Source organism: Serratia sp. EC4 (genome assembly GCF_059652115.1).
In genome coordinates, this window is sequence record NZ_JBNIDE010000004.1 from 455147 (window position 1) to 510760 (window position 55614).

The 55614-nt window shown below is 59.7% G+C and carries 58 protein-coding genes and 4 tRNA genes (2 of these 62 only partly in view); 22 read left to right on the top strand and 40 right to left on the bottom strand.

The features are described from left to right. On the top strand, positions 1-861 hold the final stretch of the coding sequence (locus ACP39K_RS15610) for a bifunctional 2',3'-cyclic-nucleotide 2'-phosphodiesterase/3'-nucleotidase (RefSeq protein WP_497008646.1). 1092 nt of this gene lie to the left of the window's left edge; the window shows 861 of its 1953 coding nt (coding positions 1093-1953); its start codon lies off the left edge, out of view; the stop codon is at positions 859-861. 98 nt (positions 862-959) lie between these two features. On the opposite strand, the gene bamJ is transcribed toward ACP39K_RS15610, so the two are convergent. Then, positions 960-1580, bottom strand: coding sequence for a BamJ family beta-barrel-assembly machinery protein (bamJ, locus tag ACP39K_RS15615; RefSeq protein WP_497008647.1), 621 nt, complete (start codon positions 1578-1580; stop codon positions 960-962). A gap of 267 nt (positions 1581-1847) precedes the next feature. On the opposite strand from bamJ, the gene ACP39K_RS15620 reads away from it, so the two are divergent. Next, a complete protein-coding gene (locus ACP39K_RS15620) occupies positions 1848-2522 on the top strand; it encodes an OapA family protein (protein WP_497008648.1) in 675 nt (224 codons plus the stop codon). Between the two features lie 3 nt (positions 2523-2525). Here the strand turns inward: ACP39K_RS15620 and ACP39K_RS15625 are convergent, their stop codons facing one another. The 5 genes from ACP39K_RS15625 to rpsF form a co-directional block, all read right to left on the bottom strand. Continuing rightward, complete coding sequence (locus ACP39K_RS15625) at positions 2526-2879, bottom strand: DUF488 domain-containing protein (RefSeq protein ID WP_033638912.1); 354 nt, start codon at positions 2877-2879, stop codon at positions 2526-2528. Between the two features lie 111 nt (positions 2880-2990). Continuing rightward, positions 2991-3443, bottom strand: coding sequence for a 50S ribosomal protein L9 (rplI, locus tag ACP39K_RS15630; RefSeq protein WP_004933629.1), 453 nt, complete (start codon positions 3441-3443; stop codon positions 2991-2993). A gap of 39 nt (positions 3444-3482) precedes the next feature. Further along, on the bottom strand, positions 3483-3710 hold the full coding sequence (gene rpsR / locus ACP39K_RS15635; protein ID WP_000135199.1) for a 30S ribosomal protein S18: 228 nt from the start codon (positions 3708-3710) through the stop codon (positions 3483-3485). Positions 3711-3714: 4 nt separating this feature from the next. Continuing rightward, a complete protein-coding gene (priB, locus tag ACP39K_RS15640) occupies positions 3715-4032 on the bottom strand; it encodes a primosomal replication protein N (protein ID WP_049233092.1) in 318 nt (105 codons plus the stop codon). Between the two features lie 8 nt (positions 4033-4040). Continuing rightward, positions 4041-4439, bottom strand: a complete 399-nt coding sequence (gene rpsF / locus ACP39K_RS15645; RefSeq protein ID WP_004933634.1) for a 30S ribosomal protein S6 — start codon at positions 4437-4439, stop codon at positions 4041-4043. 236 nt (positions 4440-4675) lie between these two features. Here rpsF and ACP39K_RS15650 point away from each other — a divergent pair, with 236 nt between their 5' ends. Then, on the top strand, positions 4676-4882 hold the full coding sequence (locus ACP39K_RS15650) for a hypothetical protein (RefSeq protein WP_147881899.1): 207 nt from the start codon (positions 4676-4678) through the stop codon (positions 4880-4882). 10 nt (positions 4883-4892) lie between these two features. Beyond that, positions 4893-5159, top strand: coding sequence for a YdgH/BhsA/McbA family protein (locus tag ACP39K_RS15655; protein WP_004933636.1), 267 nt, complete (start codon positions 4893-4895; stop codon positions 5157-5159). Positions 5160-5258: 99 nt separating this feature from the next. On the opposite strand, the gene ACP39K_RS15660 is transcribed toward ACP39K_RS15655, so the two are convergent. After that, entirely contained in the window at positions 5259-5633 is a 375-nt protein-coding gene (locus ACP39K_RS15660) for a hypothetical protein (RefSeq protein WP_497008649.1), read from the bottom strand. 124 nt (positions 5634-5757) lie between these two features. Beyond that, complete coding sequence (gene yjfP, locus ACP39K_RS15665; RefSeq protein ID WP_033638915.1) at positions 5758-6510, bottom strand: esterase; 753 nt, start codon at positions 6508-6510, stop codon at positions 5758-5760. A 127-nt stretch (positions 6511-6637) separates the two neighbouring features. On the opposite strand from yjfP, the gene bsmA reads away from it, so the two are divergent. Then, on the top strand, positions 6638-6946 hold the full coding sequence (bsmA, locus tag ACP39K_RS15670) for a biofilm peroxide resistance protein BsmA (RefSeq protein WP_016929352.1): 309 nt from the start codon (positions 6638-6640) through the stop codon (positions 6944-6946). A gap of 123 nt (positions 6947-7069) precedes the next feature. After that, positions 7070-7345, top strand: a complete 276-nt coding sequence (locus ACP39K_RS15675; protein ID WP_033633541.1) for a YdgH/BhsA/McbA family protein — start codon at positions 7070-7072, stop codon at positions 7343-7345. Here the strand turns inward: ACP39K_RS15675 and ACP39K_RS15680 are convergent. The 16 genes from ACP39K_RS15680 to nnr form a co-directional block, all read right to left on the bottom strand. Then, positions 7342-7740 carry a DUF350 domain-containing protein gene (locus ACP39K_RS15680; protein WP_016929354.1) on the bottom strand — a complete coding sequence of 133 codons (399 nt, stop codon included), beginning with the start codon at positions 7738-7740 and terminating at the stop codon, positions 7342-7344. The two genes, ACP39K_RS15675 and ACP39K_RS15680, sit on opposite strands and share 4 nt — an antisense overlap. 66 nt (positions 7741-7806) lie before the next feature. Further along, positions 7807-9435 (bottom strand): isovaleryl-CoA dehydrogenase, encoded by a 1629-nt coding sequence (locus ACP39K_RS15685; RefSeq protein ID WP_033638917.1) that lies wholly within the window; start codon positions 9433-9435, stop codon positions 7807-7809. A 116-nt stretch (positions 9436-9551) separates the two neighbouring features. Next, positions 9552-10283 (bottom strand): 23S rRNA (guanosine(2251)-2'-O)-methyltransferase RlmB, encoded by a 732-nt coding sequence (gene rlmB, locus ACP39K_RS15690; protein WP_004933653.1) that lies wholly within the window; start codon positions 10281-10283, stop codon positions 9552-9554. Positions 10284-10344: 61 nt separating this feature from the next. After that, positions 10345-12819 carry a ribonuclease R gene (rnr, locus tag ACP39K_RS15695; RefSeq protein WP_033638918.1) on the bottom strand — a complete coding sequence of 825 codons (2475 nt, stop codon included), beginning with the start codon at positions 12817-12819 and terminating at the stop codon, positions 10345-10347. 59 nt (positions 12820-12878) lie between these two features. Then, positions 12879-13304, bottom strand: a complete 426-nt coding sequence (gene nsrR, locus ACP39K_RS15700; RefSeq protein ID WP_004933660.1) for a nitric oxide-sensing transcriptional repressor NsrR — start codon at positions 13302-13304, stop codon at positions 12879-12881. Positions 13305-13537: 233 nt separating this feature from the next. After that, positions 13538-14836, bottom strand: a complete 1299-nt coding sequence (locus ACP39K_RS15705) for an adenylosuccinate synthase (RefSeq protein ID WP_004933663.1) — start codon at positions 14834-14836, stop codon at positions 13538-13540. Positions 14837-14934: 98 nt separating this feature from the next. After that, positions 14935-15135 carry a DUF2065 domain-containing protein gene (locus ACP39K_RS15710; protein WP_004933666.1) on the bottom strand — a complete coding sequence of 67 codons (201 nt, stop codon included), beginning with the start codon at positions 15133-15135 and terminating at the stop codon, positions 14935-14937. Between the two features lie 63 nt (positions 15136-15198). Next, a complete protein-coding gene (gene hflC, locus ACP39K_RS15715; protein WP_004933669.1) occupies positions 15199-16203 on the bottom strand; it encodes a protease modulator HflC in 1005 nt (334 codons plus the stop codon). A gap of 3 nt (positions 16204-16206) precedes the next feature. Beyond that, positions 16207-17457, bottom strand: a complete 1251-nt coding sequence (gene hflK, locus ACP39K_RS15720) for an FtsH protease activity modulator HflK (RefSeq protein ID WP_004933672.1) — start codon at positions 17455-17457, stop codon at positions 16207-16209. A 68-nt stretch (positions 17458-17525) separates the two neighbouring features. Continuing rightward, positions 17526-18806, bottom strand: coding sequence for a ribosome rescue GTPase HflX (gene hflX / locus ACP39K_RS15725; RefSeq protein ID WP_004933675.1), 1281 nt, complete (start codon positions 18804-18806; stop codon positions 17526-17528). A 98-nt stretch (positions 18807-18904) separates the two neighbouring features. After that, positions 18905-19213, bottom strand: a complete 309-nt coding sequence (gene hfq, locus ACP39K_RS15730) for an RNA chaperone Hfq (protein WP_004933678.1) — start codon at positions 19211-19213, stop codon at positions 18905-18907. Positions 19214-19327: 114 nt separating this feature from the next. Next, positions 19328-20269, bottom strand: a complete 942-nt coding sequence (gene miaA / locus ACP39K_RS15735; protein ID WP_004933679.1) for a tRNA (adenosine(37)-N6)-dimethylallyltransferase MiaA — start codon at positions 20267-20269, stop codon at positions 19328-19330. Further along, on the bottom strand, positions 20262-22145 hold the full coding sequence (gene mutL / locus ACP39K_RS15740; RefSeq protein WP_497008650.1) for a DNA mismatch repair endonuclease MutL: 1884 nt from the start codon (positions 22143-22145) through the stop codon (positions 20262-20264). The genes miaA and mutL overlap by 8 nt, the downstream gene beginning before the upstream one ends. 22 nt (positions 22146-22167) lie before the next feature. Then, positions 22168-23955 (bottom strand): N-acetylmuramoyl-L-alanine amidase AmiB, encoded by a 1788-nt coding sequence (gene amiB / locus ACP39K_RS15745; protein WP_147881902.1) that lies wholly within the window; start codon positions 23953-23955, stop codon positions 22168-22170. A gap of 7 nt (positions 23956-23962) precedes the next feature. Next, positions 23963-24433 carry a tRNA (adenosine(37)-N6)-threonylcarbamoyltransferase complex ATPase subunit type 1 TsaE gene (tsaE, locus tag ACP39K_RS15750; RefSeq protein ID WP_025305017.1) on the bottom strand — a complete coding sequence of 157 codons (471 nt, stop codon included), beginning with the start codon at positions 24431-24433 and terminating at the stop codon, positions 23963-23965. 10 nt (positions 24434-24443) lie between these two features. Next, entirely contained in the window at positions 24444-25958 is a 1515-nt protein-coding gene (nnr, locus tag ACP39K_RS15755) for a bifunctional ADP-dependent NAD(P)H-hydrate dehydratase/NAD(P)H-hydrate epimerase (RefSeq protein ID WP_342149143.1), read from the bottom strand. Between nnr and queG the strand changes: the two genes are divergently transcribed. Then, complete coding sequence (gene queG / locus ACP39K_RS15760; protein ID WP_016929367.1) at positions 25957-27096, top strand: tRNA epoxyqueuosine(34) reductase QueG; 1140 nt, start codon at positions 25957-25959, stop codon at positions 27094-27096. The two genes, nnr and queG, sit on opposite strands and share 2 nt — an antisense overlap. 311 nt (positions 27097-27407) lie before the next feature. Here the strand turns inward: queG and ACP39K_RS15765 are convergent. The 4 genes from ACP39K_RS15765 to orn form a co-directional block, all read right to left on the bottom strand. Continuing rightward, positions 27408-27483: transfer RNA gene (locus ACP39K_RS15765), tRNA-Gly, on the bottom strand. A 54-nt stretch (positions 27484-27537) separates the two neighbouring features. Continuing rightward, positions 27538-27613, bottom strand: a tRNA-Gly gene (locus ACP39K_RS15770). Positions 27614-27679: 66 nt separating this feature from the next. Beyond that, positions 27680-27755 (bottom strand) — tRNA-Gly (locus tag ACP39K_RS15775). A gap of 192 nt (positions 27756-27947) precedes the next feature. Next, positions 27948-28493 carry an oligoribonuclease gene (gene orn / locus ACP39K_RS15780; RefSeq protein ID WP_004929689.1) on the bottom strand — a complete coding sequence of 182 codons (546 nt, stop codon included), beginning with the start codon at positions 28491-28493 and terminating at the stop codon, positions 27948-27950. A 245-nt stretch (positions 28494-28738) separates the two neighbouring features. On the opposite strand from orn, the gene rsgA reads away from it, so the two are divergent. From rsgA to mscM, 3 genes are all read left to right on the top strand, one after another. Beyond that, entirely contained in the window at positions 28739-29788 is a 1050-nt protein-coding gene (gene rsgA, locus ACP39K_RS15785) for a small ribosomal subunit biogenesis GTPase RsgA (RefSeq protein ID WP_033638924.1), read from the top strand. Positions 29789-29864: 76 nt separating this feature from the next. Further along, positions 29865-30758: an archaetidylserine decarboxylase gene (gene asd / locus ACP39K_RS15790; protein ID WP_028127565.1), complete on the top strand. Its 894-nt coding sequence runs from the start codon at positions 29865-29867 to the stop codon at positions 30756-30758. A gap of 13 nt (positions 30759-30771) precedes the next feature. Continuing rightward, on the top strand, positions 30772-34119 hold the full coding sequence (gene mscM, locus ACP39K_RS15795) for a miniconductance mechanosensitive channel MscM (RefSeq protein WP_033638925.1): 3348 nt from the start codon (positions 30772-30774) through the stop codon (positions 34117-34119). 68 nt (positions 34120-34187) lie between these two features. Here the strand turns inward: mscM and epmA are convergent, their stop codons facing one another. Beyond that, a complete protein-coding gene (gene epmA, locus ACP39K_RS15800; RefSeq protein WP_028127564.1) occupies positions 34188-35165 on the bottom strand; it encodes an elongation factor P--(R)-beta-lysine ligase in 978 nt (325 codons plus the stop codon). A 385-nt stretch (positions 35166-35550) separates the two neighbouring features. Here epmA and frdA point away from each other — a divergent pair, with 385 nt between their 5' ends. From frdA to blc, 5 genes are all read left to right on the top strand, one after another. Beyond that, positions 35551-37347, top strand: a complete 1797-nt coding sequence (frdA, locus tag ACP39K_RS15805) for a fumarate reductase (quinol) flavoprotein subunit (RefSeq protein WP_028127563.1) — start codon at positions 35551-35553, stop codon at positions 37345-37347. Then, positions 37340-38074 (top strand): succinate dehydrogenase/fumarate reductase iron-sulfur subunit, encoded by a 735-nt coding sequence (locus ACP39K_RS15810; RefSeq protein ID WP_004929676.1) that lies wholly within the window; start codon positions 37340-37342, stop codon positions 38072-38074. The genes frdA and ACP39K_RS15810 overlap by 8 nt, the downstream gene beginning before the upstream one ends. 14 nt (positions 38075-38088) lie before the next feature. Then, complete coding sequence (gene frdC / locus ACP39K_RS15815) at positions 38089-38481, top strand: fumarate reductase subunit FrdC (RefSeq protein ID WP_025305010.1); 393 nt, start codon at positions 38089-38091, stop codon at positions 38479-38481. Between the two features lie 12 nt (positions 38482-38493). Further along, entirely contained in the window at positions 38494-38853 is a 360-nt protein-coding gene (frdD, locus tag ACP39K_RS15820) for a fumarate reductase subunit FrdD (RefSeq protein ID WP_004929672.1), read from the top strand. Positions 38854-38937: 84 nt separating this feature from the next. Beyond that, positions 38938-39471 (top strand): outer membrane lipoprotein Blc, encoded by a 534-nt coding sequence (gene blc, locus ACP39K_RS15825; protein ID WP_060444769.1) that lies wholly within the window; start codon positions 38938-38940, stop codon positions 39469-39471. Here blc and sugE read toward each other — a convergent pair. The 4 genes from sugE to efp form a co-directional block, all read right to left on the bottom strand. Continuing rightward, complete coding sequence (gene sugE / locus ACP39K_RS15830) at positions 39465-39782, bottom strand: quaternary ammonium compound efflux SMR transporter SugE (protein WP_004929669.1); 318 nt, start codon at positions 39780-39782, stop codon at positions 39465-39467. The genes blc and sugE overlap by 7 nt on opposite strands. A 192-nt stretch (positions 39783-39974) precedes the next feature. After that, positions 39975-40106: an entericidin A/B family lipoprotein gene (locus ACP39K_RS15835; RefSeq protein ID WP_004929668.1), complete on the bottom strand. Its 132-nt coding sequence runs from the start codon at positions 40104-40106 to the stop codon at positions 39975-39977. 120 nt (positions 40107-40226) lie between these two features. Further along, positions 40227-40358 carry an entericidin A/B family lipoprotein gene (locus ACP39K_RS15840; protein ID WP_004929667.1) on the bottom strand — a complete coding sequence of 44 codons (132 nt, stop codon included), beginning with the start codon at positions 40356-40358 and terminating at the stop codon, positions 40227-40229. A 70-nt stretch (positions 40359-40428) separates the two neighbouring features. Beyond that, positions 40429-40995 carry an elongation factor P gene (efp, locus tag ACP39K_RS15845; RefSeq protein WP_004929666.1) on the bottom strand — a complete coding sequence of 189 codons (567 nt, stop codon included), beginning with the start codon at positions 40993-40995 and terminating at the stop codon, positions 40429-40431. A gap of 42 nt (positions 40996-41037) precedes the next feature. Here efp and epmB point away from each other — a divergent pair, with 42 nt between their 5' ends. Next, positions 41038-42066 (top strand): EF-P beta-lysylation protein EpmB, encoded by a 1029-nt coding sequence (gene epmB, locus ACP39K_RS15850; protein WP_028127561.1) that lies wholly within the window; start codon positions 41038-41040, stop codon positions 42064-42066. Between the two features lie 88 nt (positions 42067-42154). Here epmB and ACP39K_RS15855 read toward each other — a convergent pair whose 3' ends face one another. The 4 genes from ACP39K_RS15855 to ACP39K_RS15870 form a co-directional block, all read right to left on the bottom strand. Then, a complete protein-coding gene (locus ACP39K_RS15855; RefSeq protein ID WP_025305007.1) occupies positions 42155-42499 on the bottom strand; it encodes a DUF4156 domain-containing protein in 345 nt (114 codons plus the stop codon). 244 nt (positions 42500-42743) lie between these two features. Beyond that, positions 42744-44390, bottom strand: coding sequence for a chaperonin GroEL (gene groL, locus ACP39K_RS15860; RefSeq protein WP_004929662.1), 1647 nt, complete (start codon positions 44388-44390; stop codon positions 42744-42746). A 44-nt stretch (positions 44391-44434) separates the two neighbouring features. Then, positions 44435-44728, bottom strand: coding sequence for a co-chaperone GroES (locus ACP39K_RS15865; protein ID WP_004929661.1), 294 nt, complete (start codon positions 44726-44728; stop codon positions 44435-44437). A 189-nt stretch (positions 44729-44917) separates the two neighbouring features. After that, entirely contained in the window at positions 44918-45406 is a 489-nt protein-coding gene (locus tag ACP39K_RS15870) for an FxsA family protein (RefSeq protein WP_004929660.1), read from the bottom strand. 368 nt (positions 45407-45774) lie between these two features. On the opposite strand from ACP39K_RS15870, the gene aspA reads away from it, so the two are divergent. The 6 genes from aspA (at position 45775) to ACP39K_RS15900 (ending at position 51622) form a co-directional block, all read left to right on the top strand. Next, the gene (aspA, locus tag ACP39K_RS15875) at positions 45775-47211 is read left to right on the top strand and encodes an aspartate ammonia-lyase (RefSeq protein ID WP_004929659.1); all 1437 of its coding nucleotides are present in this window, start codon (positions 45775-45777) and stop codon (positions 47209-47211) included. 125 nt (positions 47212-47336) lie between these two features. Then, positions 47337-48638: an anaerobic C4-dicarboxylate transporter gene (locus ACP39K_RS15880; protein ID WP_016929379.1), complete on the top strand. Its 1302-nt coding sequence runs from the start codon at positions 47337-47339 to the stop codon at positions 48636-48638. 109 nt (positions 48639-48747) lie between these two features. Beyond that, positions 48748-49071 carry a divalent cation tolerance protein CutA gene (gene cutA / locus ACP39K_RS15885; RefSeq protein WP_004929657.1) on the top strand — a complete coding sequence of 108 codons (324 nt, stop codon included), beginning with the start codon at positions 48748-48750 and terminating at the stop codon, positions 49069-49071. After that, positions 49047-50771, top strand: a complete 1725-nt coding sequence (locus ACP39K_RS15890; protein WP_089185213.1) for a protein-disulfide reductase DsbD — start codon at positions 49047-49049, stop codon at positions 50769-50771. Before cutA ends, ACP39K_RS15890 begins: the two co-directional genes overlap by 25 nt. 39 nt (positions 50772-50810) lie before the next feature. Next, positions 50811-51386, top strand: coding sequence for a division control transcriptional repressor DicD (gene dicD, locus ACP39K_RS15895; RefSeq protein ID WP_015376374.1), 576 nt, complete (start codon positions 50811-50813; stop codon positions 51384-51386). A 160-nt stretch (positions 51387-51546) separates the two neighbouring features. After that, positions 51547-51622, top strand: a tRNA-Phe gene (locus tag ACP39K_RS15900). A gap of 197 nt (positions 51623-51819) precedes the next feature. Here ACP39K_RS15900 and ACP39K_RS15905 read toward each other — a convergent pair. From ACP39K_RS15905 to ACP39K_RS15915, 3 genes are all read right to left on the bottom strand, one after another. Further along, entirely contained in the window at positions 51820-52833 is a 1014-nt protein-coding gene (locus ACP39K_RS15905; RefSeq protein WP_497008651.1) for a tyrosine-type recombinase/integrase, read from the bottom strand. A gap of 67 nt (positions 52834-52900) precedes the next feature. Beyond that, a complete protein-coding gene (locus ACP39K_RS15910; RefSeq protein ID WP_497008652.1) occupies positions 52901-54610 on the bottom strand; it encodes a TraI domain-containing protein in 1710 nt (569 codons plus the stop codon). Further along, positions 54604-55614: the 3' portion of a UvrD-helicase domain-containing protein gene (locus ACP39K_RS15915; protein ID WP_497008653.1), read on the bottom strand. 438 nt of this gene lie beyond the right edge of the window; 1011 of the gene's 1449 nt are visible here — the last part of the coding sequence; its start codon lies off the right edge, out of view; it ends in the stop codon at positions 54604-54606. The genes ACP39K_RS15910 and ACP39K_RS15915 overlap by 7 nt, the downstream gene beginning before the upstream one ends.

The window sequence follows — 55614 nt, forward strand, 5'->3', positions numbered from 1 at the left end:
ATGTACAGCTACCTGGCGCTGGTGCAGGACGACCCGACGGTGCAAATCGTCAACAATGCGCAGAAAGCCTACGTCGAACATTACATCCAGGGCGATCCGGATCTGGCCGGTCTGCCGGTGCTGTCGGCGGCGGCGCCGTTCAAGGTCGGCGGCCGCAAGAACGATCCCGCCAGCTTCGTCGAAGTGGAAAAAGGCCAGCTCACCTTCCGCAACGCCGCCGATCTCTATCTCTACCCCAATACGTTGGTGGTGGTGAAGGCGAGCGGCAAAGAGGTGAAAGAGTGGCTGGAGTGCTCCGCCGGCCAGTTCAACCAGATCGACGTCAACAGCGCCAAGCCGCAGGGCTTGATCAACTGGGACGGCTTCCGCACCTATAACTTCGACGTGATCGACGGCGTCAATTACCAGATCGACGTCAGTCAGCCGGCGCGCTACGACGGCGAATGCCAACTGATCAACGACAAGGCGGAGCGTATCAAGCAGCTGACCTTCAACGGCAAGCCGATCGATCCGAACGCCACCTTCCTGGTCGCCACCAACAACTACCGCGCCTACGGCGGCAAGTTTGCCGGCACCGGCGACAAACATATCGCCTTCGCTTCGCCGGATGAAAACCGCTCGGTGCTGGCGGCCTACATCAGCGCCGAAACTCAGCGGCATGGCGCGGTGCGCCCGCAGGCGGACAACAACTGGCGTTTGGCGAACTTCAGCAGCCAGCAACCGCTGGATATCCGCTTCGAGACCTCGCCTTCGGACAAAGCGGCAAGGTTTGTCAAAGCGCACGCCCAATATCCGATGAGCGCCGCAGGCAGCGACAGCATCGGCTTCGCGGTTTATCGCATCGATTTAAGCGGTAAGTGACGCGGTTTATGGCCGGCGCGCCCGGCCATTCATCGCTCGCCTGCGCGGCGCATAAAATAAGGGCGCCACGAAGGCGCCCAGAACAATCCTCGGTGGGATTACAGGATTTCCAGCAGCTCGACGTCGAACACCAGCGCGCTGAACGGCGGAATGGACGCGCCTGCGCCACGCTCGCCGTAGGCCAGGTTGTGCGGGATATACAGCTGCCATTTGGAACCGACCGGCATCAGGGTCAGCGCTTCGATCCAGCCTGGGATCACGCCGCTGACCGGGAATTCCGCCGGCTGGCCGCGCTCAACCGAGCTGTCGAACACGTCGCCGTTGATCAAGCGACCGGTGTAGTGCACACGCACGCGATCCTGACGGGACGGGATTGGGCCGTTGCCCTGCTCCAGCACGGAGAACTGCAGGCCAGACTCGGTCAGCGTCACGTTGTCGCGCTTGGCGTTGTCGTCCAGGAATTTCTGGCCTTCAACCGCCATCGCCTGCTGGCGCTCGCGGCGCACCGCGTCAGCACGCTCGTGGATTTCACGCAGCGCACGGTGCACCACGTCTACCGGAACCGCCGGGGCATTCCCTTCCAGCGCGTCACGCAAACCCGCCAGCAAAGCTTCCGGTTGCAAACCTTCCAGCCCGGACTCTTGCAGCTGCTGGCCTACCTGTAAACCAATCCCGTAACTTGCTTGCGCTTCAACGCTGTCAAAAGAAGGGGTTGTCATGGGGTTTTCCTTAAGTCTGTAAAAAGTCGAAAGCGCAGCATAACAGCGCGTCAATGCCGGGTAAAATCTTGTGTGGAGAATGATGACTTTTGTCGTAGAAAAAGAAACAATAACCTTCTGTTAACGCCCGCAGCCGCAAACCCCGGCCCTGCCGCTCAGCCGCCTTTCACTTCAATCAGTTAGCGGACTATACTGAAAGCAGGATATCGGGCAGGCGACGCGCTTGCCGCGCCGCACTGATTATTACGCCGTCGAAGAGAGGTCACCATGGGCAGAATCGCGCCCAGGAGAAGGAAAACCACCCGCATCTACCAGCCGCTGATGCGCACCTGGCTGAACATCAGCCAGCGCCTGAAACCCGGCGCCGCACCCACGCAGGAAGACGCGGAACCGCCATCGGAGCCGCCATCGGCCAACGACAAAATGCAGCGGGTCAAAGCGCTGCTGATTAAAGTCTGGCATCTGCCGGACGGTTTCCATTGGATGGAACCGCTGCCCTACTTTCACCGCCGCTGGGTGCTGATCTTCGGCATCATCCTGCTGCTGGCGTTGCTGTGGCCCTACTCGCCCGAAAGACAGCCGTTCCCGGTCTCTCAGCAGGAAACCAGCGTGCCGCTGCAGGCCGAGCTGCAAAACGGCGGAAGCGCCGCCACGCCCGCCAACGAGCCGACGCCGGCGGGCAACTGGCAGCGTTATCAGATCCAGCCCGGCCAGACCCTGGCCCAACTGTTTCGCGACAACAATCTGCCGGTGAATGAAGTGTTCGCCATGGCGCAGGTGGAAGGCGGCGACAAGCCGCTGAGCAACATGAAAGCCGGCCAGGAAGTGCGCATTGAACGCGACGCCAACGGCGTGATTAGCGCACTGTCGGTCACCACGGCAGACAATAGCCAGGCGCTGTTCCGCCGCCAGGCCGACGGCAGCTACCGCCGGGAACGCTAATCTCTACAGCTGCGCCAGCAGAAACTCGCGCAGCACCACGCCCTGGTTGTGCTCGGTATCTTTACTGCCATACAGCAGCGTCAGCGCGTGCCCCTGCCGTAACAGCGCCACCAGCGGCTGCCAGGCGTCGTTGGCCGCCAGTTGTTGGCGGTATCGCGTCTCAAAGGCTTCCCACTGGTCGGTATGCTGATGGAACCACTTGCGCAGCTCGTCATCCGGCGCCACCTGTTTCAACCACTGCACGCCCGTCAACCGCTCTTTGCTGATGCCGCGCGGCCATAGCCGGTCTATCAGATAACAATGTTCCGGCGCCGGCGCGCTGAAATCGTAAACCCGCTGTAGCGTAATCGTTGCCATCGCACGCTCTCCTTTTCATCCCGTCTTCAAGCGTAGCGCGTTTTGCCGGGCGCAGAAAAGCAAAACGCCAGCGCGAGGCTGGCGTTTTAACCGGGTTAACAGCAGCGTAAATTACGCTTCTGCAACCACAACTACATTCAGCTGTGCGAACACGTCGCTGTGTACCTGGAAGTGCACTTCGTGCTCGCCAGTGGTACGCAGAACGCCGTTCGGCAGACGAACTTCGCTCTTGGCAACTTCAACGCCTGCCGCAGTCACTGCGTCAGCGATGTCGCGGGTGCCGATAGAGCCGAACAGTTTACCTTCGTCGCCAGATTTGGAAGCGATGGTGACTGAACCCAGTTCGTTGATCTTGGTTGCGCGAGCTTCAGCAGCAGCCAGAACGTCAGCCAGTTTGGCTTCCAGTTCAGCACGGCGTGCTTCGAAGAACTCAACGTTTTTCTTGGTAGCAGGAACAGCTTTGCCCTGTGGTACCAGGAAGTTACGAGCGTAGCCCGCTTTAACGTTAACTTGATCACCCAGGCTGCCCAGGTTTGCTACTTTATCAAGCAGAATAACTTGCATTACCTTATCCTCTCAAAGTCGTTAATGGACAGTGGCCGATTACTGATGACGATCAGTGTACGGCAACAAAGACAGGTAGCGCGCGCGCTTGATAGCACGGGCCAGCTGGCGCTGATATTTTGCACGAGTACCGGTGATACGGCTCGGTACAATTTTACCACTTTCGGTGATGTAGTTTTTCAGCGTAGCGATGTCTTTATAGTCAATCTCTTGAACGCCTTCCGCGGTGAAACGGCAGAACTTGCGACGACGGAAATAACGTGCCATTTGGCTAGTCTCCAGAATCTATCAATTCAATCTGCTCGGCATGCAGAACCAATTTGCTCAGCCCGTTGCGCCCTTGATGGCAGCTTACAAAGCCTTGCACGGTAATCTGACTGCCGACCGTTAATCTTTGAGTTAGTGCTTGTGACTGTTGTCCGCTGACAACCACGGGCATTCGGCACCATGCTTGTCTGCTGAATCCGGCTTCCATCTGCTGCGAACGGTGCTCTAGCACAAATTGGCAGTGCGGTATCCCGGAAGGACTCACTTTTCGAACCGGCGCCTTGCACACAGTGCCCGACAAAACCAGACGATTAGCCGTCACGGCGGCAATTACTCTTCAGAATCCCCAGCATCTGCATCATCTGCGGTTTCGTTAGCGAAGTCTTCGCGGCGATCGCCACGACGTTCGTCTTTCGCTTTAACCATCGGAGATGCTTCAGTTACCGCGTGCTTAACGCGCATAACCATGCTGCGGATAACGGCGTCGTTGAAGCGGAAGTTAGTTTCCAGCTCATCGATCGCTTCCTGCGGCGCTTCAACGTTCAGCAGAACGTAGTGAGCTTTGTGCAGTTTGTTGATCGGATAAGCCAGCTGACGGCGGCCCCAGTCTTCCAGACGGTGAATCTGACCTTGCGCGTTAGTGATGGTAGCACTGTAACGCTCGATCATGCCCGGAACCTGTTCGCTTTGGTCAGGATGGACCATAAAAACGATTTCGTAATGACGCATCGAATTGCTCCTTACGGATTATTCAGCCTCCTGTCAGGGTCAACCGCGGCCCATGGAAGCAAGGAACGTGTTTAGTGTGCGGCTGAAAAATGACGCGTAATCATACTGACGCAGGGCGGGAAACTCAAGGACTGCGTGGGTTTTATTCGCGTTAATGCGAGGCGCTATGGGAAATAGCACGATTTGCTCGTGAGTGAACCTATGTACGCCGATCCATCAGTTTCAAAAATCTTTCAATGAAATCAGCGCTGAGTCACAAATCTATTTCATTTTTTTTGAAAGATGCCTTCAAAACACCCCGCTTTTTAATCGCCAGCAACGGACTAAAATTAACCATATCCGCCGCAGACAGCGCGACGAAAAAGATCCCAGGTTATTCAATGCAGATAAATGACTTTTTGCCGCAGCGACACTCGCTGTCAGGCCGTAACGGCAAAAAGTAAGAGAGGCACTATGAAACGCATCATTCTCGCGACGGCGCTTGCCGCCCTGTTCTCCGCCAACGTGATGGCCGCGACGGAGATCACCTCGCACCAGGCCGATCAACGCCAGAGCGTTGGCTTCGTCACCCTGAACCAGAACGTGGTCTCGCCGGATGACGCCAGCAGCCAGGTCAGTAAAATCGCCGATCAACGCGGCGCAAGCTCTTATCGCATCATCGCCCTGCACGAACCGGGCGACAACAGCACGATGCACGTTAGCGCCGAGCTGTACCGTTAAAAAGACGCGCCACGCCAGGGAAATCCCCAGGGCTTCATCAGAAAGCCCGTTCAGTTCGCACCGGAGCGCCGCCTGTCGGGCGCTCCACTTCCTCACCCATCACAGTTTGAGCAACGTCGGCGCACTGAACGCCTTGCCCGGATTGTGCAATTGCAGCGCCATCCGCAGATAGTTTGTCCGTGCCTGCAGCAGTTCGGCGCTTTCCTCCAGCGTCGCCCGCTGCTCGAAGGAGAGCGAGCCGGCCTTCGCGGTTTGCGTGGCCGCCGCTTTCGGCGCGGAGGCGAACAGCGCCGTCATGTTTTGCACCGTCTGCGCGGTGATGCACGACAGCGGATGCGCCTTGTTTTGCCGCGCCTTGCCGTCGGCTGCCCCCAGCATCTCGCTGAAGGCCGCTGAGTTAAGCTCGGCGCGCGCTTTCATCGTTCCCGCCAGCCCGCGCGCTGTCTCGGCCGTATTGCTGATACCCTTTATCATGCTCTCCGCTCCTTGCTGCCCCTGAAAGAACTCACGCTGACATTCTCCTCCGACATGCATGAAACAATGCCCGAAACAGCCCGCACAGAGCGGCGCAATTCCATGCATCGTGCCCGTCGGCGCATCACAGTTCGCGGCGGAAAAAGTCGGCCGTGGCGGACAGCGCCAGCGGCGTGATGCGGTGCTTCACCCCCGATTCGATGAGCGATGTCAAACGACCGTCCGCGCCTTGCCGCCGCAGTTCAGCCGCCAAACGCTGGCTGTCAGCCGCCGGCACCACGTCGTCCGTCTCGCCGTGCCACAGCAGCAGCGGCCGCCCGGCAATCGTCTCCAAACGCCCTTCCAGCTCATACTCCGCCAACACGGCGGTGCGCGCCGCAAACGCCGCCGGCGAGAGCGCCTCGCCCTCTTCGTCCAACGGCGGATACAGCGTTTGCGCCAGCGAACGGTAATAACCTGAGCCCATCAGGCTGGCGGCCGCCCGGATCCACGGGAAGCGCGCGAAGGCGCCGAGCGCGGTCATGCCGCCCATTGAGGCGCCGGCGACGCCGATGCGTCCGTCGGCTATCAGGCCAAGCCGCTCAAAATGCGCCTTGATCTGCGGCAGTTCGTCGATATTGCTGCGCAGGATCTCCCAGAACGACGCCAGGCGCCGCGTCTCATCGCCGTCGAACCGCTCGCCGTGCCGATCGGCATCCGGCAGCACCGCCCGAAAACCGGCGCGCGCCAGCGCATAGGCGAAGTAGGCGTACACCTCTTTCGACGAGGTATAACCATGGCAGAAGAACACCGTCGGCAGCGGCCGATGATACTGCCCCGCCGGCACCGCATGGATCACCGCAATATCGCCCACCCGCTCGTCATGAATTTCAATCATCCGCTCATCCTCAACTCACCTGTTGGCATTCATCATGACAAACTTGCGCCAGCCAGCGTTAGCTCAATCTGTTCCAGCTTATATTGCGTTACACTGAAGCCATCGCACCGGCTCTTTCGAGGTTCCCATGACGTTTGTCCGCACACTCATCGCCCTGACGCTGGCCGCACAGCTTTCCGCCTGCGGCATCATGACCACCACGCCGAAACCGCCGCCGCCGCCCACCGCACAGGCGCAGGAGATCGTCCGCGCGCAGACCGCCAAACTGGTGAAAATCGGCACCGTCACCGCCGTGGTGCGCGGCAGCCCGATGGACGTGGAAGCGGAGATCCAGCGCAAAGCCACCGCCGCCGGCGCCCGTTATTACGTGATCATCATGAACAGCGAAACCGTCGTGCCGGGCCAATGGTATTCCCAGGCGCTCCTGTATCGTTAAGGCGGGGATTGTTTAAGCAGATTTACACTGGCTTTGCACTGGCTGAAGAAGGGTGTTGCACACTGAGGGACAGCATGCCGCATGTTGCGGGTGTCGATTCAGGATCTGACGAAGGGGAACGCCATGAAACGCTCCACCGCACTCACCTCCCTCCTGCTTTCCATGGGATTGCTCAGCACCGGCGCACAGTCCGCCGAGCTGGCGCCCGCCGATCGCGTGACGCCGCTCAGTGAAATCGCCGAGATCACCTTCAGCGATCTGCCCGGCTCGCCGCAGGAAGCGGAACTGGCCATCGCCCGCACCGCCGGCCAACACGGCGCCAGCTATTACCGCATCCTGCGGATGGAAGAGCAGGCGCACCCGCTTGGCTGGCGCGCCTCCGCCATCTTATACCTTTAGTAGCTCATGCAAGCCGCATTCAACACGCCGCCGCTAACGGAGACGCCCCCCAGGAAAATCCCGGCGGCCAGGTGATTCGCTTCGATCTTTTCGCTGATGCGCGGCATGTAGATCTTCACGGCCGCGAACAGCAGCAGTTGCACCACCAGCGCCACTACGCCCCACAGCAGGTAATCCAGCAGGCTGATCGAGTTGATCGCCGCGCTGGCCAGCGGGATCACATACCCCAGGCAGGCGCCGATAAAAGCAAAGGCGGCGGATTGATTATCGGCCTTGATCAACGCCCATTCGTCGTGCGGGGTGATGCGGGTATAGACGAACAGAAACACCAAAATCATGGCGAAACCGCTGAAGAAGTAAGAGGCGAACGCCGCCAACGCGCTGAGAATATCCATGTGCATTTTCCTGTCAGAGTGAGGCTGAATTAAAAAGGTTTTCGCCGCCGCGCGCCACCCTTTTCCCTAACCGCCGATGGCGCGGTTCAGCAGCAGTTCGCACACCTCGGCCGACAGCAGGCTCTCGCCGCGATGATCCAGCGTCAGATGACACCAAGCATCGGCGATCTGCGGGCTGGCGTGCTGCAGCAGCTGTGCGGCGCAGCACAGGTCGAACAGCTGTTGAGTGAGCAGCCGCCCCATCTCCTCACTCGGTTGCCGGGCGCGCTGCTGCCACTGCCGCCAGGCGCGATCGAACAACCGATTCTGGCCGCGCACCGGCTGCAGCTCGAACTGCAGTATCTCGAGCGCGCCCGGCAGTTTGTGCAGGCTGCGCAACACGTCCAGGCACATGATGTTGCCGGAACCTTCCCAGATGCTGTTCACCGGCATCTCACGATACAGGCGCGGCAGTTCGCTCTCCTCACAGTAACCGATGCCGCCCAGCACCTCCATCGCCTCGGCGATGAACGGCATGCCCTGGCGGCAGATGCTGTATTTGGCCGCCGGCGTCAGCAGGCGGCTGTAGATCAGCTCGCCCTCATTGCTGCGGCTTTCCCAGGCGCGGGCCAGCCGGAACAGCAGCGCGGTATGCCCTTCCAGCCGCAGCGCCATGCGCGCCAGAACCTGACGCATCAGCGGTTGTTCGATCAAGAGCTTACCGAATGCCTGCCGCTGCAGCGCATGATACAGCGCCACCGACAGCCCGCGGCGCATCAGGCCGTGGCTGCCCAGCGAACAGTCGAAACGGGTCAGGCCGCCCATCTTCAGGATATGCCGCACGCCGTCGCCCTCATCGCCCAGCAGCCAGGCCGTGGCGTCCTGAAACTCCACCTCGCTGCTGGCGTTGGAGCGGTTGCCCAGTTTGTCTTTCAGCCGCTCCAGGCGAATGGCGTTGCGGCTGCCATCCGGCAAAATGCGCGGCAGGAAGAAGCAGGACAGCCCGCCTTCGGCCTGCGCCAGCACCAGGTGCGCATCGCTCTGCGGCACCGAGAAGAACCACTTGTGCCCCACCAGCCGGTAGGCTTCGCCCGGCCCACGCGCGCCGAGCGGCGCGGCGGTGGTGGTATTGCTCAAGACATCGGAGCCGCCCTGCTTCTCTGTCATACCCATGCCGATCAGCAGACCGCGCTTTTGCCCGCCAGGCAGCAGGTGAGCGTCATAACGATCCGACAGCAACGGGGTCAGCCAGGAACGGAATTCCGCCGGTAACGCCTGCAGCAACAGCGGCGTGGCGCCGAAGGTCATGGTCACCGGGCACAGCGTGCCGGCCTCGACCTGCGCATGCAGCATAAAGCGCGCGGCGCGCGCCACGAAGGAACCGATGCGCGCATCCTCCTGCCAGGGCAGATTGTGCACCCGATTGGCGATCAGCCCCTGCATCAGAATATGCCAGGCGGGGTGAAAGCGAACATCGTCCAACCGCTGGCCGGTGGCGTCATAGCGCAGCAGCTCCGGCGGGTTGGCGTTGGCCAAGCGCCCCAGCTCCAGCGACTCTTGCGTGCCGAGCTGCTGGCCCAGCGAAGCCAATACCTCGGCGTCCCAACCGCCTTGCTCGCGCTGCAACGCTTCGCGCAGCGGCGTATCGGAGAGAAACAGGTTGCTGTTGCCCAGCGGCTTGGGTTGGTTAAAAACGGTGTGCGTAGTCCAGACCATGAGAGTGCTCCCTGAAAAAAGCGTCAGGGATAAGTATGGTCGGCGCAGAGATTTCTGCCGCAGGCGGGATCACAAGAGAGGGAATTAACGGGGGCAGAGCGCCCCCGTCAGGAGAATCAGCCGCGCTGACGCACCGCTTCGAACAGGCAGATGCCGGTGGCGACCGACACGTTCAGCGAAGAGACGGTGCCGGCCATCGGGATGCTGATCAGCTCGTCGCAGTGTTCGCGGGTCAGGCGACGCATGCCTTCGCCTTCCGCGCCCATCACCAGCGCCATCGGGCCGGTCATTTTGCTTTGATACAGCGTATGATCGGCTTCGCCGGCGGTGCCCACCACCCAGACGTTCATCTCTTGCAGCAGACGCAGCGTGCGCGCCAGGTTGGTCACGCGGATCAACGGCACGTTTTCGGCGGCGCCGCAGGCCACTTTCTTGGCGGTGGCGTTCAACTGGGCGGAACGGTCACGGGGCACGATCACCGCGTGCACGCCGGCCGCGTCGGCGCTGCGCAGGCAGGCGCCGAGGTTGTGCGGGTCGGTCACGCCGTCCAGCACCAGCAGGAACGGCGTCTCCACGCTTTCCAGCAGGCCCGGCAGATCGTTCTCCTGATACTGGCGCCCTTCGCGCACCCGGGCGATGATCCCCTGATGCACCGCGCCTTCAACCTTGTCATCCAGCCATTGACGGTTCGCCACCTGGATCACGATGCCGGTCGCTTCCAGCTCGGCGATCAGCGGTTGCAGACGGCGATCTTCGCGGCCTTTCAGAATAAACACTTCCAGGAAGCGTTGCGGGTCGCGCTCTAACAGGGCTTTGACGGCGTGGATGCCGTAAATAATTTCGCTCATGATGCTCTTTTAAATTCGTGCGGCCGGCGATAACCGGCCGATGATAACGATGTGCGGCAGGTTAGGCCTGCTCGGCACCTTTCTTCTTGGCTGCGCGCTTGGCTTTGGTCGCCGCCGCGATTTTCCGCGTTTTGTCGGACGCTTTCTTGGCTTTCTTCTTCGCCTTCTTCACGTTGTCCGCGGGCTTGGCGTCATCCTGCTTGCGGAAGGCGCTGTCCGGCTCGAAGTTGGCCGGCGGTTTGCCACCGCGGCGCTTGCCGCGCCCCGCGCTACCGTTGTCGCGCAGCGTGCGCTGGCCGCCCTTCTTGGCGCGATCGCGCTCGGTTTTGCCTTCACCGCGCGCTTTGCGGGTGCTGGATACCAGTGCGAAATCGATCTTGCGCTCGTCCATGTGCACCGCGTCCACGCGGATCTCCACCGTATCCCCCAGGCGATAGACCGTGCCGGAAGATTCGCCGATCAGGCGCTGGCCGATATTATCGTAGCGATAGTAATCATTATCCAGCGTTGATACGTGCACCAGCCCGTCGATGAACAGATCGTTCAGGCGCACGAAGAAGCCGAAGCCGGTCACGCTGGAGATGATGCCGCTGAACACTTCACCGACGTGATCCTGCATGAAGTCGCACTTCAGCCAGTCGGCGACGTTGCGCGTCGCTTCGTCCGCGCGACGCTCGGTCATCGAGCAGTGTTCGCCCAGCTGCAGCATCTCTTCGAACTCGCTGTGCCAGCCGCCGGTCGGCGTCCAGCGCTCTTTCTGCTCGCCGTGTTCTTTGGCCAACTGATATTTGATCGCGCGGTGCAGCGCCAGATCCGGATAACGGCGGATCGGCGAGGTGAAGTGGCCATAAGACGCCAGCGCCAGGCCGAAGTGGCCGCGGTTTTCCGGATCGTAAATCGCCTGCTTCATCGAACGCAGCAACATGGTTTGCAGCATTTCGTGGTCAGGGCGCTCGGACACTTCATCCATCAGCACCGCATAGTCCTTCGGCTGCGGCTTGTTGCCGCCGCCCAACGTCAGCCCCAGCTCGCTCAGCACGCTGCGCAGCGCGGAGATGTGGTCGTCGCTCGGACGATCGTGCACGCGGTACAGCGCCGGCTCGTTGCGTTTCTCGACGAAGCGCGCGGCCGCCACGTTGGCCATGATCATGCACTCTTCGATCAGCTTGTGGGCGTCATTGCGCACCGTCGGCTCCACGCGCTCGATGCGGCGTTCGGCGTTGAAGATGAATTTGGCTTCTTCGGTTTCGAACGCGATGCCGCCGCGCTCGGCGCGCGCCTTATCCAGCACCTTGTACATGGCGTGCAGCTCTTCCAGGTGCTTGACCAGCGGATGGTAATGCTCGCGCAGCTCCTGATCGCCCTGCAAAATGTGCCACACCTTGTTGTAGGTCAGGCGGGCGTGAGAGCTCATCACCGCCTCGTAGAACTTGGCCGTCGACAGGCGCCCCTGGGCGGAGATGGTCATTTCGCACACCATGCACAGACGATCGACCTGCGGGTTCAGGGAGCACAGCCCGTTGGACAGCACTTCCGGCAGCATCGGGATCACCTGCGACGGGAAATACACCGAGTTGCCGCGGCTGCGCGCTTCATCGTCCAGCGCGGTGCGCGGGCGCACGTAGTAACTGACGTCGGCGATCGCCACCCACAGGCGCCAGCCGCCGCCGCGTTTTTTCTCGCAGTACACGGCGTCATCAAAGTCGCGCGCGTCTTCACCGTCGATGGTGACCAACGGCAGTTTGCGCAGATCGACGCGGCCCTTCTTGGCCGCTTCCGGCACCTGTTCGCTGAGATCGGCCACCTGCTTTTCCACCTGCGGCGGCCAGGTATGCGGGATCTCATGGGTGCGCAGCGCGATGTCCACCGCCATGCTGGTGCCCATCTTGTCGCCGAGGATCTCGACGATCTTGCCGACCGCCTTGGTGCGGCGGGTCGGGCGCTGAGTCAGCTCCACCACCACCATAAAGCCCATGCGCGCGCCGCTGACGCTGTCCGCCGGGATCAGAATATCGAAGCTCAGACGGCTGTCGTCCGGCACCACGAAGCCGGTACCGGCATCCATGAAGAAGCGGCCGACAATCTGGCTGGTTTTCGGCACCAGCACGCGCACGATGCGCGCTTCGCGGCGCCCTTTGCGATCCGCGCCCAAGGCCTGCGCCAGCACCACGTCACCGTGGATCGCCATTTTCATCTGTTCGGCAGACAGGTACAGGTCGTCTTTGCTGCCTTCAACGCGCAGGAAGCCGTAGCCGTCGCGGTGGCCGATCACCGTGCCGCGCAGCAGATCCAAACGTTCCGGCAGCGCGTAGCACTGGCGGCGGGTAAACACTAACTGGCCATCGCGCTCCATGGCGCGCAGGCGGCGGCGCAGCGCTTCCAGCTGTTCTTCGCCGCTGAGGCCCAATTCGTTGCCCAGTTCTTCGCGGCTGGCCGGCGTTTCTCTTTTCGCCAAATGGGCCAGGATATATTCACGGCTGGGGATAGGGGATTCGTATTTTTCTGCTTCTCGTTCCAGGAATGGATCTTGTGACATTGCGGTTCCTCCGTTGTCATCAGCAGGATGACGTTGAGCCTTGTCTTCTCAACGTCGTTTTATTCGACAAGCAATAGCTTGTAGAGCGGCGGATTGTCTTCGACCATGTCGGCCAACGTATGCTTATCCAGCTCTTCAAGGAAATTCTGTACGCCCTGGTGGAGCACCTGCTTCAATCGGCAGGCAGGGGTAATGTGGCAAAACTCACTGCTGCAGTTAACCAGCGCAAGCGGCTCCAGCGCCCGCACCACGTCACCGAGGCGAATGCTCTCGGCCGGTTTGCCCAAACGTATGCCGCCATGCTTGCCGCGCACCGCCGTGACAAAACCTACCCGGCTCAACTGATTGATGATCTTCACCATATGGTTGCGAGACACGCCATAAACCTCAGTCACTTCCGAGATGCTGGTCATCTTGTCCTGCGGCAACGATGCCATGTAGATCAACGCCCGCAGGCCATAATCAGTAAAACTTGTTAACTGCACATCTTACCTCTGGGTATCACTTTACCCGTCTGATACGCCGCTTTTCGGCGCTATTCAAAAGATTACTCATTGGATAATAAACCAGCCGGAGAGTTCGTCGCTAATTATTTAGCGAATCCCGCGCCCTAAGGCGGGTTTATGAAAGGATTTTTTGACGTGAAACCGCAATCGGAGGGAGTCAGGATAAAAACAAACCGGGACGCGCCCGGTTTGTTTAATGCCGCAAAGCCTGATTATGCGTCGAACGGGTCGCGCAGGATCATGGTTTCGCTGCGATCCGGGCCGGTAGAGATGATGTCTACCGGTACGCCGGTCACTTCTTCGATGCGCTTGATGTAGTTCAGCGCAGCCTGAGGCAGCTTGCTGTGCTCTTTCACGCCAAAGGTGGTTTCGCTCCAGCCCGGCATGGTTTCGTAGATAGGCTCAATGCCTTCCCAGCCTTCAGCCGCCAGCGGAGTGGTGTCCACTTCGCGGCCGTCCGGCATGCGGTAACCCACGCAGATCTTCACTTCTTTCAGGCCGTCCAGGACGTCCAGTTTGGTCAGGCAGAAGCCGGACAGGGAGTTGATCTGCACGGCGCGGCGCACCGCTACCGCGTCCAGCCAACCGGTACGACGACGACGGCCGGTGGTGGCGCCGAACTCGTTACCCTGCTTGCACAGGTATTCGCCGGTTTCATCGAACAGTTCAGTTGGGAACGGACCTGCACCCACGCGAGTGGAGTAGGCTTTCACGATGCCCAGCACGTAATCCACATAACGCGGGCCGATGCCGGAACCGGTAGCCACGCCGCCGGCGGTGGTGTTGGAAGAGGTCACGTACGGATAAGTACCGTGGTCGATATCCAGCAGGGTACCCTGAGCGCCCTCGAACATGATCAGGTCGCCACGCTTGCGCGCGCCGTCCAGCAGTTCGGAAACGTCAACCACCATGGCGGTCAGGATGTCGGCGATAGACAGCACGTAGTCCAGCGTCGCCTGATAATCGACGGCGTCAACTTTGTAGTAGTTGACCAGCTGGAAGTTGTGGTAATCGACGATCTCTTTCAGCTTAACGGCGAAGGTTTCTTTGTTGAACAGGTCGCCGACGCGCAGGCCGCGACGAGCCACTTTATCTTCGTAAGCCGGGCCGATGCCGCGACCGGTGGTGCCGATCGCTTTCGCGCCGCGCGCTTTCTCACGCGCGTTATCCAACGCAACGTGGTAAGGCAGGATCAACGGGCAAGCTTCAGAGAGTAACAGACGTTCGCGTACCGGGATGCCACGCGCTTCGAGTTCACCCATTTCTTTCATCAACGCGTCCGGCGCCAGAACAACACCGTTGCCGATGATGCTGGTGACGTTTTCACGCAGAATACCTGAAGGAATTAAATGAAGGACGGTTTTTTCACCGTTGATTACCAGAGTGTGGCCAGCGTTATGGCCACCTTGGTAGCGCACAACATATTGAGCCCGTTCAGTCAGCAGGTCTACAACCTTGCCTTTACCTTCGTCACCCCATTGGGTGCCCAGTACGACGACGTTCTTACCCATTTTTCAAAATCACCGATTGCTTAAAAATGGATTCTACCACCGTAATTTTCGATTTTCAGCACTTTTAGCATACGATTGCATAAATTTTGGGCTAGACTTTAAAGACCCGTGCGGCCGCTCAACATGTAGTAGATCACGCAGCCCGCAACCACTATTCCACCGCCAAATCGCCGCAGCGTCGCGTCCGGCAGCTGCGACATCGCCACAATCATTTTGCGCCAGGCCTGCGGAAACAGCATCGGCCCCAATCCTTCCAGCACCAGAACCAGCCCGAGCGCCAGCCAAATCGTTGAGTTCATGCATCCCCCAAAAACGAGAAAGGGCCCGCGTAAACGGGCCCTCGATCAGATTGCCTGCCGCGCTTATTTGCGCAGGGTATCAGGCGACTTCATGTAGCGGAAGAAATCGCTGTCCGGGCTCAGTACCAGCACGTCCTGGTTGTCCTTGAAGCTGGCTTCATAGGCGCGCAGGCTGCGGATAAAGGCATAGAAATCCGGATCCTGGCTGAACGCGTTGGCGAACAGCTTGGCCGCTTCGGCATCGCCTTCACCGCGGGTGATACGCGCCTGACGCTCGGCTTCCGCCAGGGTACGGGTCACTTCGTAATCCGCGCTGGCGCGCAGCTTCTCGGCTTCTTCCTGGCCCTGCGAGCGCAGACGACGGGCTACCGCTTCACGCTCGGCGCGCATACGCTGGTAGATGGCGTCGGACACTTCGGCCGGCAGGTTAATCTGCTTGATACGCACGTCGATCACTTCGATGCCCAACGCCGCCATGCTGTTCGGGTTCACCTGCGGCTGTTTGCCGGTGGTTTCCCGCTCAACGCGCGCCGCCGCAGAGGCGATAGCGTCATCGGCTTCGGTGGTCGCCACCTCTTCGCCGTCACCCACGGTGCCGGTGTTCAGCGCGTCACGCACGTCAGACATCAGCTTGCCGCGCGAGTCGGTCACGATGTCTTTCACGTCCAGACGGCCAATTTCGGAACGCAGACGGTCGCTGAACTTGCGTTTCAGCAGCACTTCGGCCTGGGAGACGTCGCCGCCCCCGGTCGCCAGGTAGTAACGGCTGAAGTCGCTGATGCGCCACTTCAGATAGGAGTCGACGATCAGGTCTTTCTTCTCGCTGGTCACGAAGCGATCGGCCTGGTTGTCCATGGTCTGGATGCGCGCATCCAGGTTCTTCACGGTCTCAATGAACGGGATCTTGAGGTGCAGACCCGGCGCATACACCAGCGGCTTGTTTTCGCCGTCGCGCAGAACCTTGCCGAAGCGCAGCACGATGCCGCGCTGGCCTTCCTGCACCACGAACAGCGAAGCGTACAGCACCACCAGCACCGCGAGGACAATAACTACAAAAGACTTACGCATTGATTACTCTCTCCCTACGCGAGTGGTGTCGTCACGCTGCGCATTCGCCCGGCGCTGATCCATAACCGATCCGCCGCTGGTGCGCGGAGTGCTGCTGTTGGCAGCCGGCGCAGGATTCGGATTGAGGCGAATCAGGCTGGTATCCTTGTTGCCGCTCTCCGCCGCCGCGCCTTGGCCGCGCAGCATCTGATCCAGCGGCAGCACCATCAGGTTGTTGCCTTTGTCGCTCACCAACACCTTACGGGTATGGCCCAGCACTTTTTCCATGGTTTCGATATACAGACGCTCGCGAGTGATCTGCGGTGCGGACTTGTATTCCGGCAACAGCTTGGCAAAGCGCGCCACCTCACCCTGAGCTTCCAGGACGGTGCGGTCCTTATAAGCCTTGGAGTCTTCCAGCAGACGCTGCGCCTGGCCGTTCGCACGCGGCTGAACTTCGTTGGCGTAAGCTTCCGCTTCACGGATGTATTGCTGCTCATTCTCACGCGCGGCGATCGCATCGTCGAACGACGCCTTCACCTCTTCCGGCGGACGCGCCGCCTGGAAGTTGACGTCCAGCAGCGTGATGCCCATGTTGTAAGGACGGATGGTCTCTTCCAGCATGCGCTGCGTATCGTTACGCACCACGGTACGGCCTTCGGTCAGGATGCGATCCATCGAGTACTTGCCGATTACGCCGCGCAGGGCGCTGTCGGTCGCCTGGCTCAGGCTGTCGTCGGCATTGACGACGCTGAACAGGTACGCTTCCGGGTTGGTCACGCGGTACTGCACGTTCATTTCCACGCGCACCACGTTTTCATCGGAGGTCAGCATCACGCCGGACGCCGCCAATTCGCGCACGGATTCCACGTTCACCGGACGCACGTCGTCGATGAAGGTCGGCTTCCAGTTCAGGCCCGGTTGCACCAGATGGCTGAACTTGCCGAAACGCGTCACGACGCCGCGCTCGGCTTCCTTGATGGTGTAGAAGCCGCTGGCGGCCCAGATCACCACCACGGCGACCGCCGCGATACCGATAATACGGCCGCTGAAGCCCGGGCCAGAGGTGCCGGTGCCGCCGCTATTGCTGTTGGAGCCTTTGCCCCCGCCGAAACCGCTCAATTTCTTGCTCAGTTTGCGGAAGATATCGTCCAAATCAGGTGGCCCTTGATCACGACCGCCTTTGTTGTTACCGCCAGAGTTGCCGCCATTATTATTGCTGCTCCCCCACGGGTCGCGGTCCTGTCCGTTATTACCGGGCTGATTCCACGCCATGTTTTAGCTCCATATTCTGTGATTGGGTACTTCAGGCTTTCGCGAAGCATAAATGTAACAGGATATGATCATACGATAAAGTCAATCAGGTCCTGTTCTTGCTTGCAGAGACGACGCCATTCGACGATCGGCATTCGCACCACCACGCCAATGCTGCCGTCTTCTTCGTTCCACTCTTTTTCAATCGCCTGAAGCTGGTAAAAACGGCTGCGAAGACGGCCTGCCCGTGGCGGTAAGCGCAATTCGTAATGCGCGATCTCCCCCGATAAGCGCTCCGTCAACGCCTGATACAGCAACGGAATACCCTCTCCGCTGGCGGCGGACAGCCACACCCGGATCGGCAGGTTTTCGTCGTTGCGGTCGATACGCGGCACAAAATCGTCCAGCATATCTATTTTGTTCATCACTAACAGTGTAGGAATTTCATCCGAGTCTATCTCCGCCAGCACGGTGTTCACCGCTTCGATGTTCTCATCGACGCGCGGATCTGCGGCATCGATGACGTGCAGCAGCAGAGATGCCTGGCGCGTTTCCTGCAGCGTCGCCTTGAAGGCGGCCACCAGATCGTGCGGCAGGTGCCGGATGAAGCCTACGGTATCCGCCAACACGGTATCCCCCACGTCCGGCACGTCAATGCGCCGCAACGTAGGATCCAGGGTGGCAAATAGCTGGTCCGCCGCATACACCTCGGCAGACGTTATTCGGTTAAACAGGGTGGATTTGCCGGCGTTGGTGTAGCCCACCAGCGATACGGTCGGCACATCGGCACGGGTCCGCGCGCGTCGGCCTTGTTCACGCTGCTTTTCTACCCGCTCCAGGCGGCGCAGAATCAAGCTGATGCGATCGCGCAACAGGCGACGGTCGGTCTCAAGCTGGGTTTCCCCCGGCCCGCGCAGGCCAATCCCCCCTTTTTGCCGCTCCAGGTGCGTCCAGCCGCGTACCAGACGCGTGGCGATGTGACGCAACTGCGCCAGCTCCACCTGCAGCTTACCTTCATGGGTGCGGGCACGCTGGGCGAAGATGTCTAAAATCAGCCCGGTGCGATCGATCACCCGGCATTCGCACAGGCGCTCGAGGTTTCTTTCCTGCGCCGGGGAAAGGGAATGATCAAACAGGACAACAGACGCGCCGCTGGCTTTCACCGCATCTGCAATTTCTTCGGCCTTTCCTTCGCCGACAAAGTACTTCGGATGCGGGGCTTTGCGGCTACCAGTCACCACTTGCAAAGCTTCGACACCGGCTGAGGAGACCAGCGATTCGAACTCGTTGAGGTCTTCCGTATCTTTGTCTTGCGAGAAATAGATATGAACCAGTACGGCCTGCTCACCGGCTTCATAACGGTCAAACAAGCGTGCAACCTCTCAAACGGACACTCACCGTGAGTTTGGGGGACATAAACAGCCCGCGGCTGCTTATGCTCCCCGTCATGGTTGACTTGCAACGCGCTTTATTCAGCGTCATCGCTTTCCTGCTGCGGCTGTTGCTGCGCAGACGGATTGTTGCCATGGTGATAGTTGCTTGAACCGCCGCTCGGGTTGTTGCTGTGATGCGAAACCGGACGTGACGGGACAACGGTAGAGATAGCGTGCTTGTACACCATCTGGCTAACCGTGTTCTTCAACAGGATGACAAACTGGTCAAAAGACTCAATCTGGCCTTGCAGCTTAATACCATTCACCAAATAAATAGAAACCGGAACACGTTCACGACGCAATGCGTTCAGGAACGGATCTTGCAAAGATTGCCCCTTAGCCATTCTATCTTTTCCTTATTTGCTTGTTGTTTGTAACTAAGAACCTGTCGGCTCTAAAATAAACGACGTAAAAAATTTGCGCGCTGAATACTCAGCAATTGTACACAATCACCCAACCTATGCACTAACAACCTGTGTCACCGAGTCCAAAGCCTCTCCCGGCTTTTCACTGTCCAACCAATGGACCGACTCCCAACCCCGTAACCAGGTCATTTGGCGTTTAGCCAACTGACGTGTTGCGCAAATACCACGATAAACCATCTCATCGTAACTAATTTCACCAGACAAGTATGACCACATCTGGCGGTAACCGACACAGCGAATGGAGGGCAAGTCCGTATGCAAATCACCCCGTGCGAAAAGTGCACGCGCTTCCGTCTCAAAACCCGCCGCCAACATTTGATGGTACCGCAGCTCGATGCGTTGATGGATCAACTCACGGCTGGTCGGCGCTATCGCAAATTGGTGAACTTGATACGGCAACGATTCACCCGAAATTTTAGTCAGTTCCGTTAAAGTTTTACCCGAAATAAAAAAAACTTCCAGTGCTCTGGACAGTCTCTGCGGATCATTCGGATGAATTCTCAATGCCGCGACCGGATCGATCGCCTGTAACTGACGGTGCAACGCCTCCCAGCCCTGCTCCGCCGCTTGCCGTTCGATGCGCTCGCGCACCGCGGGATCGGCGGACGGCAACGGCGACAATCCTTCCAGCAACGCCTTGAAATACAACATGGTGCCGCCCACCAACAGCGGAATGCGGCCGGCGGCGGTGATGTCGGCCATCTCTTTCAGCGCATCGGCGCGGAACTCCGCGGCCGAGTAAGCTTCGGCGGGATCGCGAATATCGATCAGCCGATGCGGCGCCTGCGCCAATTCTTCGGCGCTCGGCTTGGCGGTGCCGATATCCATGCCGCGGTAAATCAGCGCGGAATCGACGCTGATCAGTTCCACCGGCAGGCGTTCGCGCAGCGCGATCGCCAGCGCGGTCTTGCCCGAGGCGGTCGGCCCCATGATGAAAATAGCCGGGGGACGTGGTGTCATTTCAGTGTCAGTCATGCTTGAGGGCCGCCAGTGCGGCCTGTAAATCAACGGGTTGTAAAAGTCCGCTCGGTGGCGATTTGACCAGCTGCGGGCAAAGTCGTTCAACGTCGGTCAGCAATTGTATCGCTTGCGAGGTGTTCCACTGTTCATGTTCGCTGCCAAGACGGCGAGCGAGCCAGGTGGCCAGCACCGCGGGCGACATCTCCTGATGTTCGGCCAGATAGCCTAACAGTTCGGGTATCAGTTTTTGTAAATTTTGTTGGCGTAATGGTAAAGGCACTGCGCGCAGCGTCACACGGCCGTGATCCGCCTGCAGATCCAGCCCCATCATCGTCAGCAGCGCCTGATGCCGCGCGATGGCCGCCGCTTCGCTCTTTTCCAACGTCAGCTTGACTGGGATCAGCAGCGGCTGCGGCCGCAGCCCTTCCGTCGGCGGGTTGAGCTGCGCCTGACGCAGCCAGCGCTCGGCCACCGTAAGATTGAGCAACGCCGGCTGCTGGCGCTGTTCAATCAACGCATAACACGGCGGATGGATCATCAACACCCGGCCAAAACTGTGCTGGCCGCCCGCCAACGGCGTTTCCGCTGCGGCTTTCGCCGGCGGGAACAACGGCGGCTTGATCGAGACTTCCGGCGCGGCCTCGGCCGGCGGCTCGGCGGCGGGCTGCATCAGTTTACCGTACAGCTCGCCTTCGCGTTTCTGATAACCGCCCTCCGCTTGCCAGCTCGGCTGCGGCGGCCGCTCGCGGGCGGTGCCGGCCGGTGGCGGCGTTTCACGGCGCGGCGCAGGCTGAGAAAAATGGTTGCCGCCGGCGGCGACGCGGTTTTCCTGCTGCCAGACCGGCGCGGGCGCTTCGTCCGGCGTTTCCGCCAGCGGCAGCGACGGTGTCTGACCGGCCTGTTGCAGCACGGTGGTCACCGCCTGGTAGATAAAATCGTGCACCAGCCGCGCCTGATGGAAACGCACCTCGTGCTTGGCGGGATGCACGTTGACGTCCACCTGGTGCGGATCGACCTCCAGATACAGCACGTAAGCGGGCTGCTGATCGTCCTTCAACTGATCCTGATAGGCCTGACGAATGGCGTGATTGATCAAACGATCGCGCATCATGCGGCAGTTGACGTAACAATACTGCATTTCACCCAGCTGGCGCGCCCCGGCCGGATCCGCCACCCAACCGCGGATGCTCAGATCGCCGTGCTGCCAGTCGATGTTCAGCGCATGCTGCAAAAACGCCGGGCCGCAGATGCTGCCCAAACGGCGCTCGTGCTGGCTTTCTTCCTTCGCCGCCCGGTATTGGCGGATCAGTTTGCCGTTGTGGCTGAGGTTGATCGCCACATCGAAGCGCGCCAGCGCGATGCGCCGCACCACTTCATCGATATGGCCGAATTCGGTTTTCTCGGTGCGCATGAACTTGCGGCGCGCCGGGGTGTTGTAAAACAGATCCAGCACTTCCAGCGTGCTGCCGACCGGGTGCGCGGCGGGTTTGACCGTCACCGTCTGCTCGCGCCCTTCGGCATAGGCTTGCCACGCTTCGCTCTGGTCGGCGGTGCGCGACGTCAGAGTCAAACGGGACACCGAACTGATGCTGGCCAGCGCTTCGCCGCGAAAGCCGAGGCTGACGATCGCCTCCAGGTCGTCGAGCGTGCTGATTTTACTGGTGGCGTGCCGCGCCAGCGCCAGCGCCAGATCGTCCTTGCCGATGCCGCAGCCGTTGTCGCGAATGCGGATCAGCTTGGCGCCGCCGCGTTCGATATCGATATCGATGCGCGTCGCACCGGCGTCCAGGCTGTTTTCCACCAGCTCTTTGACGACCGACGCGGGGCGTTCGACCACCTCTCCGGCGGCGATCTGGTTGGCGAGCTGTGGCGGTAACACCTGGATAGGCATGCTGACTCCTGTAGCGGTGGCGCTAGGCCTGCGGAATGGTCAGCGTCCGATCCAGCGGCGCGACGTCCGACTTCAGATTATTGACCCGTTTCAGATCGCCGACGCTGACCCCGTAGCGGGAAGCGATGGAGGACAGCGTGTCCCCACGGGCCACTTTATGTTTAGACGGCCTTTTCGCCGGCGTTTTAGCCTTGGCGACGGCGGCGGTTTTCCCCGCCGGCACCTTCAGGCGTTGCCCGACCCACACGCCATCTTTCTTCAGTTTGTTCAGATCCCGCAGCGCCGCCATGGTGGTGCCGTAGCTGTCGGCGATGCCGGACAGCGTCTCCGCCCGTTTCACCACGTGGATCTGGGTCTTGCCGCTAACGCTGCGGCTCGCGCCGGCCGGGCTGACGATAGGCTCCGGCTGACGCACGTCTGGTGTTGAGGTGTTAACCGCCGCTGCGACGTCCAGCGGTCGGTTTTCCACCTTTGGGTCGGCTTGCAGCGGATGCGCCAGGAAGTAGCTGCGCAGGCCGTTATGAATGGCCTTGGCAATCTTCTCCTGATACGCGCTACTGCCCAGCAGCCGCTCCTCCGTGCTATTACTGATAAATCCGGTTTCCACCAGCAGCGATGGAATATCCGGCGAACGCAGCACGCCCAGGCTGGCGTGTTCCGGCCGGCGTTTATGCAACGATCCGACGCTCTGCAGCTGCTGCAGCACTTTCACCGCCACGTCGTACCCGACGCGCTGCGAGTGACCGAACTGCAGATCCAGCACCGCCTGGCTCAGATAAGGGTCGGCCTGGCTATTGGCCAGCAAATCGCCGGCGCCGCCGAGCAGCTCAGACTGCTTCTCATGCTGTTCGAGCCAACCGGCCATTTCGCTGTTGGCGCGGCGGTTGGACAGCACCCAGACGGAAGCGCCGCTGGCGCTGCGGTTTGGCGCGGCGTCGGCATGGATGGAGACCAGCACGTTGGCGCCCTGTTTACGCGCAACGTCGGAACGCCCCATCACCGAGATGAAATAGTCACCGTTACGCGTCAGCACCGGTTTGAACTGCGGGTCGGCGTCCAGCATCGCCTGCAGGCGACGCGCGATGGCGATGGTGACATTCTTTTCTTTCAACCCGCTCGGGCCGATGGCCCCCGGATCCTGGCCGCCGTGGCCGGCGTCGATCGCCACCACCACCCGATCGCCGGAACCGGCGGAAACGCGGCTGCTGCGCGGCGTGACCTCAGTGGCGGTGCCTGCGACCACGGTCTGTTTTTGGGTAAAGGGATTCGATCCCGTCGGCGCTTTGCGCAGCGGCGGCTCCGGCGCTTCACGCACCGCGACCGGCGCCTGACGCGGCGGTTGACTGACGGCGACCGGCGGAGGCGTTTGCACCGGCGCTTTACGCGCCACGATATTGGCGCCGCCTTCGGCCGAAATGGTGAACACCACGGTATGCACGCCGCCGTTCTGGCGAGTGGAAACGCGGGTTTTGGCGCGCTGGGTCAGATCAAACACCAGGCGCACGCTCTGAGCGTCTTTCGGCGCGCTGGAGCGAATGCTTTTCACCAGGTTTTGCCCGCTGAAATTGAGCGGAAGACCGCCGACCTTGCCCTTTTGATTAACGTCCAGCACCACCCGTTCCGGGCCGTGCAGCGGGAAAAACGCATAGTCCGGCGGACCATTGAAGCTCACCGACACCGTCGCTTCGCGTTGGGCGTTTGACACTTTGATATCGGACAGCGAGGACGCCGCCAGCGCGTTCAACGCGCCGAGCGGCCCCAGCACGGCGATCAGCATGATGACCGCAAATTTTTTCAACACCTGCGTCATTGCAGCATCATCCCTGTGATCCATGAATGCGGTCTAACAACTGGCTGCCGTATGCGGAAATCGCCTCAATCTTCGCCTCTCGCCCCTCGCCCTGATAGCTGAGGTGCAGCGCCAGGTCCGGCTCCGGCAGCACGCCGGTACCCTGCTGCGGCCATTCGACCAGGCAGATGGCGTCTTGCGCGAAGTAATCGCGAATGCCCATGAATTCAAGCTCTTCCGGATCGGCCAAGCGATACAGATCGAAGTGATACACCGCCAACGGCTGCAAGGCATAGGGCTCTACCAGCGTATAGGTCGGGCTTTTGACGTTGCCCTGATGCCCCAACGCCTGCAGGAAGCCACGGCTGAAGGTGGTTTTACCGGCGCCCAGGTCGCCGTAGAGATAGATGACGCTGGCGCGATCGCAGGCCTTGGCCAAAGTGGTGCCCAAAGCGACAGTCGCTGCCTCGTCCGGCAGAGGTAAAACGAGTTCTTTCATTCGATAAAGTCTATTTTGCCCACTCAGGATTAACGAAATGAAGGATGTCCGGCAGTAAATCGGTCGCCAACATGCCTCTTGTTCCTTGTCTTTCCGCTACGCGATCGCCGGCCGCGCCATGCACGACGCAGCCCGCACAGGCGGCATCATACAGCGGGAGCTTTTGCGCCAGCAAACCGCCGATGATGCCCGACAGCACATCGCCCATGCCGCCGGAGGCCATGCCGGCGTTGCCGACGTCGGCGATCGCCATCTGCCCCTGCTCATCGGCGATCAGCGTACCGGCGCCTTTCAGCACCGCCACACCGCCGTAGCGCGCCGTCAGCTTGCGCACGGCAAGTAAGCGATCACTCTCGATGTCAGCAGTGCTGCAGCTCAACAGCCGCGCCGCCTCTCCAGGATGCGGAGTCATCACGCGATTCTGCCGTTTCTCGGGATTTAATGCCAGCAAGTTCAGCGCATCGGCGTCCCACAAGGCTGGTTTATCGCTGGTTTGCAGCACGCTCAAGGCGTTTTTGCCCCACTCAGCCTGGCCCAGCCCCGGGCCAATCACCAGCACATCCGCCCATTGCATCGCCTGCCGCAGCGTCGCCTCGTCCAGCGCCTGCGCCATCAGCTCCGGCCTGGCCGTCAGCAGCGGCGCAACATGATCGATGTGAGTAAGCACTCGCACCAATCCAGCCCCGCTGCGCAGCGCCGCCTCCGCCGCCATGCGAATGGCGCCACCGAAACCGCTATCGCCGCCCACCAACAGCAGGCGGCCATGCTCGCCCTTATGAGCGCAAGGACGGCGCGGATGCAGCCAGCGCGGCAACACCTCGGCGGTAAGCCGCTGAATCTGCTCCGGTTGCTTCGCCAACCAACCCGATAAGCCTAGCGCATTCTGATGAAGTTGCCCGACCCAGTCACGCGCCTGGCCGGTCAGCAACCCCGGTTTGAGGCCGATGAACGTGACGGTGTGCGCGGCACGCACCACCGCGCCTGGCGCCGCGCCGCTTTCCGCCAGCAGGCCGGACGGAATATCGAGCGCCACCACCGGCGCCGAATGGCGGTTGGCGGCCTCGATCAGCGCGTCGTAAGGCGCACGCGGCGCGCTGCCCAGACCAGTGCCCAGCAGGCCGTCGATGATGAGCGAAACAGACGCCGGCCAGCGGCTGTTCGCCGGCAGAATGTCGCCGCCTGCTGCTTGCCAGGCCTCGCGAGCCTCTGCGGCTTCCGGTGGCAAAGGACGTGCGCCTTCGCAGGCGATCAGCGTCACCTGCACGCCCGCCGCCTTCGCCAGACGCGCCACCACATAGCCGTCGCCGCCGTTGTTGCCGTGGCCACACAGCACCAGCCAGTGGTCGCGGGAAGGGTACGCGTTGCGCGCCAGCGCGTAGGCCGCCTGACCGGCGCGCTGCATCAAATCGTAAAGAGAAATACCGAGCGAGGCCGCCGCCGCGGGTTCCGAGCGACGGATCCAATCCGCAGGCCAGACAGAGTGTGGTAAACTGTCAGCGTATGCTTTTTCACTGTGGCCCGTCATGACGCACCCCCTCGATCTTCATCAACTCGCCCAACATATCAAGCAATGGGGGCAATCGCTAGGATTCCAGCAGGTTGGCATCTGCGATACCGATCTGAGCCTTGAAGAGCCGAAGCTGCAGGCCTGGCTCGACAAGCAGTACCACGGCGAGATGGAATGGATGGCGCGCCACGGCATGTTGCGCGCACGCCCTCACGAACTGTTGCCGGGCACGCTGCGAGTGATCAGCGTACGCATGAACTACCTGCCGGCCAAGGCGGCGTTCGCCAGCACCTTGCAAGATTCGCAGTTGGGCTACGTCAGCCGCTACGCGCTGGGGCGTGACTATCACAAGCTGTTGCGCCAGCGCCTGAAAAAACTGGGCGATCAGATCCAGGAATACTGCGGCGAGTTGAATTTCCGCCCCTTTGTCGATTCTGCGCCGGTGATGGAGCGCGCGCTGGCCGCCAAGGCGGGCATCGGATGGGTTGGTAAACACTCACTAATTCTCAACCGCGAAGCCGGATCGTGGTTTTTCCTCGGCGAATTGCTGATCGATCTGCCGCTGCCGGTGGATCAGCCGCAGGAAGAACAGTGCGGCCGCTGCGTCGCCTGCATCACCACTTGCCCGACCGGCGCCATCGTCGCCCCCTATACCGTCGACGCCCGGCGCTGCATCTCCTACCTGACCATCGAGCTGGAAGGCGCGATCCCGGAAGAATTCCGCCCGCTGCTCGGCAACCGCATCTACGGCTGCGACGACTGCCAGCTGATCTGCCCGTGGAATCGCTTTTCGCAGCTCACCGACGAAGACGATTTCAGCCCGCGCGCCGCGCTGCATGCGCCGCAGCTGATCGATCTGTTCAACTGGACAGAAGAAAAATTCCTGCGCATCACCGAAGGCTCGGCGATACGCCGCATCGGCCACCTGCGCTGGCTGCGCAATATCGCCGTAGCGCTGGGCAATGCGCCTTATGAAGACGGCGTCGTGCTCGCGCTGCGCACGCGTTTGGGCCAGGACAGCATGCTGGACGAACATATCCACTGGGCGCTGGCGCAACAGCTCGCCCGCCGCGAAGCGCAGGGCATCGAGGTGCAGACGGCACAGAAAAAACGGCTGATACGGGCTGTGGAAAAAGGTTTGCCGAGGGACGCCTGACGGCGTGCGCCGCGCGGGCTTATCGCCGGAAGACTCACTCTGTGGATTTGTGCATAAAAATAAAAACACGTTGTCTTTCAACTGCAACAAAAAGAGCAAGTGATCGGCATAACGTTTTGGGATAAATAAATAAGCATATAAATCAAATAGATAAATATTTAATTTGTATGACGTTGATTTTTCAGGCAGGCGAGTTTATGTGCAGAGGCTGTGGATAACTCTGTTTACAACATTTTTAGCAGGCGTGTAAAACGGGACAAAAATCCGCGCCGGATAAGGCGTTGGACTTGAGTTTGAAACGAAGAGAAAATTGGAGCGGGAAACGAGACTCGAACTCGCGACCCCGACCTTGGCAAGGTCGTGCTCTACCAACTGAGCTATTCCCGCATAGAGATGCTTTTGGCATCCGGTCACCAAACACTGGCGTGACCTTTGAATTTTTGGAGCGGGAAACGAGGCTCGAACTCGCGACCTCAACCTTGGCAAGGTTGCGCTCTACCAACTGAGCTATTCCCGCGTCGCATAGGTACTGCTTGATACTGCTTTATTTATTCATCATGCCGCATCGCGACATTGTTGAATTTGGAGCGGGAAACGAGACTCGAACTCGCGACCCCGACCTTGGCAAGGTCGTGCTCTACCAACTGAGCTATTCCCGCCCGGCGTATCGATGGTGGAACGTTACGAAATTCTTCATCGGTACGGGGTGCGCATTATACGAGAAATCCTTTTTGCCGCAAGCCCCTGAAAGCAAAAAAACGCGATTTTTGTTTGATTGCCGATTAAAGCGCCAGATTGGCGAATTAAGCGGCTAAAAACGACGTTTTTTCCCCGCAGGGGCCGCCATCGCCTTAAAGCTGAATGAAATGTTCGCGGTAATAAGCCAGTTCGGCCACCGATTCGCGGATGTCATCCAGCGCCTGATGGGTGCCCTGCTTCTTAAAGCCGCCGAGAATTTCCGGCTTCCAACGGCGCGCCAGTTCCTTCAGCGTGCTGACGTCCAGATAGCGGTAATGGAAGTAGGCCTCCAGCTCGGGCATATAGCGGAACAGGAAACGGCGATCCTGGCCCACGCTGTTGCCGCAAATCGGCGATTTGCCGGCCGGCACCCATTGCTGCAGGAAGGCGATGGTTTCCAGCTCGGCGGCGCGATCGTCCTGGCGGCTGGCTTTCACCCGCTCCACCAGCCCGCTGCCGGTATGGGTGCGCACGTTCCACTCGTCCATCAAGGCCAGCTGCTCGTCGGATTGGTGCACGGCGATCACCGGCCCTTCCGCCAGGATGTTCAGATTGGCGTCGGTGACCAGCGTGGCGATCTCAATAATGCGGTCACGCTCGGGATCCAGCCCGGTCATCTCCAAATCGATCCAAATCAGGTTATTTTCGTTTCCTGTCATGATGTTTCCTGCCTAAAAGCCGAGAGAAAAACGCTGTGCGGACGAAACGACGGGCGCCGCCGGTGGCAACGCGCCGCAGCCGGCGGCTAACAACGGTTATTTAATATAAAATAGCGTGTATCATAGTCTTTTTGGTCGCCTTGGGCGACATATACCCTGACGGGTTCAAGGCTGCGCCCGGGGCTAGTCCCTCGCCGCAGCTGTGCGTATACGTAAAGGTATAAAACCGATTCAAGTGAGGCGCAGTGAGTAAGAACAAACTGTCCAAAGGTCAGCAACGCCGCGTGCAGGCGAACCATCAGCGCCGTCTGAAGCGCGCCGATAACAAACCGGAACCGGATGATTCCCAGCTGGGCGAGCCGCAGGAAGGCGTCGTCATCAGCCGTTTCGGCATGCACGCCGACGTTGAGGCGCCGGATGGCACTCAGCACCGCTGCAACATCCGCCGCACGCTGCGTTCGCTGGTCACCGGCGATCGCGTGGTGTGGCGCCCCGGCCTGGGCGCCCATGAAGGGGTGAAGGGCATTGTGGAAGCGGTGCACGAGCGCACCTCGGTGCTGACGCGCCCGGACTTCTACGACGGCGTGAAGCCGATCGCCGCCAATATCAATCAGATCGTCATCGTGTCGGCGATCCTGCCCGAGCTGTCGCTGAACATCATCGACCGCTATCTGGTGGCCTGCGAAACGCTCGAAGTCGAGCCGCTGATCGTGCTCAACAAAATTGACCTGCTGGACGCCGAAGCGCGCAAGCTGGTCGACGGCATGATGGATATCTATCGCAAGATTGGCTACCGGGTGCTGGAAGTCTCCAGCCAGACGCGGGAAGGCATGGCGGAATTCGAACAGGCGCTGGCCGGGCGCATCAGCATCTTCGCCGGCCAGTCGGGGGTAGGCAAATCCAGCCTGCTGAACGCGCTGTTGCCGCCGTCTGAAGAGCAAATTCTGGTAAATCAGGTTTCCGACGTATCGGGCCTCGGGCAACATACCACCACCGCCGCGCGGCTGTACCACTTCCAGCATGGCGGCGACGTGATCGACTCCCCCGGAGTGCGCGAGTTTGGCCTGTGGCACCTGGAGCCGGAACAAATCACCCGCGGCTTTGTCGAATTCCGTGATTATTTAGGCGGTTGCAAATTCCGCGACTGCCGCCACGATACCGATCCCGGCTGCGCCATCCGCGCGGCGATGGAGAAAGGCGACATCGCGGAAGAGCGTTTCGACAACTATCACCGCATTCTGGAAAGCATGGCTCAGGTGAAGGTTCGCAAGAACTTCACGGACGCCGCAGACTGACACTGACGGGCGAGCATTGACGACGGCGAGGCCCTCGTTACAATGCGCGCCCTTTACCCTGATTCACGAGGTTAACGTGCTGGATAGCATCAAGATTAAACTGCAATATTGGCTGCCGAAGCTGGCGCTGACCCGCCTGGCGGGCTGGGGCGCCGACAAACGGGCCGGCTGGCTGACCCAACTGGTGGTCAAAACCTTCGCCCGCTACTACCGCGTGGACATGCAGGAAGCGCAAAACCCGGACCTGGCGTCTTACGCCACCTTCAACGATTTCTTCGTGCGCCCGCTGCGCGATGGCGCGCGCCCGATCATCGCCGACGCCAACTGGCTGGCGCTGCCCGCCGATGGCGCCATCAGCCAGCTCGGCCCGATCCGCGAGGATCAAATCTTCCAGGCCAAAGGCCACCACTACAGCCTGGAAGCACTGCTGGCCGGCAACTACCTGTTGGCCGAGCCGTTCCGCAACGGCCTGTTCGCCACTACCTACCTGGCGCCGCGCGACTATCACCGCGTACACATGCCGTGCGCCGGCGTACTGCGCGAAATGATCTATGTGCCGGGCGATCTGTTCTCGGTCAACCCGCTCACCGCCGCCAACGTGCCTAACCTGTTCGCTCGCAACGAGCGCGTGATCTGCGTCTTCGACACTGACATCGGGCCGATGGTGCAAATCCTGGTCGGCGCCACCATCGTCGGCAGCATCGAAACCGTCTGGGCCGGCACCGTCACGCCGCCGCGCGAAGGCATCATCAAACGCTGGACCTACCCGGCCGCCGGCGAAGAAGGCGCCATCGCGCTGGAAAAAGGCGCCGAGATGGGCCGTTTCAAACTCGGCTCCACGGTGATCAACCTGTTTACCGCAGGCAGCGTGCAGTTCGCGCCGCAGCTGCATAACGGCACCGTCACCCGCATGGGTGAAGCCTTCGCCGAAATCCCGGCCGCCGCTGAAACACCACAGACCCCGATCTAAAGGAATCGACGCCGTGCGCCTTTTCATCACGCTTTTGCTCGGTTGCCTGCTGTGGCAACCGGCGCTGGCCGCCCCCGTGCCGACCGAGACCCAGCTCAAACAGGAGCTGAAGCAGGCGGAAAGCAGCAAAAACGCGCCGAATCAGGCGGAAACCACCGAGGCGCTGCAAAGCGCCCTCAACTGGCTGACGGAGCGCAAAGAGTCGCAGACTCGCTCCGAGCAGTATCAGAGAGTGATCGACGATTTCCCGAAGATGACGCAGGAACTGCGCCGTCAGTTGGTGCTGGAAAGCAACAAGATCCTGCCGAACGGCGACGATCTGCCGGCCGCCGAGCTGGAACAGCAGATCCTGCAAACCAGCAGCCTGCTGCTGGAACAGGCGCGCCTGCTGCAGCAAGAGCAGGATCGCACGCGGGAAATCAGCGATTCGCTCGGCCAGTTGCCGCAGCAGCAGACCGACGCCCGCCGTGCGCTGACGGAAGTGCAGCGCCGCCTGCAGGCGCAGCCCGCCAACCCAACCACGCCGTATGCGCAGGCCGCCCTGGCCCTGCTGCAGGCCGAAGCCGCGGCGCGCAAAGCCAAAGTGGACGAGCTGGAGCTGGCGCAGCTGTCGGCCAACAACCGTCAGGAGCTGGCGCGCATGCGCGCCGAGGTCTATAAAAAGCGCCACGAGAAAATAGACGTTCAGCTGCAGGCGCTGCGCAACAACCTCAACGCCCAACGCCAACGCGAAGCGGAGCTGGCGCTGGAAAAAACCGAGCAGTTGGCCGAGCAGAACGGCGATTTGCCAAGAAGCATCAGCCAACAGCTGCAGATCAACCGCGAACTGTCCGCCGCGCTGAACAGCCAGGCGCAGCGCATGGATCTGATTTCGTCGCAGCAGCGGCAGGCGGCGGCGCAGACGCTGCAGGTGCGCCAGGCGCTGAGCACCATCATCGAACAGGCCCAATGGCTCGGCTCGTCGTCGGCGCTGGGGGAAACCCTGCGCGCCCAGGTGGCGACACTGCCGGAAATGCCCAAGCCGCAACAGCTGGACGGCGACATGGCCCAGCTGCGCGTGCAGCGCCTGCAGTTTGAAAACCAGCTGGAAAAACTGTCGCAGCGCGAATTCAAGCGCGACGACGGCAGCGCGCTGACCAACCAGGAGCAGCGCATCGTCGATGCCCAGCTGCGCACCCAGCGCGAACTGCTCAACTCGTTGCTGTCCGGTTGCGACACCCAAATCCTCGAGCTGACCAAGCTGAAGGTGGCCAACACCCAGCTGATCGAAGCGTTGAACGAGATCCGCGACGCCACCCACCGCTATCTGTTCTGGGTGCCGGACGTTAATCCGATCAACTTTTCCTACCCGCTCAACGTGGCGCACGATCTGACCCGCGTCCTGTCGCTGGACACGCTGTCGCAGCTCGGCGGCGCCTTCATGATGATGGTGACCAGCCGCGAAACGCTGATCCCGATCTTCGGCGCCCTGCTGCTGGTGATTTTCAGCATCAGTTCGCGCAAGCACTATCACGCCTTCCTCGAGCGCGCCAGCAGCCGCGTCGGCAAGGTGACGCAGGACGAATTCTTCCTGACGGTGCGCACCGTGTTCTGGTCGATTCTGGTGGCGATGCCGCTGCCGGTGCTGTGGGCCGCGCTCGGTTATGGCCTGCAGAGCGCCTGGAACTACCCGGTGGCGGAAGCGATCGGCAAAGGGGTGACCGCCACGCTGCCGATCCTGTGGATCTGCATGATCTGCGCCGCCTTCGCCCACCCGCAGGGGCTGTTCATCGTGCACTTCCGCTGGCCGGCGAAGCAGGTTTCGCGCGCCATGCGCTACTACAAGATGTCGATCTGGCTGATCGTGCCGCTGATCATGGCGCTGATCACCTTCGATAGCCTGAAAGAACGCGAGTTCGCCAACACCCTGGGGCGGCTGTGCTTTATCCTGCTGTGTCTGGCGCTGGCGCTGGTCACCCACAGCCTGAAACGCGCCGGCATTCCGCTGTATCTGGATAAAAACGGCTCCGGCGACAACATGCTCAACAGCGCCTTCTGGGGGCTGTTGCTGTCGGCGCCGCTGCTGGCGGCGCTGGCGTCGACCGTCGGTTACCTCACCACCGCGCAGGCGCTGTTGGCGCGCCTGGAAACCTCGGTGGCGATCTGGTTCCTGCTGCTGGTCATCTACCACATCATCCGCCGCTGGATGCTGATCCAACGGCGGCGCATCGCTTTCGATCGCGCCAAACAGCGCCGCGCCGACATCCTGGCCCAGCGCGCCCGCGGCGAAGACGAAACCTCGCACACCCCGAACAGCACCGAAGGCGCCATCGATCCGGACGATTCGGACTTCGATCTGGATACCATCAGCGCCCAGTCGCTGCGGCTGGTGCGATCGATCCTGACGCTGATCGCGCTGGTGTCGGTGATCGTGCTGTGGTCCGAGATCCACTCCGCGTTCGCCTTCCTGGAAAACATTTCGCTGTGGGACGTGACTTCGACGGTCAACGGCGTGGAGACCGCCCATCCGATCACCCTCGGCGCGGTGCTGATCGCCATTCTGGTGCTGATCATCACCATGCAGCTGGTGCGCAACCTGCCGGCGCTGCTGGAGCTGGCGGTGCTGCAGCACCTGGATCTGTCGCCGGGCACCGGCTACGCCATCACCACCATCACCAAGTACTTGCTGCTGCTGTTCGGCGCGGTGCTCAGCTTCGCCTGGATCGGCATCGAATGGTCAAAACTGCAGTGGGTGGTTACCGCACTCAGTCTGGGGTTGGGCTTCGGCATGCAGGAGATCTTCTCCAACTTCATCTCCGGCCTGATCATCCTGTTCGAGAAACCGATCCGCATCGGCGACACCGTGACGATCCGCAACCTGACCGGCACCGTCACCAAGATCAACACCCGCGCCACCACCATTTCGGACTGGGATCGCAAAGAGATCATCGTGCCGAACAAAGCGTTCATCACCGAACAGTTCGTCAACTGGTCGCTGTCGGATACCCTAACCCGCGTGGTGCTGACCGTACCGGCGCCGGGCGAAGCCAACAGCGAAGAAGTGACCAAGATCCTGATGAACGCCGCCGAGCGCTGCTCGCTGGTGCTGGATAACCCGGCGCCGGAGGTTTACCTGGTCGATCTGCAGCAGGGCATCCAGATCTTCGAGATGCGTATTTACGCCGCCGAGATGGGCCACCGCATGCCGCTGCGCCATGAGATCCACCAGCTGATCCTGGCGGGTTATCGCGAGCACGGCATCACGCTGCCGTACCCGCCGTTCCAGGTGCGCACCGAGACGCTGTCGCGGTTGACCAACAACGGCCGCACGCCTCCGTCTACGCCGGCGCCGAACACCAAACGCGACGCCGGGGGGCTGTAAGCGTTTCCCGCAATAAAAAAAGGGCCGGCAAATGCCGACCCTTTTTGCTTTTCTCACCGCCTGAAACGTCAGGCGATCCCGACCGGGAAGGCTAAGACTTCGCTCAGGCTCTCGGCGCCCAACGCCAGCATCACCAGACGATCCACGCCCAGCGCCACGCCGGAACATTCCGGCATGCCGTGCTGCAATGCCGCCAACAGGCGGTAGTCGATCGGCTGCTGCGGCAGGCCGCGCTCCGCGCGTTTGCGGTTGTCCTGCTCGAAGCGCTGCTGTTGTTCACGGCCGTCAGTCAGCTCGCGGAAACCGTTCGCCAGCTCAATGCCCTTGAAATACACCTCGAAGCGCTCCGCCACGCGGTGGTCTTCGGTGCTGATCTCCGCCAACGCTGCCTGGCTGGCCGGGAAGTGGTAAACGAACGCCGGCTTTTCACGGCCGATATGCGGTTCCACGCCCACGGTGAACAGCAGCTGCAGCAGCGTATCGCGATCTTCTTCGGTATCGGCGATGTTGCTCAGATCGAGTTTGGCCGCCGCTTCACGCAGTTGCGCCTTCTCCGCCGACAGCGGATCGATGTCCAGATGGCGCAGGAACGCCTGCTGATAGGACAGGGTCTCCGCGCTCTCGCAGTCCAGCACCTGTTGCAGCAGATCGTCCACCTCATTCATCAGGCGGTACATGTCGTAGTGCGGACGGTACCACTCCAGCATGGTGAATTCCGGGTTGTGATGCCGCCCGGCTTCTTCATTGCGGAAGCTGCGCCCCATTTGGTAGATCGGGCCGCTGCCCGCCGCCAGCAGGCGCTTCATGTGATATTCCGGGCTGGTCATCATGTATAGCGTCAGGCCCTCTGCCGCCCCCGGCCCGACGAAACGCGTCTCGAACGGGAACAGGTGAACGTCGGTGACCGTCGCCTGGCTCATGGTGGGCGTCTCAACCTCCAGCACGCCACGATCGGCGAAGAAACGCCGGATCTCAGCCAGAATCGCTGCGCGTTTCAACAAATTGGCGATGGGTGCACTAGGCTGCCAGCTTGCCGTTTCGCTCATGGTAATTAACTCCGAAATCAAACAGGGGATGCAGTCTACTCGCATCCTTGCAGCCAAACAAATTCTTCACGATGCGCAACCGGCCAGAACGCCAATTTCCGACAAATGGGCGGCAAAAGCGCGTTAAAAAGGGTAAAGCACGCCGAACACGCGAAAAGGCAGGCAAGCCTGTTGGGCAAGCGTTAATCGACAAAACAATCGATCACATCAAATTTCGACTACTTAACTTTAGGTATAGTTAATTCCCCATTATTGGTGGGAGATATCTATCCTTAACCTTTAAGCAACATTAATCGGTTCAATTAGTTAGCACCCGAAGAGTTCGCTAAATTTTAAGCATAGATATTTAACTTGCCGTTCTTAACAAGAACATTGGAGGAATGCAGTGCAAACCTTTAACGCCGATCTTGCCATTATTGGGGCCGGGGGCGCTGGTTTACGTGCAGCAATAGCCGCAGCGGAAGCCAATCCCCAACTGAAAATCGCGCTGATCTCTAAGGTCTACCCGATGCGCAGCCACACGGTTGCCGCCGAGGGAGGCTCCGCCGCCGTCACTCAGGATCACGATACCTTCGACTACCACTTCCACGACACCGTCGCCGGCGGCGACTGGCTGTGCGAGCAGGACGTGGTCGATCACTTCGTGCATCAGTGCCCGCGCGAGATGACCCAGCTCGAGCAGTGGGGCTGCCCGTGGAGCCGCAAACCGGACGGCTCAGTCAACGTGCGGCGCTTCGGCGGCATGAAGATCGAACGCACCTGGTTCGCCGCCGACAAGACCGGCTTCCACATGCTGCACACCCTGTTCCAGACCTCGCTGAAATACCCGCAAATTCAACGCTTCGACGAGCACTTCGTGCTGGATATCCTGGTGGATGACGGCCAGGCGCGCGGCCTGGTGGCGCTCAACATGATGGAAGGCACCCGCGTGCAGATCCGCGCCAACGCGGTGGTGATGGCCACCGGCGGCGCCGGGCGCGTTTACCGCTACAATACCAACGGCGGCATTGTGACCGGGGATGGCATGGGCATGGCGTTCCACCACGGCGTACCGCTGCGCGACATGGAGTTCGTGCAGTATCACCCGACCGGCCTGCCCGGTTCCGGCATCCTGATGACCGAGGGCTGCCGCGGCGAAGGCGGCATCCTGGTGAACAAGGATGGCTACCGCTACCTGCAAGACTACGGCATGGGCCCGGAAACCCCGCTGGGCGAACCGAAGAACAAATACATGGAGCTGGGCCCGCGCGACAAGGTGTCGCAGGCTTTCTGGCACGAATGGCGCGCCGGCCGCACCATCGCTACCCCGCGCGGCGACGTGGTCTACCTCGATCTGCGCCACCTGGGCGAGAAAAAGCTGCTGGAGCGGCTGCCGTTCATCTGCGAACTGGCCAAGGCCTACGTCGGCGTCGATCCGGTAAAAGATCCGATCCCGGTGCGCCCTACCGCGCACTACACCATGGGCGGCATTGAAACCGACCAGAACTGTGAAACCCGTATCAAGGGGCTGTTCGCGGTCGGCGAGTGCTCCTCCGTCGGCCTGCACGGCGCCAACCGCCTCGGCTCCAACTCGCTGGCGGAACTGGTGGTGTTCGGCCGCGTCGCCGGTGAGCACGCGGCGCGCCGCGCGCTGGAAACCGCGCCGGCCAACGGCAGCGCGCTGGATGCGCAAACCCGCGACGTCGAAACCCGCCTGAGCAACCTGATGAAGCAGGAAGGCAACGAAAACTGGGCGAAGATCCGCGACGAAATGGGGCTGTCGATGGAAGAAGGCTGCGGCATCTACCGCACGCCGGAGCTGATGCAAAAAACCATCGATAAGCTGGCCGAGCTGAAAGAGCGCTTCAAACGCGTCAAAATCACCGACAACTCCAGCGTGTTCAATACCGATCTGCTGTACACCATCGAGCTGGGCTACGGCCTGGACGTCGCCGAATGTATGGCGCACTCCGCGTTTAACCGCAAAGAGTCGCGCGGCGCCCATCAGCGCCTGGACGAAGGCTGCACCGAGCGTGACGACGTCAACTTCCTCAAGCATACGCTGGCGTTCCATAACCCGCAGGGCGCGCCGCGTCTCGAATACAGCGACGTGAAAATCACCAAGCTGCCGCCGGCCAAACGCGTCTACGGCGCAGAAGCCGAAGCGCAGGAGAAAAAGAATAAGGAGCAGGCAAATGGCTGAGATGCAAACCCTGAAGATCGACGTCATGCGCTATAACCCGGAAAGCGACGCCGAACCGCATTTCGTCACTTACGCCGTGCCTTACGACGAACAGACCTCGCTGCTCGATGCGCTGGGCTATATCAAGGATAACCTGGCGCCGGATCTCTCCTACCGCTGGTCTTGCCGCATGGCGATCTGCGGCTCCTGCGGCATGATGGTCAACCGCGTGCCGAAGTTGGCGTGCAAAACCTTCCTGCGCGACTACGTCGGCGGCATGAAGGTCGAAGCGCTGGGCAACTTCCCGATCGAGCGCGATCTGGTGGTCGACATGACCCACTTCATCGAAAGCCTGGAGGCGATCAAACCGTACATCATCGGCAACGATCGCAAACCGGAGGATGGCCCGAACGTGCAGACCCCGGCGCAGATGGCCAAGTACCACCAGTTCTCCGGCTGCATCAACTGCGGCCTGTGCTACGCGGCGTGCCCGCAGTTCGGCCTCAACCCCGAGTTTATCGGCCCGGCGGCGATCACGCTGGCGCACCGCTATAACCTGGACAACCGCGACCACGGCAAGAAACAGCGCATGCCGCAGCTCAACGGCCAAAACGGCGTCTGGAGCTGCACCTTCGTCGGCTATTGCTCCGAAGTCTGTCCGAAACACGTCGATCCCGCCGCAGCTATCCAGCAAGGCAAGGTGGAGAGCGCCAAAGACTTCATGATCGCCATGTTGAAGCCGCAATAAGGGAGAAAATTGCCATGACAACTCAACGTAAGCCCTATGTGCGCACCATGACGCCCACCTGGTGGCAAAAGCTCGGCTTCTACCGTTTCTACATGCTGCGTGAAGGCACCTCGGTGCTGGCGGTCTGGTTCAGCATCGTGCTGCTCTACGGCGTGTTCGCGCTGAAGGGCGGCGCCGAGAGCTGGGCCGGCTTCGTCGGCTTCTTGCAGAACCCGCTGGTGCTGTTAATCAACGTCGTCGCCCTGCTGGCGGCGGCGCTGCACACCAAAACCTGGTTCGATCTGGCGCCGAAGGCCGCCAATATCGTGGTCAACAGCGAGAAAATGGGACCGGGCCCCATCGTGAAAGGGCTGTGGGCCGTCACGATCGTCGTCAGCGTGGTCATCCTGGCCGTGGCCCTGTTCTAATCCGGAGGAATCATGATAAATCAAGCACCTAAACGCTCCGACGAGCCGGTTTTCTGGGGATTGTTCGGCGCCGGCGGCATGTGGGGCGCGATCGTCGCGCCGGCCATCGTGCTGCTGGTCGGCATTCTGCTGCCGCTGGGGCTGTTCCCCGGTGAAGCGCTGGGTTATGAGCGCGTGCTGGCGTTCTGCCAGAGCCTCATAGGCCGTCTGTTCCTGCTGCTGATGATCATTCTGCCGCTGTGGTGCGGCCTGCACCGCATCCACCATGCGATGCACGATCTGAAGATCCACGTGCCGGCCGGCAAGTGGGTGTTCTACGGTCTGGCGGCAATCCTCAGCGTCGTCACCGTCATCGGCGTCGTCACGCTGTAAACCGCTCAGGCGGCCAACGCCCGTTGGCCGCCCTTTTCTCATCGGCTACACTGTCTACTCGCCCCCGGTAAACAGGAGTCACCGATGCGTTTATGGTCAAAGCTTAGCGTCATGCTTTCCGCCCTGCTCTCCGTCGCCTGCAGCGTCTCCCCGCCTAAAGACATCAAGGTCGTGACCCCTTTCGACAGCCAGCGCTATCTCGGCACCTGGTATGAGATCGCTCGTCTGGATCATCGTTTTGAACGCGGTTTGCAGCAGGTGACCGCCCATTACGGCCCGCGTGCCGACGGCGGGCTGAAAGTCATCAATCGCGGCTTCAATGCGCAAAAACAGCAATGGCAAGAAAGCGAAGGCAAAGCCTACTTTATCGGTTCACCGCAGGTCGCGGCGCTGAAAGTGTCGTTCTTCGGCCCCTTCTATGGCGGCTACAACGTGATAGCCCTGGATCCGGAATATCGCTACGCGCTGGTTTGCGGCCCTAACCGCGACTATCTGTGGATCCTGTCGCGCACGCCGACGCTTGACGCCGCCGTGCGCGACCGTTTATTGCAGACAGCCAAGGGCTACGGTTTCGCCACCGATGCGCTGATCTGGGTGCAGCAGTCCGCCGATCAGTGACTGCTGAACTTCAGCCCGAGTATGCCGACCACGATCAGGCACAGGCTGATGATGCGCGCAATATTGGTCGATTCGCCCAACAACACCATGCCCATGATGGCCGCGCCCACCGCGCCGATGCCGGTCCACACCGCATAGGCGGTGCCGGCGGGCAGCGTTTTCATGGCGTTGGCCAACAGCAACATGCTGACCACCATTGCGGCGATGGTGATGATGCTCGGCGTCAACCGGGTAAAACCGTGGGTGTATTTCAGACCGATAGCCCAAACCACTTCGAGCAAACCGGCGATAAGCAGAATAATCCAGGCCATGAGACGGCCTCCCTACCACTGGGGTCGTCCCCGATAAAATGACGCGTAAACGGGTCGTCCCGTTTAGCGAGGTGATGCATGACGGGTAACCTCACCCGCACTGCGGCAGGATAGCAGCAGCGTTAACGCGCAGGCAAGAGGTGGAAATGCGGCGGCCCTCCGCAGCGGGAACGCCGCCGGGTGGAGAACGGATTATTCCGCGCTGCGCTGAATAGCCTTGCCGCCGGCCTGAATGTCTTCACCCACGCCGCGGGTGGTGTTGCAGGCGGTCAGCGAGCTCAAAATCATCAAAGAGAAGATCGCGATAATACTTTTCTTCAGCATAAGAAAGTCCTTATTTGTCGTTGATGAAAAAGTACGGCTTTCTAAGCGTAGTCAAAATTGGCGCAGAGAGTGGAATCGCCACCGGCTTTGTGGCGCGAATACATCGGGTTAAGGGCCGGGTCAGCTGGCCGTGCGCGAAATGGCGCCGCCGAGATGCTGAACGTCTTCGCCGAAACCGCGAAACGTATTGCAACTGCTGAGGGAGAAAAGGAACAACAGGGAGAGCACGGCCAACAACGTTTTCTTGAACATGCGGATTTTCTGCCAACGAACGGGGATGGGGTAAAACAGAGGAACCGCCAGGGTTCCTCTGTTTTGAAACTTATTTAACGCGAGAGACGTATTCGCCAGAGCGAGTGTCAACCTTGATCACTTCGCCGATCTGGACGAACAACGGCACTTTCACCACGGCGCCGGTGCTCAGGGTCGCCGGCTTGCCGCCAGTCCCTGCGGTATCGCCTTTCAGGCCAGGATCGGTATCGGTGATTTCCGCTTCGATGAAGTTCGGCGGCTGAACGGCGATTGGACGGCCATCCCACAGGGTGATGATGCACTCTGCGTTATCCTGCAGCCATTTGGCCGCGTCACCGACGGTTTTGCCGTCAACCTGATGCTGTTCGAAAGACTCAGGGTGCATGAAGTGGTAGAACTCACCGTCGCTGTACAGGTAGTTCATGTTGGTGTCCATCACGTCTGCGCCTTCGCAAGAATCGGTAGACTTGAAGGTTTTTTCCACGCGGGTGCCGGTCAGCAGACGACGCATTTTCACGCGTGCAAACGCCTGGCCTTTGCCCGGCTTAACGAACTCACTGGCTTCGACGGCGTAAGGTTCGCCCTCGAACATGATTTTAAGACCCGGACGGAAATCGTTGCTAGAATAAGTCGCCATGATGGCCCTCTGAATATTTGAACTGGTAGCTTAGCCAAAAAAATGGCACACATTATAACCCAAAGTACGGCACATAGAGAAGATTGGTTGCATCAACTCGCCGATGTTATTACCGATCCCGATGAATTACTGCAGCTTTTGTCACTGAATACGCATCCGGAACTGCCACAGGGGCGCGATGCCCGCCGGCTGTTTGCCCTGCGCGTGCCGCGCGCCTTCGCTGCGCGCATGCGCCCCGGCGATGCCAACGACCCGCTGCTGCGCCAGGTGCTGACCGCCAGAGAAGAGTTCATCAACGCTCCAGGGTTCACCACCGATCCGCTCGATGAGCAGCGCAGCGTGGTGCCGGGCCTGCTGCACAAATACCGCAATCGCGCGCTGCTGCTGGTCAAAGGCGGCTGTGCGGTCAACTGCCGTTACTGCTTCCGCCGCCACTTCCCCTATCAGGATAATCAGGGCAACAAGAACAACTGGCGGCAGGCGCTGGATTATATCCGCCAACACCCGGAACTCGACGAGATCATTTTTTCCGGCGGCGACCCGCTGATGGCCAAAGACAGCGAGTTGGAGTGGCTGGTCGGCGAACTGGAGGCCATCCCGCACCTGAAACGCCTGCGCATTCACACCCGTCTGCCGGTGGTGATCCCGGCGCGCATTACGCCGGCGCTGTGCCGTCTGCTGTCAGCCTCGCGCCTGCAGGTGCTGATGGTCACACACATCAACCACGCCAACGAAATCGACCGCGAGCTGCGGAGCGCCATGGCCCAGCTGCGCCTCGCCGGCGTCACGCTGCTCAACCAAAGCGTGTTGCTGCGCGACGTCAACGACGATGCCGACACGCTGGCGGCGCTCAGCAACGCGCTGTTCGACGCCGGCATCCTGCCCTACTATATCCACGTGCTGGACAAGGTGCAGGGCGCGGCGCACTTCATGGTCAGCGACGATGAAGCGCGCGTCATCATGCAGGCGCTGCTGAGCAAGGTGTCCGGTTATCTGGTGCCGCGCCTGACGCGTGAAGTGGGCGGCGAACCGAGCAAAACGCCGATCGACCTGCGCCTGATGCAGGAATGACGCGCGCCACATGGCCCGATGGAACGAAAAGAGGAATGCCGTGGCATTCCTCTTTTTTTATCTCTGTGCGGCGTTTGGCCTCAGCGCCTTACGGGCACTTGTAAACCTGGCCGACCATTTTGCTGTCCAGCGGCGCGAAGCTGGAGAGCAGGTTCTGGCTTGGGCTGTTGGCGCCGTAAATGACGTTGCCGCCCATCGCCGCCGCCTTGTTGCGCAGATCGTTGGCCGCACCGCGCATGGAGCTGCCCTCACCGCCGTTGCCGGACAGCCAGTTGCTCTGGGTGCCGGTCACTTCCCCCAGCAGCTGGCATTCCGCCGCCGGCTTGCTGTCGGTGAACTTGATCTGCTGACCCGCAGCGGTCAGTTCATGAGTGGTGCTGCAACCCGCCAGCAGCATCGCTGCCGAAAGACCCAGTAAGGCTTTAATCCGCATCTTGTTCCCCATTCGATGTTGAGAATTACGCAAAAGCTTATCAGAAAGCGATGCCATCTCTTAAGCATCCGTTGCCACGGCTAGCGGGCCAACGTCTTGAGCGACAGCTGATGACTTACCAGTTTACCAGTTAAATCGCCTCCGGCGGCAAAAATATCATCAAATACAGTGCGGCGGCGCTCAGGCATAAAAAAACCCCGGTCACTTGACCGGGGTTCTCAGCACACAAGCGTGTGGGGGATGATTACATCATGCCGCCCATACCGCCCATGCCACCCATGCCGCCTGCTGCGCCCAGATCCGGTGCGTCAGCCTTCGGCAGGTCGGTGACCATGCATTCGGTGGTGATCATCAGGCCAGCCACGGAAGCCGCGTACTGCAGAGCAGAACGGGTCACTTTGGTTGGATCCAGGATACCCATCGCGATCATGTCGCCGTATTCTTCAGAGTAAGCGTTGTAGCCGTAGCTGCCTTCGCCCGCTTTCACCTGGTTGGCGATAACGGAAGCTTCTTCACCGGCGTTGACCACGATCTGACGCAGAGGGGCTTCCATCGCGCGCAGCGCAACTTTGATACCCACGTTCTGGTCTTCGTTGTCGCCTTTCAGCGCGGCGATTTTGCCTGCAACGCGGATCAGCGCGACGCCACCGCCGGCAACCACGCCTTCTTCCACTGCAGCGCGGGTCGCGTGCAGGGCGTCTTCAACGCGTGCTTTCTTCTCTTTCATTTCAACTTCAGTCGCTGCGCCAACCTTGATAACGGCAACGCCGCCGGCCAGTTTCGCTACGCGCTCCTGCAGTTTTTCACGATCGTAGTCAGAGGTCGCTTCTTCGATCTGCTGACGGATCTGAGCAACGCGGCCCTGGATGGTCGCTTCGTCGCCCACGCCATCGATGATGATGGTGGTGTCTTTGTTGATGACAACGCGTTTCGCCTGGCCCAGGTCTTCCAGGGTGGCTTTTTCCAGCTCCAGACCGATCTCTTCAGAGATAACGGTACCGGCAGTCAGAGTAGCGATGTCCTGCAGCATGGCTTTACGACGGTCGCCGAAGCCAGGCGCCTTAACGGCAGCCACTTTCACGATGCCGCGCATGGTGTTGACCACCAGGGTCGCCAGCGCTTCACCTTCAACGTCTTCAGCGATGATCAGCAGCGGTTTGCCTGCTTTGGCAACGGCTTCCAGCACCGGCAGCATTTCGCGGATGTTGGAGATCTTCTTGTCAGCCAGCAGGATGAACGGGCTTTCCAGCTCAACAGAACCGGTTTCCGGCTTGTTGATGAAGTATGGGGACAGGTAACCGCGGTCGAACTGCATACCTTCAACCACGTCCAGCTCGTCTTGCAGGCCGGTGCCTTCTTCAACGGTGATAACGCCTTCTTTGCCCACTTTCTCCATCGCTTCCGCGATCAGTTTACCCACGGTTTCGTCGGAGTTGGCGGAGATGGTGCCGACCTGAGCGATAGCTTTGGAGTCGGAGCAAGGCACGGACAGTTTTTTCAGTTCTTCAACCGCAGCGACAACCGCTTTGTCGATGCCGCGCTTCAGATCCATCGGGTTCATGCCTGCAGCAACCGCTTTCAGGCCTTCGGTGATGATGGATTGAGCCAGTACGGTTGCAGTGGTGGTGCCGTCGCCCGCCGCGTCGTTCGCTTTGGAGGCCACTTCTTTCACCATCTGTGCGCCCATGTTCTCGAACTTGTCTTCCAGTTCGATTTCACGCGCAACGGAAACGCCGTCTTTGGTGATGGTCGGCGCGCCGAAAGATTTATCCAGCACTACGTTGCGGCCTTTCGGGCCCAGGGTCACTTTTACTGCATCAGCGAGAACATTCACGCCGCGGAGCATTTTCACGCGAGCGTCATTGCCGAATTTTACGTCTTTAGCTGCCATTGGTATTTCCCTTCAACTCGTTCAGTTCAGAAGATAAAGCGCAATTACGCTTCAACAATTGCCAGAATGTCGCTTTCGGACATGATCAACACTTCTTCATTGTCGATCTTCTCTGCTTTCACGCCGTAGCCGTCGTTGAAAATCACGATATCGCCAACTTTCACATCCAGCGGTTGGATGTTGCCGTTTTCCAGCACACGCCCTTTACCCACTGCAACCACTTCACCGCGAGTGGACTTACCCGCAGCAGAGCCAGTCAGGACGATGCCGCCAGCAGATTTTGATTCAACTTCTTTGCGCTTGACGATAACGCGGTCATGCAATGGACGAATACTCATTGAACGCTCTCCTGTAAGAAGGTCTCTATCAGATTTAGGGTTGTACACCGGGTGGTTGTTATTACCGGCCTCGTGGCATTTGAGATGGGGGCGTTCCAGCCCCCTTCAAGGGGGCTAGCGAAAAAAATTTCGCATTTTTGGTTCGGCGAGTGCCGCAGAGATGAAAAACGCGGCCTGGGCCGCGTTTGCTTAACGATCGTGAGGTTTGCGATCCTCGTCCGGGCGATGTTCCAGCACCGGGCGCTCGTCGTCCTTGCGCTGGAATTCGCCGTCAAAGGTGTTGCCGTTGGCGGCGTCGCCGCCCGTCCAACCGCCGGGGCGATACACCGACAGATGCGGCATCAGCTTCAGCGTCAGCGATTTTTGCACTGGCGGCAGCAGCAGCAGCAGGCCGAGGAAGTCGGTGAAGAAGCCCGGAATCAGCAGCAGGAAGCCCGCCAGCACCAGCGAAACGCTTTTCACCATTTCCGCCGCCGGGCTTTCGCCGGCCGCCAGTTTTTGCTGCATCTGGACGAAGGTTTTCATGCCCTGATTGCGCACCAGCGAAATGCCGACGCAGGAGCTGAACACCACCAGCAACAGGGTGACAGCCACGCCGAGCACGGCGGCGACTTTGATAAAGATGGATATTTCTATGTAAGCCAGCAGAAATATCAGCAGTAGCGGTAACCAGCGCACCTGGTTCTCCTATCGGTAGGTAAAGCGCGGCCGCCACGGGGGCGACGGCGCGAAAAAAGAGGCCGTAAACGGCCGACACCATTACAATGAGGGCATCCCCCCACCATTTCAACCGAGAGCCGGTTTTTATTGCTAAAGTTCACAAACGTGAAAGAAGTCACAGAACCGGAAAAGGGCATATCCTTAAACGCCATAAGGTGATCTGGATTCAGTCATTTCTTATCAACCAGCATATGATCTGGGCAGCAACGGGCGATTTGGTTAATCGTTTCACGCCCCAAGCCTTCGGCAATATTAATTTAGGCTGTGCCCTTTAGCCTTGACCTGACAAATTATTAATTCGGCAGCAACACATAGAGAAGGTTCTCATGTCAAACAACATTCGTATCGAAGAAGACCTGTTAGGAACACGTGAAGTCCCCGCAGACGCTTACTACGGAGTTCACACTCTGCGTGCGATTGAAAACTTCTACATCAGCAACAGCAAAATCAGCGATGTCCCCGAGTTCGTTCGCGGCATGGTGATGGTGAAAAAGGCCGCGGCGATGGCCAACAAAGAACTCAAAACCATCCCGCGCAAAATCGCCGACGTGATCATCCAGGCCTGCGACGAGGTGCTGGATAAAGGCAAGTGCATGGATCAGTTCCCGGTGGACGTATTCCAGGGCGGCGCGGGCACCTCGCTGAACATGAACACCAACGAAGTGCTGGCGAACATCGGCCTGGAGCTGATGGGCCATCAAAAAGGCGAATACCAGTACCTGAATCCGAACGATCACCTCAATAAATGCCAGTCCACCAACGACGCCTACCCGACCGGATTCCGCATCGCGGTGTACGCCTCCAACCAGAAACTGATCGACGCCATCAACCAGCTGCGCGAAGGCTTCGATCGCAAGGCGAAAGAGTTCGAAACCATTCTGAAAATGGGCCGCACCCAGCTGCAGGACGCGGTGCCAATGACCCTCGGCCAGGAATTCCACGCCTTCAGCGTGCTGCTGAATGAAGAGACCCGCAACCTGCACCGCACCGCGGAGCTGCTGCTGGAAGTGAACCTGGGCGCCACCGCCATCGGCACCGCGCTCAACACCCCGGAAGGCTATCAGCCGCTGGCGGTGCAAAAACTGGCGGAAGTCAGCGGCCTGCCGGTGGTGCCGGCGGAAGACCTGATCGAGGCCACCTCCGACTGCGGCGCCTACGTGATGGTGCACAGCGCGCTCAAACGCCTGGCGGTGAAACTGTCCAAAATCTGCAACGACCTGCGCCTGCTCTCCTCCGGCCCGCGCGCCGGCCTGAACGAAATCAACCTGCCGGAGCTGCAGGCGGGATCGTCCATCATGCCGGCCAAAGTGAACCCGGTGGTGCCGGAAGTGGTCAATCAGGTGTGTTTCAAGGTGATTGGCAACGACACTTGCGTTACCATGGCGGCCGAAGCGGGCCAGCTGCAGTTGAACGTGATGGAGCCGGTGATCGGCCAGGCGATGTTCGAGTCGATCCACATCCTGACCAACGCCTGTTACAACCTGCTGGAAAAATGCATTAACGGCATCACCGCGAATAAAGAAGTCTGCGAACACTACGTCTTCAACTCGATCGGTATCGTCACCTATCTGAACCCGTTCATCGGCCACCACAACGGTGACATCGTCGGGAAGATCTGCGCCGAAACTGGCAAGAGCGTGCGCGAAGTGGTGCTGGAACGCGGCCTGCTGACCGAAGCCGAGCTGGATGACATCTTCTCCGTGGAGAACCTGATGCACCCGGCTTATAAAGCTAAACGCTATACGGATGAAAATGAACAATAACAGACCTACCCGGTAGCCCTGAAAGGCACGCTAAATCCTCTGGATAGCGTGCCTTTTTACTTTCCGGCGCCCACAAAATTTTAACGTTTGATTTTCAATTTCTCTCATTTTAAGGAGTAAACACTATGCTAGCCGTAGAATTGGTTATCGTTCTGCTGGCCATCTTTTTAGGGGCCAGGTTGGGCGGTATCGGTATCGGGTTCGCGGGGGGGTTGGGCGTTCTGGTCCTGGCGCTGATCGGCGTCAAGCCAGGCAGCATTCCCTTCGACGTGATTTCCATCATCATGGCGGTGATCGCGGCGATCTCCGCGATGCAGGTCGCCGGGGGGATGGACTACCTGGTGCAGCAGACCGAAAAGCTGCTGCGCAAGAACCCCAAGCACATCACCATTCTCGCTCCTATCGTCACCTACTTCCTGACCATCTTCGCCGGCACCGGCAACATCTCGCTCTCGGCGCTGCCGGTGATCGCCGAAGTGGCGAAAGAACAGGGCATTAAACCTTGCCGGCCGCTGTCGACCGCCGTCGTCTCCGCCCAGATCGCCATCACCGCCTCGCCGATCTCCGCCGCGGTGGTGTACATGTCTTCGGTGATGGAAGGCCACGGCGTCAGCTACCTGCATCTGCTGATGGTGGTGATCCCGTCCACCTTCTGCGCGGTGCTGGTGATGTCGCTGCTGGTGACCTGGCTGTTCGACTCCAAACTGTCTAACGACCCGGTGTACCTGAAACGCCTGGAAGAGGGCCTGATCACCCTGCGCGGCAACAACGCGCTGGCGATCAAGCCGCGCGCCAAAACCTCGGTGCTGCTGTTCCTGCTGGGCGTGCTGTGCGTGGTCGCCTACGCCATCATCAACAGCCCGGGCCTGGGCCTGGTGGCCAAGCCGCTGATGAACACCACCAACGCCATCCTGATCATCATGCTGAGCGTCGCCACGCTGACCACCCTGCTGTGCCGCGTCGACACTGACATGGTGCTGAACTCCAGCACCTTCAAGGCCGGCATGAGCGCCTGTATCTGTATCCTCGGCGTCGCCTGGCTGGGCGACACCTTCGTACAGGCCAACATCGACTGGATCAAAGAGACGGCCGGCAGCGTCATTCAGGCGCACCCGTGGCTGCTGGCGGTGATCTTCTTCTTCTGCTCGGCGCTGCTGTACTCGCAGGCCGCCACCGCCAAGGCGCTGATGCCGATGGCGCTGGCGCTGAACGTGTCGCCGCTGACCGCCGTCGCCTCCTTCGCCGCCGTTTCCGGCCTGTTCATCCTGCCGACCTACCCGACGCTGGTCGCCGCGGTGCAGATGGACGATACCGGCACCACGCGCATCGGCCGCTTCGTGTTCAACCATCCGTTCTTCATTCCCGGCACCATGGGCGTGATCTTCGCGGTGGTATTCGGCTTCCTGCTTGGCAGCGTCATGCTGTAAGGCTTAGACCGGGGCTGCGGCCCCGGTTTTCCTTCTGGCGATAAACTCGCCTTCTAGCCAATCCGCCTTCAGGGTATAGTGCCCATTCAAACCGATGAGAGGGCTGAAGATGTCTGATTGCGAAGCTGTCGTCATACTCTGTACCGCACCCGATGAAGCCAGCGCCCAGGAACTGGCGGCGCGGGTCTTGGGCGATAAGCTGGCGGCCTGCGCCACGCTGCTGCCCGGCGCCACCTCGCTGTATTACTGGGAAGGGAAACTGGAACAGGAATACGAAGTGCAGATGCTGTTCAAAAGCGATCGCCGCCGTCAGCAAGCCCTGCTCGACACCCTGAAACAACATCACCCTTACCAGACGCCCGAGCTGCTGGTCTTGCCGGTGATGGCCGGAGATAAAGACTACCTGTTATGGATCAACGCTTCCTTAAACTGATTTTGCTGCTCTGCAGCCTGTGCTTCCTGCCGCAGGCGGCGCAGGCTTCGCTGTTCGCGCCGAAGGGCGGCAGCCAGTTCGTGCCCGTCGATCGGGCCTTCGCTTTCGATTTCAAACAGCAAGGCAACCAGGTAACGCTGAACTGGCAGATCCGCCCCGGCTACTACCTGTATCGCCAGCAGATCAAACTGGTGCCGCAGCAGGCGACACTCGGCGCGTTTACCCTGCCCGAAGGGTTGAGCCACAAGGACGAGTTCTTCGGCGAAGTGGCGATTTTCAAACAGCAGTTGAGTCTGCAGGTGCCGCTGCAACAGGCGGCGGCCAACGCCAGCCTCAGCGTCACCTATCAGGGCTGCGCCGAAGCCGGTTTTTGCTACCCGCCGGAAACCCGGGTCATCCCGCTGGATGCGGTCAGCGCCGGCGCTGACGCCCCGCATCCGGCGGCTGCCTCTGAACCAGCCGAACAATCCGCAACACCGGCCAGCCTGCCGTTCTCGCCGCTGTGGGCATTGCTGATCGGCATCGGCATCGCCTTCACCCCGTGCGTGCTGCCGATGTACCCGCTGATCTCCGGCATCATTCTCGGCCGCGACCGGCCGCAAAGCAGCGGCCGCATTCTGGCGCTGGCGGTGGTTTACGTGCAGGGCATGGCGCTCACCTACACCTTGCTGGGCTTGGTGGTGGCCGCCGCCGGATTGCAGTTCCAGGCGGCGCTGCAGCATCCTTATGTTTTGATCGGCCTGTCGGTGCTGTTCATCGTCCTGGCGCTGTCGATGTTCGGCCTCTATTCCCTGCAGCTGCCCTCGGCGTTGCAAACCCGGCTGGCGAACTGGAGCAATACCCAGCGCGGCGGCTCGCTGACCGGCGTGTTCCTGATGGGCGCTCTGGCCGGATTGATTTGCTCGCCCTGCACCACCGCGCCGCTCAGCGCCATCCTGCTGTATATCGCCCAGAGCGGTAACCTGTGGGCCGGCGGCGGCACGCTGTACCTGTATGCGCTGGGGATGGGGATCCCGCTGGTGATCGTCACCCTGTTCGGCAACCGCCTGCTGCCGCGCAGCGGCCCGTGGATGCAGTACGTGAAAGAAGCCTTCGGCTTCGTCATTCTGGCGCTGCCGGTGTTCCTGCTGGAGCGGGTGATCGGCGATCTGTGGGGCCTGCGCCTGTGGAGCCTGCTCGGCCTGGCGTTCTTCGGCTGGGCCTTCGCCCTGAGCCTGAGAAGCACGCGCGGCTGGACGCGCGCTCTGCAACTGCTGCTGCTGGCGGCAGCGGTGATCGCCGCGCGGCCGCTGCAGGACTGGGCTTTCGGCGCCGACCAGGCGCAGCAGGCGGCTCAACCGCATCTGGCCTTTACCCGCATCAACAACGTCGCACAGCTCGATCTGGCGCTGCAACAGGCGCGTGGCAAGCCGGTGATGCTGGATCTGTACGCCGATTGGTGCGTAGCCTGTAAAGAGTTCGAGAAATACACCTTCAGCGACGCGGCGGTGCAAGCGAGCCTGGCCAACGCAGTACTGCTGCAGGCGGACGTCACCGCTAACAGCGCCGAACAAGCGGCGCTGCTGAAGCACCTGCAGGTGCTGGGGCTGCCGACGATCCTGTTCTTCGATCCGGCAGGCCGCGAGCTGACGGCCGAGCGGGTCACCGGTTTTATGAAGGCGGAAGCCTTCAACGCGCATTTGCAGAAAGTGATGCGATAACTGACACTGAAGATCGGAAGTGAATGGGAGGAAGCACAAGTGCAACGTGAACACGTCCTTGATACCGCGCTGGGCCTGTTGGAACAACAGGGCCTGGCGACCGCCACATTAGAGATGCTGGCGGAAAAACTCGACGTTCAGCCCGGCGATCTCAAACGGTTCTGGCCGGATCGCGAAGCGCTGCTGTACGACTGCCTGCGCTACCACGGCCAGCAGATCGACACCTGGCGCCGCCAGCTGCTGCTGGATGAAAACCTGAGCCCGCAGCAAAAGCTGCTGGCGCGCTATGACGTACTGGCGGAATACGTGCAGCAAGACCGCTATCCCGGCTGCCTGTTTATCGCCGCCTGCAGCTTCTTCCCAGAAACGGATCACCCGATCCACCAACTGGCGGAGCAGCAAAAGCTGACCTCGCTGGAGCTGACCCGCGAACTGCTGCGCGACATGGACGCCGACGACGCCGACATGGTGGCGCAGCAAATGGAGCTGATTCAGGAAGGCTGCCTGAGCAAACTGCTGGTAAAACGCCAGCTCCAGGACGTATCGGTCGCCAAACGGCTGGCGGAAGACATCTTGCAGGTGGCGCAGTGCCGCCGCAACGGGGCGTTGAGCTGAATCGGCCGGGTTGGCTGCGCAGCCAACCCAAGGTGATAGCCAGAACAGGCGCATTTTTTGCGCCCTTTGCCTGAAAAGACAGCAACCGGAGGCATTTTAACGTCTTTCACGCATAAAGCCGTTGACGGCTTTCGGCCAATACGGTTTAATGCTGCGCGTTGCCCGGATAGCTCAGTCGGTAGAGCAGGGGATTGAAAATCCCCGTGTCCTTGGTTCGATTCCGAGTCCGGGCACCACTAATTCTGCATGAAAGCACGCTGGTTAGAGGTAACCCTTTAACGGGCGGAACAAAGGAACTAGCAGGTTGATATCGCAGTGTTTTTCGAATTTGCACACTCGATATTAATAACTAGGTTCCTCTTAAAAGGGATGCCTGTGTTTGCCCACAGGCGTCCTTTTCTCGATTACTGGTGATTTTTACAGCTTGTTAAAGTTATGTCAAGGCGTGTCTGCGCCCGTCTTTAACGTTGGGCGCGACATCCATATACAGTGACAATTCATTCTCAAGTGCTTGACCTGTAATCTTCAAATCCAGCTCAACATACTCCATCGTTGTACTGACACTCCGGTGTCCCAGCAGACCTTTAACCATTGCCAAATTACGATCAGGTGACTTCATCATCTCAGTCGCCAGGGTATGCCTGAACCGATGTGGGCTAACCTTAAAACCACACTCTTTTGTTAGTCTGGTGAAAAACGAGCGAACAGGTTGTATTGCCGGCTCGGAGTCAACCTCACCCAATGGCGCCAAGAATCGCGCCACATCGAACAGGTAATCAGCTGGTTCGGCCCCCTGTTCTATTGCGCGCTCAACAAGTATTCGCATGCGGTCCCGGACAAAAGTGACGATAGGAACTAACCACTCGCGATGCGTTTTACTCCCTTCTTTACACAGCAACATCGAGTTTGCCTCAAGATCAACGTCCATCAGTCGTATATGCAATAACTGGTTTTGTCTCATCCCCGTCGAACGCAAAATATCGATAACTGTCCGCCAATACCAAACTGGAAAGAGAGCACATGAGCGGCTTTTGCCCACTTGACGTTTTTCGCGCTCTTCAAATTGCTCTAACACCAGATTAATCCTGACCAACTGATCACGATTCAATATTTTTTTACGCTTACTACCCGGTGGTACTTGCGTTTCGTTTAAGGGGTTCTCCTCCATATTTAACCATTTTTTCTTTATTCCCTGATTGTAAATCGCACGCAAATGGCGAGCCTTATTATTCCAGGTACTCGTGGTAATCCCCCTTCCCAGCATATCTCTACGCCACAAAATCAGCTCTCGATTCGTAACTTCATCCGGTAACGTGTCATATCCAATAAATTTCCTGAAAACGGCGACTACGCGACGATAACTTTTTTCAGTTTCTGGACGTAACGCCTTTGAGAAAAAATACTCTTCGAGCAAAGTTTCCCAATCCATTACACGTGGTATATGCATGATATCTCCCTAGCATAAATAGAAGCCCTGCGAACTTAATATGACCGCAAGACACGATTAATCCCTGTTAAGGGATCACCAGCACCGGACTGTCGTCAGGTAGGTTCCCCCCTCGATAGAGCAAACTTACTTTAACGAGGTAACCTTTGGTTCGTTTAAATGCTCCTGTATGTTCTGATGTTTCATACAGGTGAGCAAAATAAAATCGCTTACCCTTTATTCGTCGATGTATATCCAGACGTTCAAAATCCTCCTGGAGAGCCTCTCGTTTAGAACCATCCAAACCAAACTGCTTCAAATACAAATAAAAAATTCCAGGCACAGTGATAAAAACAAAACCAGAAACAAGATGAACCCTCGCCTCTACAGTGTTGATGAGGATCTGATTAGAATTGAGCCCATCGACTAACCAACGCCAAAAGACTTCTCCGCGAGTTATCCCCTCATCGCCTTCAATACTCAGTTTCTGTGATTGCGAAGAAGCGAGATCTGTAGTTTGAGGGACACAAAATTCGGGAGTTGAAAATGCCGCTTCCGGAGCGATATCATCAATGGCGTCTGACTCCTGGTTTAGTTCTGCAGCTTCAACTGCCTGAGTCACTTCAGCAGTAAGCGTAGGATTATCGGCAAGAAGCGGGCCTTCATCTTCGTGAGGGGCGTCCCCGAGTTCCTGTTCAGACCGGTTCCCCGGAGCAGACATCTCAACCGCCATTAAAGACAACAGAGCCTGCATATCTTCTTCCACACCAACCACCGTTTCTGGCGCCAGGACCATCTCAGCCAAAGGCTTATCGTTGACCGGCGCATCCAGGGCCGAGCTAAGTAACACTTCCGTGAATAACGGTGCATTTTCGTTGGGCTGATCTAATGTCTCTGCCGGCAGTTGCTCCTGAGCGAGAGGAGGATGGATACTGTTGACTGCACCTTGCAAATCAGTCTCGGGTACTGAAGAGGTGATATGTTCTGTCGCCGGCGCCACTGACGGTAAGGTTATTGCCAATGTGTCGGGGTTGGATATCGGCAAAAGCGATACGGCCAAACCATCGCCACGAGCCAGTTTGGCCGCCTCCAGAGTAATATCGTCAATTGCAGGTAATGTGCTCGGTTGCCTGGACGCTATCGTCATCAACGAATGTATCGCCGCTGGTAGTGTTGACAACCATTCAATAAGGTCTTCAGGGAGCAGTCGTGCCGCAATCATTGCACTCTGACTGCTGGCCAGAGTCGGTGCTAACGGAGTGGCTCTGAAGCGAAAACGGTAAGGTTCACCCGGCACCGTCAAACCAGGTAACCAGGCTCGGCCACTTTGAAGCTCACCCTGCAGCTGAGTCAACAGCGGCAGGTAGTGCCATAGCGCTGCATAAAACACCACGACATTCCACTGCACATTCTGGGCGGATTGTTCTTCGGGCGCGGCCCCTGGGGGCAACATGTGCCCTTTGGCCAGTCGAACCGCATACGTCGTCGTCTGCAGGGTAACATCGACCAGTCCTCCTTCCCTGGCATACTCCCCCTGGGACGCGGCCGGAAGTACCTGCATCAGCGTAACAAGCTGCTTCAAGGGTTGCTGATAGAAATGTTCATAGAGATCTTTGGGGAGAGCGCTGTTCTCCCACAGCTGCTGTAAACACTGCTGACGAGAGGCCGTGCTCAAAAGCTGCTCTGCGGATGCCGGCATAAAATAACCTACAGGACATTGAGAGGCTGAAATGCTTGCCGTTGGATTTGCCGACATAACCCGGGTTCCAACCAGCAGTTCTTTGATAGCCTTCAGCATGCCAGGTCTCCGGCGATATCATTACCCTCGTTGTCCATCAACACCTGGAGCAATTCATTCAGTACCAGCGTTTGCCGGGCCCGGGTCACAGCGACATACAGCAGGTTGGTTTCATCGGTACGTTCGCTGTCGGCCATCAGAGGATCTGTGATATCGGCAAAATCATGATTCAACACCACCACAGGCCACTCCAGCCCTTTGCTTCGATGCGCCGTCGAAACGGTTACCTGAGCCTGGCGTTCATCAGTCACTGCATGCTCGCGCATCACCTGCAGCTTTTGTGGCAGCGGGAAGTACTGTTCGAGTAACCGCAGGCCTTGGTTCATTTCAACATCCCGGGTTGCTCTGGCAACCGACTCAAACTCCTCAAAGTTGCGGTATTCTCGCGCCAGCAGCGGAGATTTCATCCGCTCAGGCATGTCAGCCGAGAACCAGTACAGATCTTCCAGTTCTTCCGTTTTATAGCCGCTGATACCCCCAACCCAGTAGACCTTCTTCCCTGCTAGGCTGGCATCCAGCGCAGCGCCGATGACCCCCGCCACCGTTCGGCTCAATATGGCAACAGGCTGCCCCTTCACGTCATCAGGTATGCACCCAACAACCCTGTCGTTTCCCCCCTCCCCGACCACAGACATCGTTTCGCCTTGCCGGGCAAGCAGCATATTGGCCACCTGGGCCACGGCAGGACCAAAACGGAAACTGTGAGTCAGGTAAAGTCGGTCCGCATCGGCCAACTCAGGAGCATCGAGGGCATTTTCCGCGCCACGGAATCGGTAGATTTGTTGATGCCGGTCGCCAACCAACACCACATCACAGCCCTGCGCCAGTACCAGTGACTGCGTCACCGGATTCGCGTCTTGCCCCTCGTCAAACAGGAGCGTCTGCCAGCGTTTGGAAAGGTCGGGCTGAGAGAGCTGATACAGCTTGAGGTAAACGTCATGGGTGACAGGGAAAGTACCATCCTGGCGTGCAGACTCGCGCCAAAGCAATTGCGCCGCTGCCAG

Coding starts and splice junctions, on each gene's coding strand:
- bamJ (WP_497008647.1), bottom strand. CDS start 1,580: ATGACAACCCCTTCTTTTGACAGCGTTGAAGCGCAAGCAAGTTACGGG.
- ACP39K_RS15620 (WP_497008648.1), top strand. CDS start 1,848: ATGGGCAGAATCGCGCCCAGGAGAAGGAAAACCACCCGCATCTACCAG.
- ACP39K_RS15625 (WP_033638912.1), bottom strand. CDS start 2,879: ATGGCAACGATTACGCTACAGCGGGTTTACGATTTCAGCGCGCCGGCG.
- rplI (WP_004933629.1), bottom strand. CDS start 3,443: ATGCAAGTTATTCTGCTTGATAAAGTAGCAAACCTGGGCAGCCTGGGT.
- rpsR (WP_000135199.1), bottom strand. CDS start 3,710: ATGGCACGTTATTTCCGTCGTCGCAAGTTCTGCCGTTTCACCGCGGAA.
- rpsF (WP_004933634.1), bottom strand. CDS start 4,439: ATGCGTCATTACGAAATCGTTTTTATGGTCCATCCTGACCAAAGCGAA.
- ACP39K_RS15650 (WP_147881899.1), top strand. CDS start 4,676: ATGAAATCAGCGCTGAGTCACAAATCTATTTCATTTTTTTTGAAAGAT.
- ACP39K_RS15655 (WP_004933636.1), top strand. CDS start 4,893: ATGAAACGCATCATTCTCGCGACGGCGCTTGCCGCCCTGTTCTCCGCC.
- ACP39K_RS15660 (WP_497008649.1), bottom strand. CDS start 5,633: ATGATAAAGGGTATCAGCAATACGGCCGAGACAGCGCGCGGGCTGGCG.
- yjfP (WP_033638915.1), bottom strand. CDS start 6,510: ATGATTGAAATTCATGACGAGCGGGTGGGCGATATTGCGGTGATCCAT.
- bsmA (WP_016929352.1), top strand. CDS start 6,638: ATGACGTTTGTCCGCACACTCATCGCCCTGACGCTGGCCGCACAGCTT.
- ACP39K_RS15675 (WP_033633541.1), top strand. CDS start 7,070: ATGAAACGCTCCACCGCACTCACCTCCCTCCTGCTTTCCATGGGATTG.
- ACP39K_RS15680 (WP_016929354.1), bottom strand. CDS start 7,740: ATGGATATTCTCAGCGCGTTGGCGGCGTTCGCCTCTTACTTCTTCAGC.
- ACP39K_RS15685 (WP_033638917.1), bottom strand. CDS start 9,435: ATGGTCTGGACTACGCACACCGTTTTTAACCAACCCAAGCCGCTGGGC.
- rlmB (WP_004933653.1), bottom strand. CDS start 10,283: ATGAGCGAAATTATTTACGGCATCCACGCCGTCAAAGCCCTGTTAGAG.
- rnr (WP_033638918.1), bottom strand. CDS start 12,819: ATGTCACAAGATCCATTCCTGGAACGAGAAGCAGAAAAATACGAATCC.
- ACP39K_RS15705 (WP_004933663.1), bottom strand. CDS start 14,836: ATGGGTAAGAACGTCGTCGTACTGGGCACCCAATGGGGTGACGAAGGT.
- ACP39K_RS15710 (WP_004933666.1), bottom strand. CDS start 15,135: ATGAACTCAACGATTTGGCTGGCGCTCGGGCTGGTTCTGGTGCTGGAA.
- hflC (WP_004933669.1), bottom strand. CDS start 16,203: ATGCGTAAGTCTTTTGTAGTTATTGTCCTCGCGGTGCTGGTGGTGCTG.
- hflK (WP_004933672.1), bottom strand. CDS start 17,457: ATGGCGTGGAATCAGCCCGGTAATAACGGACAGGACCGCGACCCGTGG.
- hfq (WP_004933678.1), bottom strand. CDS start 19,213: ATGGCTAAGGGGCAATCTTTGCAAGATCCGTTCCTGAACGCATTGCGT.
- miaA (WP_004933679.1), bottom strand. CDS start 20,269: ATGACTGACACTGAAATGACACCACGTCCCCCGGCTATTTTCATCATG.
- mutL (WP_497008650.1), bottom strand. CDS start 22,145: ATGCCTATCCAGGTGTTACCGCCACAGCTCGCCAACCAGATCGCCGCC.
- amiB (WP_147881902.1), bottom strand. CDS start 23,955: ATGACGCAGGTGTTGAAAAAATTTGCGGTCATCATGCTGATCGCCGTG.
- tsaE (WP_025305017.1), bottom strand. CDS start 24,433: ATGAAAGAACTCGTTTTACCTCTGCCGGACGAGGCAGCGACTGTCGCT.
- queG (WP_016929367.1), top strand. CDS start 25,957: ATGACGCACCCCCTCGATCTTCATCAACTCGCCCAACATATCAAGCAA.
- nnr (WP_342149143.1), bottom strand. CDS start 25,958: ATGACGGGCCACAGTGAAAAAGCATACGCTGACAGTTTACCACACTCT.
- orn (WP_004929689.1), bottom strand. CDS start 28,493: ATGACAGGAAACGAAAATAACCTGATTTGGATCGATTTGGAGATGACC.
- epmA (WP_028127564.1), bottom strand. CDS start 35,165: ATGAGCGAAACGGCAAGCTGGCAGCCTAGTGCACCCATCGCCAATTTG.
- ACP39K_RS15810 (WP_004929676.1), top strand. CDS start 37,340: ATGGCTGAGATGCAAACCCTGAAGATCGACGTCATGCGCTATAACCCG.
- frdC (WP_025305010.1), top strand. CDS start 38,089: ATGACAACTCAACGTAAGCCCTATGTGCGCACCATGACGCCCACCTGG.
- frdD (WP_004929672.1), top strand. CDS start 38,494: ATGATAAATCAAGCACCTAAACGCTCCGACGAGCCGGTTTTCTGGGGA.
- blc (WP_060444769.1), top strand. CDS start 38,938: ATGCGTTTATGGTCAAAGCTTAGCGTCATGCTTTCCGCCCTGCTCTCC.
- sugE (WP_004929669.1), bottom strand. CDS start 39,782: ATGGCCTGGATTATTCTGCTTATCGCCGGTTTGCTCGAAGTGGTTTGG.
- ACP39K_RS15835 (WP_004929668.1), bottom strand. CDS start 40,106: ATGCTGAAGAAAAGTATTATCGCGATCTTCTCTTTGATGATTTTGAGC.
- ACP39K_RS15840 (WP_004929667.1), bottom strand. CDS start 40,358: ATGTTCAAGAAAACGTTGTTGGCCGTGCTCTCCCTGTTGTTCCTTTTC.
- efp (WP_004929666.1), bottom strand. CDS start 40,995: ATGGCGACTTATTCTAGCAACGATTTCCGTCCGGGTCTTAAAATCATG.
- epmB (WP_028127561.1), top strand. CDS start 41,038: ATGGCACACATTATAACCCAAAGTACGGCACATAGAGAAGATTGGTTG.
- ACP39K_RS15855 (WP_025305007.1), bottom strand. CDS start 42,499: ATGCGGATTAAAGCCTTACTGGGTCTTTCGGCAGCGATGCTGCTGGCG.
- groL (WP_004929662.1), bottom strand. CDS start 44,390: ATGGCAGCTAAAGACGTAAAATTCGGCAATGACGCTCGCGTGAAAATG.
- ACP39K_RS15865 (WP_004929661.1), bottom strand. CDS start 44,728: ATGAGTATTCGTCCATTGCATGACCGCGTTATCGTCAAGCGCAAAGAA.
- aspA (WP_004929659.1), top strand. CDS start 45,775: ATGTCAAACAACATTCGTATCGAAGAAGACCTGTTAGGAACACGTGAA.
- ACP39K_RS15880 (WP_016929379.1), top strand. CDS start 47,337: ATGCTAGCCGTAGAATTGGTTATCGTTCTGCTGGCCATCTTTTTAGGG.
- cutA (WP_004929657.1), top strand. CDS start 48,748: ATGTCTGATTGCGAAGCTGTCGTCATACTCTGTACCGCACCCGATGAA.
- ACP39K_RS15890 (WP_089185213.1), top strand. CDS start 49,047: ATGGATCAACGCTTCCTTAAACTGATTTTGCTGCTCTGCAGCCTGTGC.
- ACP39K_RS15905 (WP_497008651.1), bottom strand. CDS start 52,833: ATGCATATACCACGTGTAATGGATTGGGAAACTTTGCTCGAAGAGTAT.
- ACP39K_RS15910 (WP_497008652.1), bottom strand. CDS start 54,610: ATGCTGAAGGCTATCAAAGAACTGCTGGTTGGAACCCGGGTTATGTCG.